46 protein-coding genes and 1 tRNA gene (1 of these 47 cut by a window edge) are annotated in these 50884 nt (G+C 71.5%); 40 read left to right on the forward strand and 7 right to left on the reverse strand.

What is annotated here, in order from left to right; all coding sequences use genetic code 11:
* Window positions 1–533: the 3' end of a lysine--tRNA ligase gene (locus BLR02_RS11470; RefSeq protein WP_090663266.1), read on the forward strand. It extends 1060 nt beyond the left edge of the window; the window shows 533 of its 1593 coding nt (coding positions 1061–1593); its start codon lies beyond the left edge, outside the window; its stop codon occupies window positions 531–533.
* The gene (locus tag BLR02_RS11475) at window positions 533–2458 is read left to right on the forward strand and encodes a lysylphosphatidylglycerol synthase domain-containing protein (RefSeq protein WP_090568223.1); all 1926 of its coding nucleotides are present in this window, start codon (window positions 533–535) and stop codon (window positions 2456–2458) included. Before BLR02_RS11470 ends, BLR02_RS11475 begins: the two co-directional genes overlap by 1 nt.
* A 9-nt stretch (window positions 2459–2467) precedes the next feature.
* Here the strand turns inward: BLR02_RS11475 and BLR02_RS11480 are convergent, their stop codons facing one another.
* A complete protein-coding gene (locus BLR02_RS11480; RefSeq protein WP_090663178.1) occupies window positions 2468–3112 on the reverse strand; it encodes a S24 family peptidase in 645 nt (214 codons plus the stop codon).
* A 176-nt stretch (window positions 3113–3288) separates the two neighbouring features.
* On the opposite strand from BLR02_RS11480, the gene BLR02_RS11485 reads away from it, so the two are divergent.
* The 12 genes from BLR02_RS11485 to terL all read left to right on the forward strand — a co-directional run bounded on the left by BLR02_RS11485 (window position 3289) and on the right by terL (window position 14785).
* Window positions 3289–3717 carry a hypothetical protein gene (locus BLR02_RS11485; RefSeq protein ID WP_090663180.1) on the forward strand — a complete coding sequence of 143 codons (429 nt, stop codon included), beginning with the start codon at window positions 3289–3291 and terminating at the stop codon, window positions 3715–3717.
* A gap of 23 nt (window positions 3718–3740) precedes the next feature.
* Window positions 3741–4154 carry a hypothetical protein gene (locus BLR02_RS11490; RefSeq protein WP_245704742.1) on the forward strand — a complete coding sequence of 138 codons (414 nt, stop codon included), beginning with the start codon at window positions 3741–3743 and terminating at the stop codon, window positions 4152–4154.
* Between the two features lie 141 nt (window positions 4155–4295).
* Window positions 4296–4517 (forward strand): hypothetical protein, encoded by a 222-nt coding sequence (locus BLR02_RS11495; RefSeq protein WP_090568236.1) that lies wholly within the window; start codon window positions 4296–4298, stop codon window positions 4515–4517.
* 5 nt (window positions 4518–4522) lie between these two features.
* The gene (locus tag BLR02_RS11500) at window positions 4523–6043 is read left to right on the forward strand and encodes a portal protein (RefSeq protein ID WP_090663184.1); all 1521 of its coding nucleotides are present in this window, start codon (window positions 4523–4525) and stop codon (window positions 6041–6043) included.
* 8 nt (window positions 6044–6051) lie between these two features.
* Window positions 6052–6777 (forward strand): capsid assembly protein, encoded by a 726-nt coding sequence (locus tag BLR02_RS11505; protein ID WP_090663186.1) that lies wholly within the window; start codon window positions 6052–6054, stop codon window positions 6775–6777.
* Window positions 6778–6916: 139 nt separating this feature from the next.
* Window positions 6917–7750 (forward strand): phage capsid protein, encoded by an 834-nt coding sequence (locus BLR02_RS11510; RefSeq protein WP_090663188.1) that lies wholly within the window; start codon window positions 6917–6919, stop codon window positions 7748–7750.
* Between the two features lie 72 nt (window positions 7751–7822).
* Window positions 7823–8392, forward strand: coding sequence for a hypothetical protein (locus BLR02_RS11515; protein ID WP_090663191.1), 570 nt, complete (start codon window positions 7823–7825; stop codon window positions 8390–8392).
* Between the two features lie 2 nt (window positions 8393–8394).
* Window positions 8395–10275 (forward strand): hypothetical protein, encoded by a 1881-nt coding sequence (locus tag BLR02_RS11520; RefSeq protein ID WP_090663193.1) that lies wholly within the window; start codon window positions 8395–8397, stop codon window positions 10273–10275.
* A complete protein-coding gene (locus BLR02_RS29455) occupies window positions 10275–10715 on the forward strand; it encodes a hypothetical protein (protein ID WP_090663195.1) in 441 nt (146 codons plus the stop codon). Before BLR02_RS11520 ends, BLR02_RS29455 begins: the two co-directional genes overlap by 1 nt.
* A gap of 9 nt (window positions 10716–10724) precedes the next feature.
* Window positions 10725–13058: a phage tail fiber domain-containing protein gene (locus BLR02_RS11530; protein ID WP_090663197.1), complete on the forward strand. Its 2334-nt coding sequence runs from the start codon at window positions 10725–10727 to the stop codon at window positions 13056–13058.
* Between the two features lie 7 nt (window positions 13059–13065).
* A complete protein-coding gene (locus BLR02_RS11535; RefSeq protein ID WP_090568263.1) occupies window positions 13066–13371 on the forward strand; it encodes a hypothetical protein in 306 nt (101 codons plus the stop codon).
* The gene (terL, locus tag BLR02_RS11540) at window positions 13349–14785 is read left to right on the forward strand and encodes a phage terminase large subunit (RefSeq protein ID WP_090663199.1); all 1437 of its coding nucleotides are present in this window, start codon (window positions 13349–13351) and stop codon (window positions 14783–14785) included. The genes BLR02_RS11535 and terL overlap by 23 nt, the downstream gene beginning before the upstream one ends.
* Window positions 14786–14885: 100 nt before the next feature.
* Here the strand turns inward: terL and BLR02_RS11545 are convergent, their stop codons facing one another.
* Window positions 14886–15110 (reverse strand): hypothetical protein, encoded by a 225-nt coding sequence (locus BLR02_RS11545; protein WP_090568351.1) that lies wholly within the window; start codon window positions 15108–15110, stop codon window positions 14886–14888.
* A 79-nt stretch (window positions 15111–15189) separates the two neighbouring features.
* Here BLR02_RS11545 and BLR02_RS11550 point away from each other — a divergent pair, with 79 nt between their 5' ends.
* The 3 genes from BLR02_RS11550 to BLR02_RS11560 all read left to right on the forward strand — a co-directional run bounded on the left by BLR02_RS11550 (window position 15190) and on the right by BLR02_RS11560 (window position 17164).
* Complete coding sequence (locus BLR02_RS11550) at window positions 15190–15507, forward strand: hypothetical protein (protein ID WP_090568271.1); 318 nt, start codon at window positions 15190–15192, stop codon at window positions 15505–15507.
* Window positions 15504–15935, forward strand: coding sequence for a cell wall hydrolase (locus BLR02_RS11555; RefSeq protein WP_090663201.1), 432 nt, complete (start codon window positions 15504–15506; stop codon window positions 15933–15935). Before BLR02_RS11550 ends, BLR02_RS11555 begins: the two co-directional genes overlap by 4 nt.
* 158 nt (window positions 15936–16093) lie before the next feature.
* Window positions 16094–17164 (forward strand): HWE histidine kinase domain-containing protein, encoded by a 1071-nt coding sequence (locus tag BLR02_RS11560; RefSeq protein ID WP_218127530.1) that lies wholly within the window; start codon window positions 16094–16096, stop codon window positions 17162–17164.
* Window positions 17165–17188: 24 nt separating this feature from the next.
* Here the strand turns inward: BLR02_RS11560 and BLR02_RS11565 are convergent, their stop codons facing one another.
* Together BLR02_RS11565 and BLR02_RS11570 are read right to left on the reverse strand one after the other, a co-directional pair.
* Window positions 17189–18325 (reverse strand): AbrB family transcriptional regulator, encoded by a 1137-nt coding sequence (locus BLR02_RS11565; RefSeq protein WP_090663204.1) that lies wholly within the window; start codon window positions 18323–18325, stop codon window positions 17189–17191.
* A 399-nt stretch (window positions 18326–18724) separates the two neighbouring features.
* On the reverse strand, window positions 18725–19159 hold the full coding sequence (locus BLR02_RS11570; protein WP_176849520.1) for a CBS domain-containing protein: 435 nt from the start codon (window positions 19157–19159) through the stop codon (window positions 18725–18727).
* A gap of 99 nt (window positions 19160–19258) precedes the next feature.
* Here BLR02_RS11570 and BLR02_RS11575 point away from each other — a divergent pair, with 99 nt between their 5' ends.
* Genes BLR02_RS11575 through BLR02_RS11600 form a run of 6 tightly spaced genes read left to right on the forward strand, consistent with a single transcriptional unit; the run spans window position 19259 to window position 25401 of the window.
* Window positions 19259–20929 carry an acyl-CoA dehydrogenase family protein gene (locus tag BLR02_RS11575; RefSeq protein ID WP_218127917.1) on the forward strand — a complete coding sequence of 557 codons (1671 nt, stop codon included), beginning with the start codon at window positions 19259–19261 and terminating at the stop codon, window positions 20927–20929.
* Window positions 20929–21552, forward strand: a complete 624-nt coding sequence (locus BLR02_RS11580) for a TetR/AcrR family transcriptional regulator (RefSeq protein ID WP_090663209.1) — start codon at window positions 20929–20931, stop codon at window positions 21550–21552. Before BLR02_RS11575 ends, BLR02_RS11580 begins: the two co-directional genes overlap by 1 nt.
* A 54-nt stretch (window positions 21553–21606) precedes the next feature.
* Complete coding sequence (locus BLR02_RS11585; protein ID WP_090568293.1) at window positions 21607–22761, forward strand: Gfo/Idh/MocA family protein; 1155 nt, start codon at window positions 21607–21609, stop codon at window positions 22759–22761.
* A gap of 3 nt (window positions 22762–22764) precedes the next feature.
* Entirely contained in the window at window positions 22765–23922 is a 1158-nt protein-coding gene (locus BLR02_RS11590; RefSeq protein ID WP_090663211.1) for a dihydrodipicolinate synthase family protein, read from the forward strand.
* Window positions 23919–24737 carry a sugar phosphate isomerase/epimerase family protein gene (locus BLR02_RS11595; protein ID WP_090568299.1) on the forward strand — a complete coding sequence of 273 codons (819 nt, stop codon included), beginning with the start codon at window positions 23919–23921 and terminating at the stop codon, window positions 24735–24737. The genes BLR02_RS11590 and BLR02_RS11595 overlap by 4 nt, the downstream gene beginning before the upstream one ends.
* Window positions 24738–24759: 22 nt before the next feature.
* Window positions 24760–25401, forward strand: coding sequence for a Bug family tripartite tricarboxylate transporter substrate binding protein (locus BLR02_RS11600; RefSeq protein ID WP_245704743.1), 642 nt, complete (start codon window positions 24760–24762; stop codon window positions 25399–25401).
* Between the two features lie 39 nt (window positions 25402–25440).
* On the opposite strand, the gene BLR02_RS11605 is transcribed toward BLR02_RS11600, so the two are convergent.
* The 3 genes from BLR02_RS11605 to BLR02_RS11615 are packed head-to-tail and all read right to left on the reverse strand — an operon-like array spanning window position 25441 to window position 30284.
* Complete coding sequence (locus tag BLR02_RS11605) at window positions 25441–26682, reverse strand: alpha/beta fold hydrolase (protein WP_218127918.1); 1242 nt, start codon at window positions 26680–26682, stop codon at window positions 25441–25443.
* Between the two features lie 30 nt (window positions 26683–26712).
* On the reverse strand, window positions 26713–28293 hold the full coding sequence (locus tag BLR02_RS11610; protein ID WP_090663216.1) for a hydantoinase B/oxoprolinase family protein: 1581 nt from the start codon (window positions 28291–28293) through the stop codon (window positions 26713–26715).
* On the reverse strand, window positions 28290–30284 hold the full coding sequence (locus BLR02_RS11615) for a hydantoinase/oxoprolinase family protein (RefSeq protein ID WP_090663218.1): 1995 nt from the start codon (window positions 30282–30284) through the stop codon (window positions 28290–28292). The genes BLR02_RS11610 and BLR02_RS11615 overlap by 4 nt, the downstream gene beginning before the upstream one ends.
* Window positions 30285–30374: 90 nt before the next feature.
* Between BLR02_RS11615 and BLR02_RS11620 the strand changes: the two genes are divergently transcribed.
* From BLR02_RS11620 to BLR02_RS11700, 17 genes are all read left to right on the forward strand, one after another.
* The gene (locus BLR02_RS11620; RefSeq protein WP_090663269.1) at window positions 30375–31136 is read left to right on the forward strand and encodes an SDR family oxidoreductase; all 762 of its coding nucleotides are present in this window, start codon (window positions 30375–30377) and stop codon (window positions 31134–31136) included.
* 56 nt (window positions 31137–31192) lie between these two features.
* The gene (locus tag BLR02_RS11625; RefSeq protein WP_090663220.1) at window positions 31193–32803 is read left to right on the forward strand and encodes an ABC transporter substrate-binding protein; all 1611 of its coding nucleotides are present in this window, start codon (window positions 31193–31195) and stop codon (window positions 32801–32803) included.
* 1 nt (window position 32804) lies between these two features.
* Window positions 32805–33827, forward strand: a complete 1023-nt coding sequence (locus tag BLR02_RS11630) for an ABC transporter permease (RefSeq protein ID WP_090568309.1) — start codon at window positions 32805–32807, stop codon at window positions 33825–33827.
* On the forward strand, window positions 33824–34669 hold the full coding sequence (locus BLR02_RS11635; RefSeq protein WP_090568312.1) for an ABC transporter permease: 846 nt from the start codon (window positions 33824–33826) through the stop codon (window positions 34667–34669). The genes BLR02_RS11630 and BLR02_RS11635 overlap by 4 nt, the downstream gene beginning before the upstream one ends.
* Complete coding sequence (gene nikE / locus BLR02_RS11640; protein WP_090663222.1) at window positions 34666–36315, forward strand: nickel ABC transporter ATP-binding protein NikE; 1650 nt, start codon at window positions 34666–34668, stop codon at window positions 36313–36315. Before BLR02_RS11635 ends, nikE begins: the two co-directional genes overlap by 4 nt.
* A gap of 74 nt (window positions 36316–36389) precedes the next feature.
* Window positions 36390–37598, forward strand: coding sequence for an acyl-CoA dehydrogenase family protein (locus tag BLR02_RS11645; protein WP_090663224.1), 1209 nt, complete (start codon window positions 36390–36392; stop codon window positions 37596–37598).
* 62 nt (window positions 37599–37660) lie between these two features.
* A tRNA-Arg gene (locus BLR02_RS11650) sits at window positions 37661–37737 on the forward strand.
* Window positions 37738–38414: 677 nt separating this feature from the next.
* The gene (locus BLR02_RS11655) at window positions 38415–41474 is read left to right on the forward strand and encodes a tubulin-like doman-containing protein (RefSeq protein WP_090663226.1); all 3060 of its coding nucleotides are present in this window, start codon (window positions 38415–38417) and stop codon (window positions 41472–41474) included.
* Between the two features lie 3 nt (window positions 41475–41477).
* Window positions 41478–42104: a hypothetical protein gene (locus tag BLR02_RS11660; RefSeq protein ID WP_090663227.1), complete on the forward strand. Its 627-nt coding sequence runs from the start codon at window positions 41478–41480 to the stop codon at window positions 42102–42104.
* Window positions 42095–44059: a vWA domain-containing protein gene (locus BLR02_RS11665; protein ID WP_090663229.1), complete on the forward strand. Its 1965-nt coding sequence runs from the start codon at window positions 42095–42097 to the stop codon at window positions 44057–44059. Before BLR02_RS11660 ends, BLR02_RS11665 begins: the two co-directional genes overlap by 10 nt.
* Window positions 44056–44769 (forward strand): ABC transporter ATP-binding protein, encoded by a 714-nt coding sequence (locus BLR02_RS11670; protein WP_090663231.1) that lies wholly within the window; start codon window positions 44056–44058, stop codon window positions 44767–44769. The genes BLR02_RS11665 and BLR02_RS11670 overlap by 4 nt, the downstream gene beginning before the upstream one ends.
* Window positions 44770–44781: 12 nt before the next feature.
* Window positions 44782–46008: an FtsX-like permease family protein gene (locus tag BLR02_RS11675; RefSeq protein ID WP_143018109.1), complete on the forward strand. Its 1227-nt coding sequence runs from the start codon at window positions 44782–44784 to the stop codon at window positions 46006–46008.
* Window positions 46008–47852 (forward strand): formylglycine-generating enzyme family protein, encoded by a 1845-nt coding sequence (locus BLR02_RS11680; RefSeq protein WP_090663235.1) that lies wholly within the window; start codon window positions 46008–46010, stop codon window positions 47850–47852. Before BLR02_RS11675 ends, BLR02_RS11680 begins: the two co-directional genes overlap by 1 nt.
* A 19-nt stretch (window positions 47853–47871) precedes the next feature.
* On the forward strand, window positions 47872–48726 hold the full coding sequence (locus tag BLR02_RS11685; RefSeq protein ID WP_090663237.1) for a hypothetical protein: 855 nt from the start codon (window positions 47872–47874) through the stop codon (window positions 48724–48726).
* A 65-nt stretch (window positions 48727–48791) separates the two neighbouring features.
* Entirely contained in the window at window positions 48792–49064 is a 273-nt protein-coding gene (locus BLR02_RS11690) for a hypothetical protein (RefSeq protein WP_090663239.1), read from the forward strand.
* A 71-nt stretch (window positions 49065–49135) separates the two neighbouring features.
* Window positions 49136–49984 carry a hypothetical protein gene (locus tag BLR02_RS11695; protein WP_176849521.1) on the forward strand — a complete coding sequence of 283 codons (849 nt, stop codon included), beginning with the start codon at window positions 49136–49138 and terminating at the stop codon, window positions 49982–49984.
* 121 nt (window positions 49985–50105) lie between these two features.
* Window positions 50106–50884 (forward strand): IS5 family transposase gene (locus BLR02_RS11700; protein WP_408735514.1). Its coding sequence is split into 2 segments (ribosomal slippage), with 780 coding nucleotides annotated over them: window positions 50106–50430 and window positions 50430–50884; the frame shifts between segments, so codons are not numbered across the junction. This gene is flagged as partial in the annotation.

Genomic DNA, 50884 nt, shown 5'->3' on the forward strand with positions numbered 1-50884 from the left:
GGGATACCCACCCCGGCACCAACCCGGCCTGGCACATCCATGGCGGCAGCAGCAACGACCCGGGCTCGCCCATCTCCTTCGCCATGCTGCTGAACCTCGCCAGCGTGGTGAATGCGGAGGGGCCGGAGATCCTCTGGGGCTTCATCGGCAGATACGCCCCCGGCGTCACCGCCGAGAGCCACCCGATGCTGGCGCGGCTGGCGGAGCATGCCGTTGCCTATTACCGGGACTTCGTCGCGCCCCAGAAGCGGCACCGGCCGCCGGGCGCGCTGGAGCGGGCGGCGCTGGAGGACCTGCTCGGCGCGCTGCGAACCTTGCCGGCCGAGAGCGATGCCGAGGCGATCCAGACGCTGCTCTACGAGGTTGGCAAGCGGCATGAATTCGCCAGCCTGCGGGACTGGTTCTCCTGCCTCTACCAGGTGCTGCTCGGCCAGCAGGAAGGGCCGCGCTTCGGCGGCTTCGTGGCCCTCTACGGCATCCCCGGCACGATCGGCCTGATCGAGGCGGCCCTGGCTCGGGGGGACGCGGCCTAGTGTCCCGCCTGCTGGTCTGGCTGCGCCGGCATGGGGCGACGGTGTTCGGCCTCGTGCTGCTCGTCGGCGCGCTCTATGTGGTGCAGAAGGAATTCCGGGGCCTGTCGGTCGCGGAGATCCGCGAGGCGATGGGGAAGCTGTCCGCCAGCGCGCTCTGGATGGCCGGCGGGCTCACCGTGCTCGCCTATCTGGTGCTGGCGGCCTACGACAAATTGGGGTCGAGATATGCCGGGCGACCGGTCTCCTGGCCGAAATCCCTGCTCGCCTCCTTCTGCGGCTACTCGCTGGCGCATAACCTCGGCTTCGCCGCGGTCTCCGGTGCGGCGGTGCGCTACCGGCTCTACTCCGCCTGGGGGCTGACGCCGCTCGAGATCGCCAAGGTGGTGGGCTTCACCAGCCTGACCTTCGGCCTGGGCGGCATGGCGCTGGGCGGCCTTGTGCTGATGTTCGAGCCGGAGGTGGTGCCCTGGTTCGGCAGCAAGCTGCCGCACTGGGCGTTGCAGGCGATGGCGCTGCCGCTCTGGGGCATCGTCGCCACCTATGTGGTGCTCAGCCGGTTCAAGCGGCATGTGCGCATCCTGAAATACGAGATCGACCTGCCAAGCCCGCGCATGGCGCTGGCGCAGACCCTGCTCGCCACCGTCGACGTGGCGATGACGGCGGCCATCTTCTATGCGCTGCTGCCGCCGGCGGAGGGGCTGACCTTCCTCCGCTTCGTCGGCATCTACCTTGCCTCCTATGCCGTCGGCATCGCTGCCAGCGTGCCGGGCGGGCTTGGCGTCTTCGATGGCGCGGTGCTGCTCGGGCTGCAGCCCTACATGCCGGCGCCGGAGGTGATCGGCGCGCTGCTGGTCTTCCGCCTCTACTACTACATCATTCCGCTCTTTATCGCCGGCGGTCTCTTCGTCTCCTTCGAACTCGGCCAGCGCCGCGGGGTGATGCAGCGGATGAGCGCCTTCGGGCGGGGGACGGATGCCCTGGAGGTGCCGGCGATCGCCTCGCTCGTTGCCCTGGCCGGTGCCTTGCTGGTCTTCCTCGGCGCCCTCCCGACCAAGGGCACCATCATCGAGGAATGGGCCGGGCATATCGCGGCCCTCGCCTCGCATTTCGCCGCCTCGGTGGTGGGTTCGCTGCTGCTGGTGATGGCCTATGGGCTGCTCCGGCGGCTCACCATCGCCTGGGGCTTCACCTTGTTCCTGCTGGCGAACGGCGCCGGCATCGCCTGGCTGCGCGGTGAGGCCTGGTGGCTCTGGGGCGCCTTCCTGCTGCTCGGCCTGCTGGTGGCGGCACTGCGCTCCGCCTTCTACCGGGACAGCCGGCTGACGCGGGAACCGCTCTCCTCCGAGGCGCTGGTGCCGCTGCTGGCGGTGGCTGCCTGCGGCCTCACCCTCGCACTCATCGCCTATGGCGGCAGGGTGGCGGATGAGAGCTGGTGGACCGTGGCGATCTCGCCCCTTGCACCTGACAGCCTGCGCTTCACCGTCGGCCTGACCGGCGTGCTGCTGCTGATCGCCATGGTCCGGCTGCTGCGCCCGGCGCGCCTCCAGCCCCTGACCTGGGAGCCCGCGGTGCGGTCCAGGCTGGCCGCGCTGGGCGCCCTGGCCCCGGCCGAGGCGGATGGCGCGGTCTTCGGCGAGGCCGAGCGGGCGGGCTTCGCCTTCCTGAAGCGCGACAGCGTCTGGCTCGCGCTGGGGGACCCGGCGGGGGACCGCCGGGACGCCATCTCCGCCATCTGGCGCTTCCGCGACATGTGCGAACGGGCCGGTGTCGACCCGGCCTTCTGGCGCGTCGGGCCCGGCCTGTTGCGGGTCTATGGCGATATCGGGCTGACCGCGGTGTCGCTGGGGGAGGGTTCCCTCTACCTGGCGCTGCGGGCGGAGCGGGATCTGGCCAAGTTGCGCGAGCTGTTGCCGCGGGAAGCCTGAGCCCACCCGCTACTGGGTGCTCCAGACGATCCTGTGCATCCAGTTCAGCTCGGCGAGGTCGAAGGTATAGTCGGGATGCGCCGGGTTGAGGCTGCGCAGGTCGATCCGCCGGGCGGATTGGCGCTTCAGCTCCTTGGCCATCACCTCGCCCTTCTGGGTGCGGACCACGACACGGTCGCCACGGCGGATGGGCGCGCCAGGTGAGACGATGACGATGTCCCCGTCGCGGAAGACGGGCTCCATGCTCTCGCCCGAGATCTCGAGCGCATAGGCATGCGGGTCGCCCACCTCGGGCACGCCGATCTCGTCCCAGCCGCCGCCGACCGGGAAGCCGCCATCGTCGAAGTAACCTTCTCCACCCGCCTGGGCGAGGCCGATCAGCGGGATCCGCCGGCCGAGCCCACCGCGGCCGCGGGGGAGGGCGGCCATGCCGGTGACCAGGGCGGCGAAATCCGCCATGCCGGTGCCGGTCGCGGTCAGGACCTTGGCGAGGCTCTCGGTCGAGGGCCAGCGGGCACGGCCATCGGCACCGATGCGCTTCGACGGGTTGAAGGCGGTGGCGTCGAGCCCGGCCTTGCGGGCGAGGCCGGAGGCCGAAAGCCCGTTCTCGGCAGCCAGCGCGTCGAGCGCGCGCCAGATCTCCTCATGCGTCACGGCGCAGCCCGTGGCCTGCGCATCGCGCCAGATAGGGTTTGTCTCATGGGCATAACATCCTAGGTGTGGGAACAAAGATCAATAGGCGAATTTTCCTCTGTTTCCCCTTGCAGGCCGGGCCGGGCGAGGTTTACGTTCCCGAAATGTTCCAGTCTGGCGAGAGAGGAAAATCCCCTATGAGCACCGTCCAGCCCAGCCGCGCGCCCGGCCGTCTCGCCCAGTCCCGCGAGCAGCCCTTCCACAGCGTGGAAGAGGCCTGGTTCTGGACGATGGCCGCGCTGACCGCCCGCCGCGATGGTGCGCGCATCGTCTCCGGCGCCGGCCTCGTCACGCGGCCCTGCGAGCCGGACGACGTGATCCGCTGCCTCGACCGGCTCTACCGTCAGCGGCGGATCGAGCTGCAGCATGCGCGGATCATGCGCATCTGGGGCGAGCGTGGGACCGTGCCCGATCCGCGCCAGCCGCGCGAGGCCGGCGACTGGCGCCTCTGGACCGAGGCGATGCGCCGGCTCGACTGGCCGCTGCGCGCGAAGGGCATCGTCACCGGCCCGCTGCCGGTCGCCAAGCCGGCGGATATCCTCGATTTTCCAGGCGCCGGCGCATGATGCGGCCGGGGCATCGCAGGGGGGTGCCGCAGCGGGTCTTCATCGTCTTCGGAGGCGGGGCGGACCAGGTCTGGCTGCGCCCGTTGCGGCCCGGCTTCCGCCACTGCTTCGCCGCGCTCGCCGACGAGGCGGGTTGGACGGTGCTCGACCCGCTGACCGGGCGCCTGGTGGTCTCGCGCCTCGGCGTGCCGATGGGCTTCGACCTGCCGGGCTTCTACCGTCGTGCCGGGCTCACGGTGCTCGGTCCCTTCCGGCCGTCCGAGCCGCGGGCCCGGTGCCTGCCGCCACTCGCGCCCTTCTCCTGCGTGGCGCTGTGCCGGGCCGTGCTGGGCGGCGAGGCGCCCTTCGCCATCACGCCGTTCGGTTTGTTCCGTTCTTTGAACAAAATGGCGGAATCTAGGAAGAATATCTTGACCACGGAATGGAACTGCAGGTAGAACATTCCTGCCAACGGGCGATCTGCGCCTGCTGGCCTCCTCCCGATCCTCCCGACTTCCGCGGGCCCGGCCTTCCAGCCGGGCCCGCGGCTTTTTGGGCCTGGATCGCTCCCGCACTCTCCAAGACCCGAGGTGACGCGCATGGGTGGCCTGTTCCGTGCCCCGAAGCCGGCGATCGTCGCGCCGCCCCCGGCGCCCGCGCCGGCGGCCGAGACGCCGACCCCAATCCAGGCCCAGCAGGCCGCCGAGACCGAATCCCGCGCCCGCTCGCGCCGTGGGCTCGAGGGCACCATCGCCACCTCCGGGCGCGGCGTGCTGGCGCCCTTGCCGGCGGCCCCCCGCAAATCCCTGCTCGGGGAATAGCGCGCATGACCCCCGAGGAGATCCTCACCCGCTACCAGGCTGCGCTGGAGCGGCGCCGGCCGCTCGAGCCCGTCTGGCAGGATTGCTATGCGCATGTCCTGCCCCCGATCGGCCAGGGTGGCGCCCTGTTCGATGCGACGGCGGCCGACGCGGCGGAACAGCTTGCCGCCTCGCTGCTCGCCGAACTGACCCCGCCCTGGTCCCGCTGGTTCGGCCTCTCCCCCGCCCGCCCGCTGGCCGAGGGCGAGGCCGGCCGTGCCACGGCCGAGGCGCTGGAGGACGCCGCCGCCGCGCTGCAGGGGCATTTCGACCGCTCCAATTTCGCGGTCGAGATGCACCAGGCCTTCGTCGAGCTGGTGGTGACCGGCACCGGCGTGCTGCTGGTGGAGGAGGCTCCGCTCGGCGAGGCTTCGGCCTTCCGCTTCGCCGCCCTGCCGCTGCGCGGCGCGGTGCTGGAGGAAGGGCCGGATGGACGGCTCGACACCGTCTATCGCCTGTCGCGCCTCACCCCCGGCCAGCTCCGCGCGCGCTTCCGCGAGGCGCCGCCCGAATTGGACCGCGCCGGCGGCGATGCGGCGCCGCTGCCGTTGCTGGAGGCGCTCTGGGCCGAGCGGGGAGGCACCCGCTATGCCGCCATCCTCACCGCCGACCCCGCCCGGCCGCTGCTGCTGGCCGAGGGCCGCTTCAACGAGAGCCCCTGCATCGCCTTCCGCTGGCTGAAGGTGCCGGGTGAGCTCTACGGCCGCGGCCCGGTGATGAAGGCGCTGCCGGATATCCGCACCGCCAACAAGGTGGTGGAGCTGGTTCTCAAGAACGCCTCCATCGCCGCCACCGGCATCTGGCAGGCCGAGGATGATGGGGTGCTGAACCCGGCGACGGTGAAGCTCGTCCCCGGTGCCATCATTCCTCGCGCGCCGGGCAGCACCGGCCTGACGCCGCTGGCGGCGCCGGGGAATTTCGACGTGTCCCAGCTCGTGCTGCAGGACCTGCGGGCCCGCATCCGCGGCGCGCTGCTGGCGGACCGGCTCGGCGTGCTGCAGGCCGGGCCGATGACGGCGACCGAGGTGCTGGAACGCGGCGCCCAGACCGCCCGCCTGCTCGGCGCCACCTATGGGAGGCTGCAGACCGAGCTGCTGACGCCGCTCGTCACCCGCTGCCTCGGCATCCTCGGCCGGCGTGGCGAAATCCCACCGCTGCTGCTCGACGGGCGCGAGGTGGCGCTGCGCTACGAGAGCCCGCTCGCCCGCATCCAGGGCCGGGCCGATGCGGCGAACACGCTGCTCTTCCTCCAGGCGGTCAGCCAGCTCGGCGGCGAGGCCACGCGGCAGGTCGATGCCGCGGCGGCCACGCGCTGGCTGGCCCGCACCCTTGGCGCTCCGGCCGAGGTGCTGAGCGTGATCGCCGATGACCGGAACGGTCAGAGGCGTGAATCACGCGACCAGGCAACAAGCCGCAGCGTGATCGCCGCGCCTGACCGCGGCGATCACGCTGCGGCGCCTGCCCCAACCCCCTCCAACCGGGAGTGACCCGACCGATGCCCGAGGATCTGTTGCAGCCAGCCGATGCGGATGGCCCCGTGCCGCGCCCAGCCGATGTGCCGGAGAAATTCTGGGATGCCGAGACCGGCACGCTGCGCATCGAGGCGCTGCTGAAATCCTACCGCGAGCTGGAGCGCCGCCTCTCGCAGCGCGCCGCCCCGCCCGGCCCCGATATGGCGCCCGAGGAGCTGGGACGCTTCCGCCAGGCGATGGGCATCCCGGACACGCCGGATGGCTATGCCATCACCCCGACGCATGATCTCTGCTGCGCCGATGCGGCGGTGAACGGACGGCTGCACGCGGCGCATTTCACGCAGGATCAGGCCCAGCTTGTCTATGAGCTGGCGGCCGAGCGCCTGGTGCCGCTGATCGCCGAGGCGGCGGCCGAGTTCGAGGCCAACCGCCAGCGCGAGAAGCTCGCCGCGCATTACGGCGGCGAGGAGCGCTTCAAGGCCATGGCGGCGCAGCTTTCCGCCTGGGGCCGCGCGAAGCTGCCGGCGCCGGTCTATGCCGCCCTGTCCTCCACCGCCGAGGGCGTGCTTGCGCTCGAGCGGATGATGCAGGGTGACGAGCCCGGCCTGTCCCGCGAGGGCGTCACGCCGCCTGGCGAGAGCGAGGCCGAGCTGCGCGCCATGATGCGCGACCCGCGCTACTGGCGGACGCGCGAGCCCGCCTTCGTCACCCGCGTGACCGAGGGCTTCCGCCGCCTCGTCGGCCAGTAGCCGCCGCACCTCATTCCGCCGCGAACAACCTCGCCCGCGCGACAAGCGGGCGGGGCCGCGGCGTGCCGTGCCGATGCGGTCCCGCAAGCGGGGCAAACCGCGGCGGCACGGCCCCCCAACCCAAGCCGAAGGGCAGACCATGTCCAGCTCGATCGACCAGGCCTTCATCAAGCAGTATGCCGCCGAGGTGCAGGAAGCCTATCAGCGCCAGGGCAGCAAGCTGCGCCCCATGGTGCGCAGCAAGGCCGAGGTGCGCGGCGCCTCGACCATCTTCCAGAAGGTCGGCCGCGGCACCGCCGCCGCCAAGGCGCGCAACGGTGTCGTGCCGGTCATGAACATCGACCACACCAATGTCGAATGCTTCCTGCAGGACTACTATGCCGGCGACTGGGTCGACCGGATGGACGAGCTCAAGACCAATCTCGACGAGCGCGCGGTGGTGGCGAATGCCGGCGCCTACGCCCTCGGCCGCAAGACCGACGAGCTCATCATCGCCGCGCTCGATGCCGGCACCAATGAGGCGATCGGCACCAATAGCGGCGAGACCGACAATGACGGCCTGACCCGCGCCAAGGTGCTGCTCGCCTTCCAGATGCTCGGCAACGCGGATGTGCCGGATGACGGCAACCGCTTCGCTATCGTCGGCTGGAGGCAGTGGAGCGAGCTGCTGACCATCCAGGAATTCGCCAACACCCAGTATATGGGCGCGGACGAGCTGCCCTGGAAGGGCACCCAGGCGAAGCGCTGGCTCGGCGCCACCTGGATGCCGCATAGCGGCCTGACCAAGAACGGCGCGCTGCGCTACTGCTACTTCTTCCACAAGACGGCGATCGGCCATGCCTCGGCGGCCGAGATCAGCACCGATGTCACCTGGCATGGCGACCGCGCCGCGCATTTCGTCAACACGATGATGAGCCAGGGCGCCGTGCTGGTCGACAATGCCGGCCTCGTCCGGATGCGCTGCAAGGAATAGCGCAGCCACCGCCCCGCCCCGCGCCTGCGGGGTGGGGCACCCCTTTCCCTCACCGCCGGAGTCCCGATCCCGATGGCCCTCTCCGCCCTCGCGCTCTGCACGCGCGCGCTGCTGAAGATCGGCACCCAGCCGATCGCCTCGCTCGACGAAGGCACCGCCGAGGCCGAGGTGGCGGCCAACCTCTATGCCGGTACGCGCGATGCGCTGCTCGCCGCGCATCCCTGGAGCTTCGCCACCGGCCAAGCCTGCCTGCCGCGCCTGGCGGCGACGCCGGTGGCGGATTACCGGCACGCCTTCCAGCTGCCCGCCGGCTTCCTGCGTGCCCTCTCGGCCGGCATGCCGCAGAGTGGCCGTGGCCTTGACTACCGGCTTTTCGAGGACCGGCTGCATTGCAACGCGCCGCAAGTCGTCCTCAGCTACATCTTCCGCCCCGATGAAAGCGCCTTCCCGGCCCTGTTCGCCGCAGCCCTCGCCACGCGCCTCGCCGCGGAATTCTGCATCCCGCTGACCGAGAATACGGGTCGCGCCCAGGCGCTGCTGGCCCAGGCGGAGGCGGAGCTGCGCACGGCCCGCCGCGCCGACAGCCAGCAGGCGACGCCGCGCGCCATCGAGGATTTCCCGCTGGTCGCGGTGCGGGGCTGAGCATGGCGCAAGCCCGCACGCTGAAGACCAGCTTCACCGCCGGCGAGGTGGCGCCCGCGCTGCTCGGCCGGCCGGACCTGCGCGCCTATGCCAACGGCGCGCGGCGGCTGCGCAACGTCGTCATCCAGCCGACCGGCGGCGTCACGCGCCGGCCAGGTCTCCGCCATGTGGCGATGCTGCCCGGCCCGGCGCGGCTCGTCGCCTTCGAGTTCAACACGGAGCAGGCCTATCTGCTGGTGCTGACCGATGGCCTGCTGACGGTGTTCATCGATGACGGACCGGTTGCGCAATTCCCGGCGCCCTGGACGGCGGCGATGCTGCCGCAGCTCGCCTTCACCCAGAGCGCCGACACGCTGCTGATCTGTCACCCCGAGCTGCCGCCGCAGCGGGTGACGCGGACCAGCCACGTCGCCTGGACGATCGCACCCTGGACCTTCCTGCGCGAGCCCTTCCACCGTTTCGCATCGCCCGAGGTCACGCTGACGCCAAGTGCCGCGACCGGCAGCATCACCCTCGGCGCCTCGGCTGCGCTCTTCACGGCGGCCCATGCCGGGATACGCTTCCGCATCGGCGGTAGGCGGGTGGTGGTGACCGCCGTGGTCTCGCCGACCCAGGCGATTGCCGTGGTGGAGGAAGCCCTCGCCGGCACCGCGGCGACTGCCGACTGGGACGAGGCGGCCTTCTCGCCGGTGCATGGCTGGCCGGTGACGCTCTGCTTCCACCAGGACCGGCTGGTGCTGGGCGGCTCCCGCGACCTGCCGAACCGGCTCTGGCTGTCCCGCACCGGGGATCTCCTCAACTTCGATCCAGGGACCGGGCTCGACGACCAGGCGATCGAGTTCAGCCTCGTCTCCGACCAGGTGAACGCCATCCGCGCCGTCTTCTCCGGCCAGCACCTGCAGGTCTTCACCTCCGGCACGGAATGGATGGTGAGCGGCGCGCCGCTGACGCCGGGCAGCATCCAGCTCGACCGGCAGACCCGCGTCGGCTCGATCACGGCGCGCATGGTGCCGCCCGTCGATGTCGATGGTGCCACCATCTTCGCCAGCCGCAGCGGGCAGGGGATCTTCGAGTTCGCCTATACCGACCTGCAGCAGCTCTACCAGGCGAATGATCTCGGCCTCGTCGCGCAGCATCTGGTCCGAGACCCGGTCTCCATGTGCTACGACCAGCGCCGCCGGCTGCTGCATGTGGCGATGGCGGATGGCAGCCTCTCCACCCTCACGCTCTACCGCGCCGAGCAGGTCACCGCCTGGACCCGGCAGGAGACGGATGGCGCCTTCCGGGCGCTGGCCGAGATCGAGGGCACCGTCTGGGCGGTGGTGGAGCGCGGCGGCACGCTGCGGCTCGAGCGCTTCGACGAGGCGCTCGGCCTCGATGCCGCGCTGACCGGCACCGCCGCAACGCCGCAGGATGAATGGCTTGGCCTGTCGCATCTCGAGGGGCAGGTGGTGGGCGTCGTCGCCGAGGGTGCGCCGCGCGAGGCGGCGTTGGTGCGGAATGGCCGCGTCACCATCGACCCGCCCGCCACCGGCGTGCAGGTCGGCCTCGCCTTTCGCCATGTGATCGAGCCATTGCCGCCCGATCTCGGGACGGCGCTCGGCACCCGCGCGGCGCCGGTCCGGCTGGTCTCCGTCACCTTCCGCCTGCTGGAGACGGCCTCGCTCGCGGTCGATCTCGGGCGGGGCGCGCAGCCGGTGCCCTTTCGCCGGCTCGACACGCCGATGCTCGATGCGGGACCCGCGCCCTTCAGCGGCGATGTGCGGCTGCGGGCGCTCGGTTGGAGAAGCGACGCGATGCGGCCGCTCTGGCGCATCGAGGACGACGCGCCGCTGCCGATGACGCTGCTTTCCGTCACCACCGATACGAGGATGACCGACTGATGGGCGCACTCAGCTCGATCGCGACCGTGCTTGGCGCCGGCGCGACCATCTACGGCCAGGTCCGCCAGGCCGGGGCGCAGAACGCCGCCAGCAAGGCCCAGGCCGAGATCAATGCCGGGCAGCAACTGGCGCGACAGCAGGTGCTGCTCGCGCAGCAGAGGGAGGCGGCGCTGCAGCGGCAGGCGGTGCTGGCGCGTACCGTCGCATCGGCCCGCGCCCGCCTCGCCGCGGCCGGCGTCTCGCCGGATACGGGTTCGGCGGCGGCCGTCACCGGCGGCATGGCGGGGGAGGCGGCGGCGGCGCAGGGGGCGGATGACGCCACGCTGCGCGCCCGCCTCGCCGATGGCCGGAGCAGCCTGCTGAACCCGGATGGCACGGTGACCGCGCTGCTGCGCTCAGGCCGCAGCTTCGGAACCATCGCCCGGACCCTGTTGGATTAGGAGCGAAGCATGGACGACCATATCAGGATCGGCGACATCGCGCCCCGGGTGCAGTACCAGGCGGATGGCGTGCAGACCGGCTTCACCTATCCCTTTCCGGTTTTCTCGGCGGCGGATATCGAGGTGCGGCTGGACGGCGTGCCGCGGGCCGGCGGCTTCGTCGTCACCAATGCCGGGGCGAGCGAGGGCGGTACCGTCGTCTTCGACCAGCCGCCGCGCGCCGGCACGCGCATCACGCTGCGGCGCGCCATGGTGGTGGCCCGCACCACGGATTTCCAGTCGAACGGCATCCTTCGCGCCCGCACCCTGAACGATGAGCTGGACTACCAGGTCGCCATCCTGCAGGAGGTCAAGGACGGCCTCGGCAACGCGCTGCATCTCGATCCGTCAGAAAGCGGGCCGACGGCGCTGCCGCTGCGCGGGGCACGGGCCAACCGGCTGCTCGGCTTCGACAGCCTCGGCAACATCGCCACCTTTGGCCGGGACGAAGGGCTGCTCACCACCGGCTTCCCGGGCGGTGTGCCGCGCACGGTGGAGGACAAGTTGGCCGAACGCCTGACCGCGCGGGATTTCGGCGCGACGGGCGACGGCATGACCGATGACGGCCCGGCGTTGCAGATGGCGATGACGGCGGCAGGGGCCAGCGGCAAGCTGCTCGAGATCGGGGAGGGGACCTTCCGCACCGGCCAGGCCCTGACCCTGCCGGGTGCGGCGGCCGGCCTCCTCATGCGCGGCACGATCCTCTATGCCGGTCCGGCCGGGCAGGCGGCGCTGACGCTCGGCGATGGCGGCGCGGCCAACAACCAGGGCAAGCTCTATACCGGCCTTGCGGTGCTCCGCGCGACGCAGAGCGACTGGTCCAGCGAGGGCGATGTCGGCATCCGCATCCGCAACATCGATGCCTGCCTGGTCGATATCCGCCGGGCGGAACGCTTCACCATCGGCGTCCAGGTGGTGGGCGATGCGCGGGGCAGCGAGGACAGCGACCTGCGCTATGGCAGGCTGGTCGACAACCGCATCGGCCTCGACCTGCGGACGCTGACCGCCAGCGGCTGGGTGAACTCGCTGCGCCACCAGGGTGGGCATTTCGCCTGTTCGAGCGCGACGAACCCGGCCCTGCCGCGCTTCGGCGTGCGGCTCTCCGCCGCGCCGGGGGCCTATGTGCTGCACAACACGCATCTCTTCACCGGCCCGGCCTTCGAGCTGCAACGCCAGGGCACCCCAGGGGCGGTGGATGCCATTCCCTTCCTCATCGAGGTGGATGGCCGCGGGCTGACCGCGACGGGCGTGCGGATGGAGGCCTGCTCGCCCTATGTGGCCCGTCATACCGGCGGCTTCAGCGATGCGCGCTACGAGGTGGCCTATGTCGGCACCTACGGCTTCCTCGGCTGTGCCGTGCAGTACCAGGGTGCCAGCCGGGCGGGTGGCACGGTGGTGCCGATGCACCAGGCGGCGGCGGCCATCGGCACGCCGCGGCTGGTGGCGGCGGCGGAGAATGTGCGGACGCTCGCCTTCCGCCAGGGCATCTCGGTCGCGGACGGAATCGGCTTCGACCAGCTCGCCGTGCTGTCGGGCAACCCCTCGGGGCCGCCCTCGACGCTCAACGGCTTCTGCTTCCCGGGCCTCAACCTCCTCACGCTGAACCCCGATGACGTCACCATCCCGACCTCCCGTGCCCTCGCCTTCGTCGTCGATTGCAGCCAGTGCAAGGAGTTCTTCATCGCCGCCGAAGGCAGCGGCCTCCGCCCGATGGTGATGCAGTTCGATGGCGCGGAGACTGTGCTGGGCGCCGGCAGCCCCGTGCTGTTCTCCAACATGAACGCCGTGATGCAGGGCGCGCCTTCCTACTGGTGGGAGGGCAATGCGGATCTCGACAGCCTTACCGGCGGGCTGGCGCTCAACAGGCTGCAGCGCGTGACGCTGAGCGCCGATGCGCACTATGCGGCCATCGGCATCCGCGGCAGCTCGGCGAGCGCGGTGCTGCGCGCGCTCCGCCTCTATACCTCGGCCCTGCATGCGCCACGGCTGCTCTATGGCGGCTCGCGCGCCTGGGGCCGGCGGGAATACACGGTGAGCGATGGCGGCTGGACCATCCCGGCCCTCGCCGCGGGCGCGACCGCGACCTATGACGTGACGCTCCCCGGGGTGCGGCAGGGCGATTTCGTCCGCGTCGGCTTCGCCCAGGCAAGCGGCTTCCAGAATGGCGGCGTCGTCTTCCATGCCTCGGTCGGCGGTACGGCCGGCAGCAACCAGGTGCGGGTAACGGCGCAGAATGTCAGCGGCGGTGCCATCACCCTTGGCGCCGGCACGCTCTATGTCCGCGCCACCAAGCCGCGGCTGTGAGCGCGGCATGGCGGCGAAGCGCAAGCTCCTCGTCGCCGGCGACTTCGCCGGCGCGGCGGCGCTCCTCTTCAGGGACTACCGCAATTTTGTCGGGATCTGCGCGGAGGAGCCGGACGATGCCGTCATCAAGGCCTTCGCCTCGCGGCACACGGCCGGCCGCACCGCGCTCGCCCATATCGACCAGCTGCTGAAGCTCGCCGCCGAGACCGGCGACGAGGCGCAGCAGCAAGCCGTCAGCGATGTGCTGGCCGAATGGCGCAGCATCATGCCGCAACTGCCGGAGGAGGAGAATGACGGAGGCGCCGGAGGCTGACTTCCTGGAGTTCGCCTGGATCTGGAACGCGACCCAGAACCAGGGCATGCCGGCGCCGCATCGCCGCATCGTCCGCTGGCTCCAATCCCGTTGGGAGGGCGGGGACCGGCGCCTGCTGCTGATGGCCTTCCGCGGCTGCGGCAAGTCCACCCTTGTCGGGCTGTTCTGCGCCTGGCGGCTGCTGCGGGCGCCGGATACGCGCATCCTCGTCCTCGCCGCCGACCAGGTGCTGGCGGTGAAGATGGTCGCCCAGGTGCGCCGCATCCTGGAACGCCACCCGCTCTGCCGGGACCTGCTGCCGGGGCGGGCGGAGGCCTGGGCGGCGGACCGCTTCACCGTCGCCCGCCCGGCCGTGCTGCGCGACCCGTCGATGCTCGCCCAGGGGATCGGCGGCAACATCACCGGCGCCCGGGCCGACCTCATCATCTGCGACGATGTCGAGGTGGCCGGCAATTGCGACACGCCGGCGAAGCGGGAGGCGCTGCGCGAGCGGTTGGCGGAGTGCGAGTTCATCCTCGTGCCCGGCGGCGGCATCCTCTATGTCGGCACGCCGCATTGCGCGGAGACGCTCTACCTGCCGCCAGAGGATCCTGCCGCCTTCCTCCGCGGCTACCGGCGCCTGGCGCTGCCCCTGCTGGACGAGGCAGGGCACAGCGCCTGGCCGGAGCGGTTCACGCCTGCGATGGTCGCCTCGCTCCGCGACCGCGTCGGCCCGCTGCACTTCGCCCGGCAGATGCTGCTGCAGCCCGTGGCCGAGGCGGCGCTGCGGCTCGATCCCGCCTTGCTCATCCGTTACGGGGAGGAGCCGGACTACCGGGAGGCCGGCGGGCGGGCGCAACTCTCGCTGCTGGGCCGCCGCCTCGCCTCGGGCGGCGGCTTCTGGGATCCGGCCTATGGCCGCCCCGGTGCCGGCGATGCCTCGGTCCTGGCGGCGACCTATGCGGATGGCGAGGGCAGCCACTACCTCCACCGCCTTGCGTACCTCACGCATGACCCGGACAGTTCGGTCGACCCGGCGACCCAGCAATGCCGGGCCGTGGCCCGGCTGGCGCGGGAGTTGCTCCTGCCGGTGATCCGGGTGGAGACGAACGGCCTCGGCCGCTTCCTGCCCGCCTTGCTGCGGCGGGCGCTGGCGGAGGCGGGCGCGCCCTGCACCGTCATCGAGCATGCCAGCCGCCGGGCCAAGGCGGAGCGCATCCTGGCAGCGCTCGAGCCGGCGCTCGCCGCCCGCCGGCTGCATGCGCACGAGGCGGTGTTCCGCACGCCCTTCCCGGGGGAGATGGCCGCCTGGCGGCCGGATGCGCCCGGGCAGCGGGATGATGCGCTCGATGCCCTGGCTGGCTGCCTCCTGGCCGAGCCGGTGCGGCTGCCGGCCGCGATCCCGGCGCCGCGCCACCTCGCCTGGCGCGGCTAGAGCGGTTTCCGTTCGCACTGGCTCACGGATCCCGCTCTAGCTTGTTGTTTTAGCGAGCAAATACCTCCGATCAGATGATTCCATCTGATCAGAGTTTGCTCTAGCCGGCTTTCCTGAGCTTCAGGATCTCCCCAGCGTGCCGCTCGCGGCCCGCCTCGGTCAGCTCATAGCGCCCATCCGCCCGCAGCCGGGCGAGGCCCATGCCCTGGAGCCGTTCCAGGCAGGGGCCGTCCTTCAGCCCATCGGGCCGTCCGCCTCCGCCCACCAGCACCAGCCGGTGGAGCGCCGCGCGGCAGCAGGTCTCGAGATAGGGCTCGTTCCAGATCTTCACTGTTCATCGCGTCCCGGTGCCGCCCGAGGGTGGTCGTCCCGGCACGCCCGTTCAAGGAGGCATGTGAGCCGCGATGTCAATCGAACCCACCTGGTGGATCAGCGTCGTCGAGGCACCGATCGTTGCCGCCCTCTTCTGGATGATCCATGGCCTGCGGAAGGATCTCCACGACCGCATCGACCGCACCACGGAGCGCGAGAGCGAGGCGGTGCGCCGTACCCGCGACGATCTCGCGGATTTCAAGCTGGAGGTGGCCCGGAGCTATGTCCCGCTCTCCCTGATCCGGGACGTGGACCGCCGCCTCTCCCAGCACCTGCTGCGGATCGAGGAGAAGCTGGAATCGGTGGGCGCGATCCGCCTGCGCGACCGTCTCGGGGGAGACGAGGCATGAGCTGCGCCGAGATCCTCGCCCTGACCCTCCGGGCGGAGGCCGGCACCCGCCCGGTCCGCGCCATCGAGGCCCTGGCCGCCCTGGTGGTGAACCGCGCCCGCATGGCCGCCGAGGGGACCGTGCCGCGTGCCCGCTTCGCCCCGGATGCCCGCGCCGGCGCCGGCTGGGCCGGGCTGCTGGCCGAGGTTTGCCGGGCGCCCTTCCTGTTCCGCTGCTGGCAGCCCGGCGGCCTCCGCGCCGAGGCGCCGGCCGATGCCGCGATGGAGATCTGCCGCCGCGTTGCCCGCCGCGCCCAGGGCGGCGCCCTGCCGGACCCGACGGCCGGTGCCACCCATTGGCATGACGGCGCCTCGCTACCCGGTTGGGCGATCGGTCAGGTGCCGACGGCGGAGATCGGTGGCCTCGTCTTCTACCGGCTGCCTGCCTGAGACATCGAAGCGTCGGGTTCCACCGCCGGCCGCTTGCAGGAATGGCAGCCATGCCGGGTTGGTGCGGACAATGTACGGAACCGGCCGGGCTTTGTCAGGTTCCGTACATCAGCCGCGCCATGGGTTGTGGCCAGCCAGGAACGGATGAGCCCTACACGATGGACGGGAGTAGAGACGGCGACATGATGGGCGGCGCCGGACCTGCCTCCGCGGCGCGGTCCTGGGGAGACCAGCATGAGCTCAAGCTCCTGCGCTCGGTCGTCCAGACAATCGGCGAGGCGATCATCGTCACGAGCCCCGAACTCGATCCGCCGGGCCCGTTGATCGAATACGTCAATCCCGGCTTCGAGCGGATGACCGGCTATGCGGCGGACGAGGTTCTCGGCCGGTCACCCCGCTTCCTGCAGGGAGACGGCACCGATCGCACCGCGCTGGACGAGCTGCGCACGGCCCTGCGGGCCGGACGGGCCTTCAGCGGGGAGGCCGTGAACTACCGCAAGGACGGCACCCCTTATGTCGTCGAATGGCTCATCTCCCCCGTTCTGGAAGCCGGCCGGATCGTGCGCTGGGTCGCGGCGCAACGCGACGTGACGGAGCGGCGGCAGGGCGAGGAACGCCAGAAGCGGATGGCCGACGAGCTCAACCACCGGGTCAACAACTCGCTGGCGGCGGTGCAGTCGGTCGCCGCGCAGACCTTCCGGGACGAGTGGAGGAGCGTGGGCGAGGTACGGAACGCCTTCCGGGACCGGCTCCTCGCCCTGGCGCGGGTGCATACCCTCCTGGCGCGCGGGTTCTGGGAAGGCGTGCCGCTCCAGATCCTGGCCGAGCGGCAATTGACCTCCTGCAACGGCAAGGCCGGGGGGGCCGAGATCGAAGGGCCCGAGATGCGGCTCCGGCCCGGTGCCGCCATCGCCTTGGGGATGGCCCTGCACGAGCTGGCCACGAATGCGCTGCGCCATGGCGCCCTGTCCGCCCCCACCGGGCATGTCCGCCTCGTCTGGTCGGTCGAGCCGGGGGAGGATGGCGAGCTGCTGCGGCTCCACTGGGTCGAGGAAGGCGGGCCGCCGGTGGCCGCGCCGCCGCGCCGAGGCTTCGGCACCCGGGTGATCGAGCGCGGCCTCGCGCATGGCATGCGGGCCCGGGTCTCCCTGCGGTTCGCGGCTGCCGGCCTGGACCTGGAAGTGGACGCGCCGCTGGGGGCCGTCGCCGCGGCGCCATGCCGGTCCTGACGAGGGGGGGCTTCCTGCCGGGCGTCACCGATGCCCAGGGTCTTCCCCGGATTGTGGCCGTGCGGCCTTGCGGTGCGAGCCAGGGGCCCGATCGGCGACGAAGCGGGCGACATACGGCCCGATCAGCAGCACCGCCAGGAAGCGCGCGGTCTGCACGGCCATGACGAAGGGCATGTCCACCCGGTTCGAGGCCGCGATGATGGCGACGGAATCCACCCCGCCCGGGCTGGTGGCGAGGTAGGCGGTCAGCGGGTCGACCCCGGCGGCGGCCACCAGCACCGCCGCGAAGCCGCCACAGGCCAGCAGCAGGGCCAGGATGGCGCCGAAGACGCGTGGCAGGGCGCGGGCGGCATGCAGCAGGATGGGCCGGGTGAAGCGCAGCCCGATATTCCATCCGACCATCGCGTAGCAGGCCGCGAGCAGCCAGGGCGGCAGCTCGACCCGCAGCGCGCCGACATCCTGCAGCAGCATGCCGAGGATCATCGGCACCAGGAGCGGCCCGGCCGGCACGCGCAACCGCAGCGCCAGGAGTGACCCGCCCAGGGCCAGCGCCAGGGTCGCCAGCAGCGGCATCCAGGCCACGGCCGGGAAGGCCCGGGCGAGCCAGGACATCTCCTCCACCGGCCCCGACGGGCCGGCCGCGAGCTGCGCGACGCCGGAAGCCGCCGCCGCCACCATCACCACGCGCAGATACTGCATGAAGGCGACGAGGCGGGCATCGGCGCCATGGGCATCGGCCATCAGCACCATCACCGAGGCGGCGCCGGGGAAGGAGCCCCACACTGCCGTGCTGCCCGGCAGCACGCGCCAGCGGGCGAGCAGCCAGCCCAGCAGCACGCTGACCGCCACCACCGCCGGCACCGACACCAGCAGCACCGGCCAGGCCTCGAGCATCGCAACCAGGGTTGGCGTGGTGAGGCTCTGCGCGATCATGCAGCCGATGACCCCTTGCGAGGCGATGAAGCCCGACGCGGGCACCCGGACCGCGCCATCCGCCGCGGCGAGCAGGATGGCGGCCAGCATCGGCCCGAGGAGCAGGGCGGCCGATAGGTGCAGCATCTCCAGCGCGAGCACCAGCAAGGCGGACAGGGCGAGCAGCAGGAGCCATTGGACCCCCTGGCCGGTGCCATGCAGCGAGGGGAGGCCGGCGCGGTAGGGCATGGGAAGCGACCGAACTCCGGAGGGGAAGGCCGCGCGGCCGGCTCCCGGCGCGCAGGATCGGGGCGTCACGACCGCCGCGGAACAGGACAGCATGGAACAGCGAGGTCAAGGCCAGTGCCATGCCGCAGCGCATGGCACCGGGAATGTTCCGCCGGACGATATTCAGCGGCGAGAAATCGACGAACCAGCCCTGGGCCCGCACCACGCCGCGAACCCGTGCCGGGACCGCGCGCGGGTTCACGTCATGCAGGATGGAGAGCCAGACCGCCTCGTCATCCCCGGCGCCAGGAGGTTGCCGGGGATGCCGCTCGGGCTGCAACTCGCCGGGCCGCGCGCGGCGACCGGCCGCTGCTCGACGTGGCGGCCCGGATCGAGCGCGCGGTCCTCGGCTGAGGACGGTCAGCCTTGCGGCCGGACCGTCGCCCGCAGCGTCTCGAGGTCGCGCTGGTGCAGCAGGATGCGGTGCCTCGCCAGGTCGCGGATGCTGACGATGCCGGCAAGCTCGCTTCCGTCCATCACCGGGAGGTGGCGGAAATAGCCGGCATCCATGATCTCCATCGCCTGGTCGATGGTGGTGCGCATGGTGACGGTGGTGACCTGCCGGGTCATCAGGTCGCTCGCCGTCAGCGCGAGGACCTGGGTACCGTGCCGGGCCAGCGCCTTCACCAGATCGCGCTCGCTGACGATGCCGACGAGGCCACCATGGTCGGCCAGCACCACCAGGGCGCCGATGCGGCGCGAGGCGATGATGGCGGCGATCTCGGTGATGCTCGCATCCGGCGAGACGGAGATGACGTTGCGGCCCTTTTCGCGGATGACGGCGGCGATCGTCATGGCTTGTTCCTCCCTGGGAACTGTTCTCGTTCCCTGCGGGGAGCCTAGCATGCGGGGCCTCGCTCACGGCATGCTGCGGTTATGGACAGTTTGCCATTCATGCCGGCCCCGACCGGGGCCGAGGCGGTGCCGGACAGCCAGGGGCTGAACCTCTACCGCGCCGATCCCTGGCTGGCCCCGCTGCTCGGCCTCTATCTTCCGCCGGAGTTGCTGGCGCATCTCGCACCGCATCTCGACCGGATGGGGGCGCTGGCGGGTGGCCGCCTCGATGCGCTGGCCGGGGAGGCCGACCGCAACCCGCCGGAGCTGCTGCACCGCAGCCGGCGCGGCGAGGACGCGCAGCGGATCGACTACCACCCCGCCTATCGGGCGCTGGAGCAGGTGGCCTTCGCCGAGTTCGGGCTGGCTGCGATGTCGCACCGTCCGGGCGTGCTGGGCTGGCCGGCGCCGATGCCGCCGGCGGCGAAATACGCCCTCAGCTATCTCTTCGTGCAGGCGGAATTCGGCCTTTGCTGCCCGCTTTCGATGACCGATGCGCTGGCACGCACGCTGCGCCGCTTCGGCGACCCGGAGCTCGTCGCCCGCTACCTGCCGGGGCTGATCTCGACCGACCTCGATGCGCTGCGCCAGGGCGCGATGTTCATGACGGAGCAGGGGGCTGGCTCCGATATCGCGGCGACGGCGGTGATGGCGGAGCCGCGGCCGGATGGCAGCTGGGCGCTCACCGGCGACAAGTGGTTCTGCAGCAATCCGGATGCCGGGGTGGCGCTGGTGCTGGCACGGCGCCAGGGCGGGGCGGCAGGGCTGCGCGGCGTCTCGCTCTTCCTGCTGCCGCGCGAGCGGCCGGATGGCAGCCCGAATGCCTATCGGATCGTCCGGCTGAAGGACAAGCTCGGCACGCGCTCCATGGCCTCGGGCGAGATCCGGCTGGAGGGCGCCACGGCCTTCCTCGTCGGCGAGCCGGAGGCGGGGTTCAAGCAGATGGCCGACATGGTCAACGCCTCGCGCCTGTCGAACGGCATGCGCGCGGCCGGGCTCATGCGGCGGGCGGTGACGGAGGCGATGTTCGTCGCCCGGCACCGCATCGCCTTCGGCCGCCCGCTGATCGAGATGCCGCTGATGCGGCGGCAACTGCTGAAGCTGGTCCTGCCGATGGAGCAGGCGCGCAGCATGGTGTTCCAGGCCGCCGAGGCAATGCGCCGCAGCGATGCCGGGGAGGACGGGGCCTATGCCTTGCTCCGCATCCTGACGCCGCTGCTGAAATTCCGTGCCTGCCGGGATGCGCGGCGGGTGACGGGCGATGCGATGGAGGTGCGCGGCGGCTGCGGCTATATCGAGGAATGGGCCGACCCGCGGCTGGTACGCGACGCCCATCTCGGCAGCATCTGGGAGGGGACGAGCAACATCGTCGCCCTCGACGTGCTGCGGGCGGCGCAGCGCGAGGGCTCGCTGCCGGTGCTGCGCGCGCATCTGCATGGGCTGCTCGGCAACGGCGCGGCGCTGCCCGAGGCGCTGCCGGCCTTCGACCGCGCGGCGGCGCTGGCGGAGAGGGCGCATGAAAATCCCGCCCTGGCGCGGCAGGCGGCGAGCGCGCTCTACCACCTGACCAGCGCGGCGGCGATGGTCTGGGAGGCCGGGCGCCTGGGTTGTGCCGAGCGGCTGGCGCTCGCCCGGCTGGTGCTGGTGCACCGCGTCCTGCCGCGCGACCCGCTGGCCGATACCGACGAGGCGGTCCCCGCCGCGCTGCTCGCCAAGGCGCTGGCCGCCTGATGGATGGGCTTTCGCCCCGCGCCGCGGCGACGCGCCAGCGCATCCTTGATGCAGCGCTGGCGGAATTCGCCGAGAAGGGCCTGGCCGGCGCCCGCGTCGACGAGATCGCGCTGCGGGCCGGGGCCAACAAGCGCATGCTCTACGCCTATTTCGGCAGCAAGGAGGAGCTCTGGCTGGTCGTGCTGGAGGCCGCCTATGCCGCCAAGCGGGCGGAGGAGCGGGGGCTGCGCGTCGAGGCCCTGCCGCCCGAGGAGGCGATGCGCCGGCTGGTGGAGTTCAACCTGCGCTACACCGCTGCCCACCCCGAATTCGTCGCGCTGCTGAACCAGGAGAACATCCACCGCGCCGCCTACCTGCAGCGCTCGGAGGGGGTGCCGGCGCTCTACTCGCCGCTGCTCGGCCAGATCGGCGCGGTGCTGGCGCGCGGAGTGGAGGCGAGCGTCTTCCGCCAGGGCGTGGACCCGGTGCAGCTCTACATCACCATCGTCGGGCTCGGGCATTTCTTCGTTGCCAACCAGCACACCCTCTCGACCGTGCTGGGCGCCGAGCTGGGGACGGAGGCGGCGCTGGCGGCGCGGGAGCGGCATGCGGTCGAGGTGGTGCTGGGCTATCTGCGGCCTTGACTCCGGGTTTGGGTAACTGGATGGTTACCCGAGAAGCCCAGGGAGGACGAGGTGATGGCGGAACGCCGCATCGGGATCATCATGAACGGCGTCACCGGCCGCATGGGGACCAACCAGCATCTCATCCGCTCCATCGCCGCCATCCGCGCCGATGGCGGCGTGCGGCTGGCGAATGGCGACCGGCTGGTGCCGGACCCGATCCTCGTCGGCCGCAACCGGGAACGGCTGGAAGCCCTGGCTCGGGCGCATGGGGTCGAGCGGGTCTCGACCGACCTCGATGCCTGCCTCGCCGATCCTGGCGACGAATTGTTCTTCGACGCGGCGACGACGCAGCTCCGCGCCGGGCTGATCGAGCGGGCGATCGCCGCCGGCAAGCACATCTATGTCGAGAAGCCGACGGCCGACCGGCTGGAGGATGCGCTCAAGGTGGCGCGGCTGGCCAAGGCGGCCGGCATCAAGCATGGCGTGGTGCAGGACAAGCTGTTCCTGCCCGGGCTGCGCAAGCTGAAGATGGTGATCGACAGCGGCTTCCTCGGGCGCATCTGCGCGGTGAAGGGCGAATTCGGCTACTGGGTCTTCGAGGGCGACCTGCAGCCGGCGCAGCGGCCCAGCTGGAACTACAAGGCGGCCGAAGGCGGCGGCATCATCCTCGATATGCTCTGTCATTGGCGCTACGTGCTCGACAACCTCTTCGGCGAGGTGGAGGCCGTCTCCTGCCTCGGCGCCACCCATATCCCGGAGCGCATCGGCGAGGACGGCAAGCCCTACAAGGCGGATGTAGACGACGCGGCCTATGCCACCTTCCAGCTGCGGGGCGGCGTCGTGGCGCATATCAATTCGAGCTGGGTGACGCGGGTGCGGCGGGACGACCTCGCCACCTTCCAGGTGGACGGCACGCATGGCAGCGCCATCGCCGGCTTGCAGACATGCTGGACGCAGAGCCGGGTCAACACGCCGAAGCCGGTCTGGAACCCGGACGTGCCGCAGCCGATCGACTTCTTCGCCGGCTGGCAGGAGGTGCCGGGCACGCAGGACTACCCGAACGGCTTCCGCGTGCAGTGGGAGATGTTCCTGCGCCATCTCGCCGGCGAGATCGCGACCTTCCCGTGGGATCTCTTCGCCGGGGCCAAGGGCGTGCAGCTTGCCGAGGCGGGGCTCCGCAGCTGGCGCGAGCGCCGCTGGATCGACATCCCCGCGCTGGAGGGCTGAGCCGTGCCAAGCATCGACCTGCCGAAGGGCACGGGCGTCGAGCGGTTCACGCTGAGCGAGCCGCGCGTCTTCCCGAAGGCGAGGCCGCCTTTCCCGCGCATGGCGCTGGCAGCGGCGCATGTGGTGGCGGACCCGTTGGCCGAGCAGGATCCCTGGCTCGACATCAAGGTGGATTGGGACCGCACCATCGCCTTCCGCCGCCATCTCTGGTCGCTCGGCCTCGGCGTCGCCGAGGCGATGGATACCGCGCAGCGCGGCATGGGCCTCGACTGGGCCGGCGCACAGGAGCTGGTGCGCCGCAGCCTCGACGCCATGCGCGACGTGCCGGGCGCGGTGATGGCGAGCGGCGCGGGGACGGACCACCTTGCACCGGAGCCCGACGTCACGGTGGATGACGTCATCCGCGCCTATGAGGAGCAATGCGCGGCCATCGAGGCGATGGGCGGCCGCATCATCCTGATGGCCTCGCGCGCCCTGGCGAAGGCGGCGCGCGGGCCGGCGGATTACGAGCGGGTCTATGCCCGCATCCTGTCGCAGGTGAGGGAGCCGGTGATCATCCACTGGCTCGGCGAGATGTTCGACCCGGCGCTCGAGGGCTACTGGGGCGCGGGCGAGCACTACAAGGCGATGGAGACGGCGCTGGCCGTCATCACCTCCCACGCCGCCAAGGTGGACGGGGTGAAGATCAGCCTTCTCGACAAGGAGAAGGAGATCGCCATGCGCCGCCGCCTGCCCCCTGGCGTGCGGATGTACACCGGTGACGACTTCAACTACGCCGAGCTCATCGCCGGCGATGCCGAGGGGCATTCCGATGCGCTGCTCGGCATCTTCGACCCGATCGCGCCGGCGGTGGGCGGTGCGCTGGCGGCGCTCTCGGCCGGGGACCTCGCGGGCTTCCACGGCATCCTGGCGCCGACGGTGCCGCTCAGCCGCCACATCTTCCGGGCGCCGACGCGCTTCTACAAGACGGGCGTGGTCTTCATGGCCTGGCTGGCTGGCCACCAGGACCATTTCACCATGCTCGGCGGCCAGCAATCGGCGCGCAGCATCGGGCACCTCGCGGAGCTGTTCCGCCTGGCCGATGCGGCGGGGCTGCTGCAGGACCCGGACCTTGCCGTGGCACGGATGCGGGCGCTGCTGGCGGTGCATGGTGTGGCATGAGCGCGCCGGGGCCTCTCTCGCTCAACACGGTGACGGTGCGGGACCGCTGGAGCCTCGCGCAATGCATCGAGGGCTGCGCGCGGCACGGCATCCCGGGCATCTCGCCCTGGCGGGACAAACTCGCCGAGCTGGGCGTGGCGCAGGCGGCGCGGCAGATCCGCGATGCGGGGCTGTTCGTCTCCGGCCTCTGCCGCGGCGGGATGTTCCCCGCGGCCGATGCCGCCGGGCGGCGGGCCGCCATCGAGGATAACCTCCGTGCCATCGAGGAGGCGCAGGCGATCGGCGCCGCCTGCCTCGTGGTCCTCGGCGGCGGCCTGCCGCCCGGCTCGAAGGACCTCCCGGGCGCGCGGGCGATGTTCCGCGACGGGCTGGCCGCGATCCTGCCGGCGGCGCGCGCGGCCGGCGTCACCCTCGCGCTCGAGCCGCTGCACCCGATGACCTGCGCCGACCGCAGCGTGCTCTCGACGCTCGGCCAGGCGCTCGACCTCGCCGAGGAATTCGGCGAGGGCGTCGGGATCGCGCTCGATGTCTACCATGTCTGGTGGGACCCGGACCTGGCGCGGCAGATGCAGCGGGCGCGGGGGCGGATCGCCGCCTTCCATGCCTGCGACTGGCTGATGCCGACGACCGACCTCGTCTTCGACCGCGGCATGATGGGCGACGGGGTGATCGACATCCCCGCCATCCGCGCCATGGCCGAGGCCGCCGGCTATGCCGGGCCCTGCGAGGTGGAGATCCTATCCCGCCGCTGGTGGGCCGAGGATCCGGACACGGTGCTGGAGACGATCAAGGCGCGGCACGCGACCGCCTGCTGACGCAAGAAGGGAGGAGGCTATGATGCTTCGTCGCAGCCTGCTGGGTGCGGCGCTGGCCGCGCCCGGGCTGGCGCGGGCCCAGGGCCCCGTACAAGCCTGGGCACCGCAACGGCCGATCCGCTTCGTCGTGCCTTTCCCGGCCGGGGGCGGCACCGATGTCGCGGCGCGCATCCTGGCGGAGCGGCTGACGGAGGGGCTCGGCCAGCCCGTCATCGTCGAGAACCGCACGGGCAGCGGCGGCAATATCGGCATGGAGAATGTCGTCCGCAGCGCACCCGACGGGCATGCGATCGTGATGGGCACGACGGGCACGCTGACGATCAACCCGCATCTCTATCCGACCCTCGGCTTCGACCCGGCGCGGGACCTGGCGCCGGTCTCGCTGCTGCCGGATGTGCCGACCATGGCGGAGATCGACCTTCCGGGGGCCGAGAGCACCTCCTGGGGCGCGGTGCTGGCATTGGCCGGCACGCCGGAGCCGGTGGTGGCGCGGCTGCAGGCGGCGCTCGGCGAGGCGGTGGCGCAGCCCGCGGTGCGGGCGCGCATGGCCCAGGCCGGGGCGGATGCCGCCACCTCCACCCCCGCCGAGCTCGCATCGCTGATGCGGCGCGAGACGGAGCGTTGGGGACGGGTCGTGCGGGAGGCGGGGATTACCGTGGGGTAGGGCGGGATCGCCGGGGGCCGGAACGGCCGGAGGCGTACATCACGCCCTGGCCATCCGCTCCAGCACCGGCAGGAGGTGCGGCTTCAGCGCCGGCCAATTCTCGCTCATCGGGAAGTGGCCGAGGCCGGGCATGATTTCGAGCGTCGCGCCGGGGATGGCGGCGGCGGTGGCGCGGCTGTCCTCCGGCCGGCAGGAATAGTCGTACTCGCCGGTGAGCAGGGCGACGGGGCAGCGGGTGGTGTCGATCCGCGCCAGCTTGGGGCGGAGGTCTCCCTCCTCGGCGTAGAAATGCAGGTCGCCGCGGAAGATGCCGGGGCCGCCCTGGGCATAGTGCCAGAGGGTCTCCCATTTCGAGGCTTCGGGTGACGCAGGGCCGACCAGGCCGGAGACCATGGCGCTGCAGGCCTCGCCGCCATGGATGTGCGGGTGGTGCAGGGCGCCGAGGTCGTAGTAGCGCCCGGTGAAGGCGCTGCCCTGCAGGCCGATGACGCCGCCGAGGGCATCCGGGTGCTCCGCCGCCAGGTCGAGCACGATGCGGCCGCCGATGGAGCAGCCCATCACGACCGGCCGCTCGAGCCGGAGGGCGGCGGCGACGGTCATGACCAGGCCGGTGTAGCCGGCGGTGGTGAGGCGGTATTCCTCCCGCTCCCAGCCCGGCGGCGGGCTCGACTTGCCATGCCGCGGCATGTCGAAGGCGATGCAGCGGAAGCGGGCGGTGATGTCGGCATCGTTCAGCAGGTCGCGCCATTGCCGGCCATCGCTGCCGGCGGTGTGCAGCAGCAGTAGGGGCGGGCCGGAGCCAGCCTCCTCGACATAGAGGCGATGCGGCCGGCCGGCGATGTCGAGGCGGAGATAGCGGCCGGTGATGGGCTCGACGGTGACGTTGCCGAAGGCCGGTGCGGCGGCCACCGCAGGCCGTGGATGGCCGGCGAGATGGGCCAGCACCCCCTTGAACCAGAGGAGATGGGCGAAGAACAGGTCGGTGTCGCCCTCCACCATGAGGGCGCCCTGGCGGCGCAGCGCCAGCAGGTCGTGCCAGCCGGGCTCCGGGCTGGGCGCGGCGAAGCGGGCGAAGCCCTCGGCGGTGATGCGGAGCGCCAGGGTGGAGCGTGGCATCAGGAAAGGGCCGGGGCGGAGCGCGGCGAGGCTTCCGTCATGCAGGGAGAGCAGCCAGGCCTCGTCGCCGATCCCGAGCAGCAGCTCGGCGGTGAGGTGGCGGCCATGGCGGGCGAGGTCGGGCTCGGCCAGGCGCGTGGCCAGGCTGTCCATCCGGGATTGCATTCTTGGTTGTCCTCCCTTGGTGCGGCCGGGTCAGTCCGGTGGGTCATAGCCGCCGCCGCCGCTGGTCTGGAGGATAACCCGATCGCCCTCCCGCACCAGCAGGTTGGCCTTGCCGCGCAACTCCTCCTCGGTCCCATCCGGGCGGCGCAGCAGGCAGCGGAAGGGGGCGCCGGGGGCGCCGCCGGCCAGGCCCCAGGGCGGGATGACGCGGCGCTCGAACATGGTGGTCAGCGACATCTCCGGGGCGAGGACATGGTAGTCGCGCTCGGTGCCGGCGCCGCCCGCATGGCGCCCCGTGCCGCCGGAGCCGGGGCGGAGGGTGTGGTGCTCGATGCGGATCGGGAATTCCGCCTCGATGATCTCGGCCGGAGTGTTGTTGGTGTTGGTGAGGTGGACGCGCGTGGCGGCACTGCCGGGCCTGTCGTGGCGCGCGCCCTCGCCGCCGCCATGCGGCTCGTAGAGGGTCTTCCAGGCACCGTCGCGGCCGGCGCCGCCGAAGATCAGCAGCCCGGCGGTGGTGGAGCCGCCGGCCGAGAGGCGTTCCGGGATGGTCTCGGCGAAGGCGCGGAAGATGGCATCCACCAGACGCTGCGAGGTCTCGTGGTTGCCGCCGACCAGCGGCTTCTCGCGTGGCGGGTCGAGCAGGGAGCCAGGGCGCGTCACGACGGTGAGCGGGCGGTAGCAGCCGCCATTGGGCTGGATCTCCGGCCCGGCGATGGCCTTCATCGCATAATAGACGGCGGCCGCGGTGACATAGGGCGTGGTGTTGAGCGGGCCGGCGAGGGCGTCATCGGTCGCCGAGAAGTCGAAGCTCGCCCGGTCACCCTCGACGCTGATGCGCACGCGGATGGCGGCGGGCGCGCCGCCCGGCCCGTCATCGTCGAGGAAATCCTCGCCCTCGAAGACGCCCTGCGGGAGCGATGCGATGGCGGCCCGCATGGCGGCCTCCGACCGGTCGTGCAGCGCCGCCATCGCCGCCTCCACCGTCGCGGCACCATGGGTGGCGCAGAGGTCGAGCAGGCGGCGCTCGGCGGTCGCCGTGGCGGCGAGCTGGGCGAGCATGTCGCCCTCGCGCTCGGCCGGGCCGCGGACATTGTTCAGCACCACCGCGATCTTCTCCTCATCCGGCCCCTCGGCGGTGAAGAGGCGGAGCGGCGGCAGGCGCAGGCCCTCCTGCACGCTCTCGGTCGCCGCGGCGACATAGGAGCCGGGCCAGGCACCGCCGATATCGGCCCAATGCGCCAGGCTGACCGCGAAGGCCAGCAGGCGCCCCTCGGCGAAGACGGGGCGGATGGCCTTCACATCCGGCAGGTGGTTGCCGCCGAGCTCGGGCAGGTTGGTGAACCAGACATCGCCGGGGCGGAGGCGCTCGGCGGGCACGCGCTCGAGGAAGGCGCCGACGGTGAAGCTCATCACCCCAAGATGGACGGGGATGTCGCGCCCCTGCGCGACCAGCTGGCCGCGCGCATCGGTCAGCGCCGAGGACAGGTCGCCGGCCTCGCGCAGCAGGGGCGAGCGGGCGGCGCGCATGACGACGAAGGACATCTCCTCGGCGATGCCGGTGAGGGCGTGGCGGAGGACTTCCAGGCGGAAGGGATCGGGCGTGCTCATGCATCCTCCCGCAGCAGCAGGATATGGCCACCGGGCTGCGCCGCCGCGGACCAGCCCGGCGGGACGAGGATGGTGGACCAGTCATCCTCGATGATGGCGGGGCCGGCGATGCGGTGCGGCAGGGCGAGGCCCGCCCGTTCATAGCGCGGCGTCGGCACCGGCCCGGCCGGGGCGAACCAGCAGGGATCGGTGGCGAAGGGGCGGGGCGGGGCGGCCTCGGCGGCTGGCGCGGCAAGGTCCATCTGGCGGGGCGCGGCGACGCGGAGGCGGAGGCCGAGCATCTCCCAGGCCTCGCCGGAGGCGAAGCCGAACAGGGCGCGGTGCCGCTCCTCGAAGGCGAGGCCGAGCCCCGCGCCATCGACTGGCCCAGGCAGGGGCACGTCCACCGCATAGGACTGGCCGCGGTAGCGGATGAGGCCGGTCTCCTCCACCGCCAGCGCCTCCCGCGCCACGCCCTGGGCGAGGAGGGGGGCGGCCAGCTCATCCAGCAGCGCCGCGCGGGCCCCGGCCAGCCGGGCGGCATCGAAATCCTCGCCCGGCAGGCGGAGGGTGCGCTGCCGCGTGTAGCTCATCTCGGCGGCGACGCAGCCGAGGGCGGAGAAGGCGGAGGAGGCGTGCGGCACCAGCACGCGGCGGATGCCATAGGTCGCGGCGAGGCCGGCGGCATGCATCGGCCCCATGCCGCCGAAGGCCAGCAGCGTGGCGCCACGGCCATCGACGCCGCGCTCGACGGTGATCTTGTTGAGCGCCCGGGCCATGGTGGCATCGGCCACGCGCAGCACGCCGAGCGCCAGCTCCACCACCGGGAGGCCGAGCCTGTCTGCCAGCGGCGCGAAGGCGGCGGCGGCGCGCGCCGCGTCCAGCGTGATGGTGCCGCCCAGCCGGCGGCGCGGGTTGAGGTAGCCGAGGATGGTGTTGGCATCGCAGACGGTGGGCGCGGTGCCGCCCCGGCCATAGCAGGCGGGGCCCGGCTCCGCGCCGGCGCTGCGGGGGCCGACGGAGAGGCCGCCCGGCCCGTGCTGGACGATGGAGCCGCCACCGGCGCCGATGGACTCGATGGCGACCATCGGCTGGCGCAGCGGCTGGTCGGCCAGCTTCGCATCGAGGGTGATCTCGGCGCGGCCATCGAGGATCAGCGCGACATCGGTGGTGGTGCCGCCCATGTCGAAGGAGAGCAGGGCGGCTTCGCCCGTCTCGCGCGCCACGACGGCGGCCGCGGCGACGCCGGCGGCGGGGCCGGACAGGGCCATCAGCAGGGGGCGTTCCGCCGCCGCCTCGGGCGAGGCCATGCCGCCGGCCGAATGCATGACATGAAGCTGCACCCTGGCCGGCAGCTCGGCGCGGAGGCGGGCGAGGTACTCGGCCGCGAGCGGCATGACGGCGGCATTCAGCACCGTCGCCACGCAGCGCTCGTACTCGCGCGCCTCCGGGTTCACCTGATGCGAGAGCGAGAGGTAGGGCACCCGGCCGCGCAGCCGCTCGGCCAGCGCCGCCTCATGCGCCGGGTTGGCGTAGCTGTGCAGCAGCATGACGGCGATGGAGCGGGCGCCGGTCGCCAGCGCCGCATCCACCGCTGCGTCGATGTCGGTGAGCGGGCGGAGGATGCTGCCGTCATGCGCCATGCGCTCGGCGACCGGGATCCGGCGCCCGGGCGGGACGAGCGGTGCCGGCTTCGGCGGCACCTCCAGCCGGTAGAGGTCCTTCCGGCTCTGCCGGCCGATCTCGATGACATCCTCGAAGCCAGCGGTCGCCAGGAGCGTCACCGGCTCCAGCCTGCCCTCGACGATGGCATTGGTGACGCGGGTGGTGCCATGCACCAGGTCGGCGATCCCGGCGGGCTCGATCCCGATCGCCTCCAGCGCGGCGAAGATGCTGCCGACGGGGTCGGCGAGGCGGGAGGGCACCTTGGCGGTGCGGAATTCGGCGCCTCGTGCGGCGACGATGTCGGTGAAGGTGCCGCCAATATCGATGCCGACCTGCCAGCCTGCCATGCGCTGCCCTATCCGCTGCGGCGGGCATCCTGCCTGCCGCGTTGCGTGATGACCACCCCTTGGGCAATGCTCATCCTGCGGAGGGTGAGCATGCGATTGAAGGGCAAGGTGGCGATCATCACCGGCGGCGGCTCCGGCCTCGGCCGGGCGAGCGCGGAGCTTTTCGCGCGCGAGGGCGCGCGGCTGGTGGTGGTGGACCGCGATGCGGCCGGGGCGGCGGAAAGCGTTCGCCTGATCGAGGCGGCGGGCGGCGAGGCCATGGCGCTTGTCTCCGATGTGGGCGAGCCGGGAAGCGCGGATCGCGACGCGGCGGCGGCGCTCGGCCGCTTCGGGCGCATCGACATCCTCTGCGCCTTCGCCGGCTTCTCCTGCGGCGGGACGGTGCTGACCACCGACCCGGCGGATTGGGATGCGGTGTTCCGCGCCAATGTCGGCGGCACCTGGCTCTGGGCGCGGGCGGTGATCCCGGCCATGCAGCGGCAGGGTGGCGGCGCGATCGTCACCACCGCCTCCCAGCTCGCCCTGGCGGGCGGTCGGGGCAATACGGCCTATATCGCGGCCAAGGGCGCCATCCTCAGCCTCACGCGGACGATGGCGCTGGACTTCGTCGGCGACAACATCCGGGTGAACGCGCTGGTGCCCGGCGCCATCGACACGCCGCTGCTCCGGCGGAGCTTCGCCCGGCACCAGGAGCCGGAGCCGATGATGGCCGCCTCCCGCGCGCGGCATGCCATGGGGCGGTTCGGCCGGGCGGAGGATGTGGCGGAGGCTGCCTTGTTCCTGGCCAGCGATGCTGCCGCTTTCACCACCGGCACGACGCTGGCGGTGGATGGCGGGTGGCTGGCTGCCTAGAATCTGAGTGGTACGGCGATTGCTGACACAATGCGGCTTTGGTCTGGGGACATGGGATGAAGATCACGCGTCGGGATATCCTCGCCGGTACGGCTGGCCTGGCGGCGGCGCCCCTGGCCGGGCCGGCCATGGCGCAGAGCCGGGCGGAGACGCTGCGGCAGGTCACCGGCAATACGGTCAACACGCTCGACCCCACCATGCCGGGCTCGACGCGCGAGGCCTTCGGCATCAGCGTCAATATCTATGACCGGCTGGTCTCCTTCGGCCGGAAGCAGAGCGGCGCCGGCTGGGTGTTCGACCCGGACACCATCCGTGGCGAACTCGCCGAGCGGGTGGAGACCAGCGCGGACGGCACGACCTTCACCTTCCACCTGAGGCGGGACGCCAAATTCCACGATGGCACGCCGGTGACGGCGGAGGATGTGAAGTGGTCGCTCGACCGCCATGTGTCGGCGCGCTCGCTGGCGGCGGTGCAGATCCAGACCGGCTCCTGGACCAGGGCCGAGCAGTTCCGCATCATCGACCAGCATACGGTCGAGGCACGGGTCGAGCGGCCGGACCGGCTGGCGCTGCCCAATCTCTGCACGCTCTACTGCATCATCATCAACAGCAAGGTGGCGAAGGCCCATGCCACGGCGGAGGACCCCTGGGCGCAGAACTGGCTGAAGGACAATGCCGCCGGATCCGGCGCCTATATGGCCGAGAGCTTCAAGCCGGGCGAGCAGGTGATCCTGCGGCGAAACGACAACTGGAAGGGCTCGCCCGACGGCAAGCTGCCCTTCTTCCGCCGCATCATCAACCAGACCATCCCCGAGGCGGCGACGCGGGCGAACCTGATCGAGCGGGGCGATGCCGACCTCTCCATCGACCTGCAGGCGAGCGACGTGCCGACCCTGGCGCAGCGGCCGCGGGTGAAGGTGGTCTCGACGCCGCAATTCAACGCCTTCACCATGGTCGCCTTCAACACCCGCATGGCGCCGTTCGACAACATCAAGCTGCGGCAGGCAGTGGCGGCGGCGCTGCCCTATGGCGACATCTTCAAGGCGGCGCTCTTCGAGCGTGGTGCGGCGCTGTTCGGCGCCGACTGGAGCGAGACGCCGCCGACCGCCCGCTTCCCGCAGCCGCTGCCGATGAAGACCAACCTCGCCCGCGCCCGGGCGCTGATGGCGGAGGCGGGCTTCCCGAACGGGCTCGACACCACCTTCTCCTTCAATGTCGGCTCGGCGGCGACGAGCGAGCCGATGGCGGCACTGATCAAGGAATCGCTCGCCCGCATCGGCATCCGGATCGAGATCCAGAAGCTGCCGGATGCGCAGATCTCGACCCTGGTGACCGAGAAGAAGCTGCCCTTCCTGACCGAGACCTCAATCGCCTGGCTTCCCTCGACCGACTACTTCTTCCGCAATTTCTTCACCGGCGAGCAGCGCTGGAACTACAGCAGCTGGAACAACGCCGAGATCACCGCGCTGACCGCCAAGGCCCGCTTCGAGCAGGACGCGGCCGAGTATGACCGGCTCTGCCGGCGGATGATCGCGGTGCTGGCGGAGGAGGTGCCGCTGATCCTGCTCTGGCAGCCGAACCAGGATGCGGTGATGACCCAGGCGATCGATGGCTACACCTACCAGTACCACCGCCAGGTGGATTACCGCGACCTGCGCCGGGCCTGACATGAGGGGCATCGCGGGCCGGGCGGGGCGGCGCTTCCTGTCCTCGCTGCCGGCCCTGCTCGGCGTGCTGGTCTTCACCTTCCTGCTGATGCGGGTCCTGCCGGGCGACCCGGCGATATTCTTCGCCTCCGGCCCGAATGCGGGGCAGGCGGAGATCGAGGACATCCGGCGCCGCATGGGCCTCGACAAGCCTGTGCCGGAGCAGCTTCTGCTCTATCTGCGGGATGTGGCGACCGGCAATCTCGGGCGGTCGATGACGACGGGGCAGCCCGTGCTGAACGACCTGCGGGGCCGGCTGCCGGCCTCGCTGGAGCTCACTTTCTGCGCATTGCTGATCGCGCTGGTGCTCGCGGTGCCGCTCGGCATCCTGGCGGCGCTCAGGCCGGGCTCGCTGCTCGACCATGGGGTGCGGATGCTCTGCACCCTCGGCGTCTGCGTGCCGACCTTCGTCTCCGGCCTGTTGCTGATCTACGTGCTCTACTACCTGCTGGGCATCGCGCCCGACCCGACCGGCCGGATCGACATCTTCGCCTCGCAGCCGCCGACGGTGACGGGCTTCCTGCTGGTGGATGCAGCCCTGGCGGGGGATTGGGAGGCCTGGTGGGCGGCGGCGAGCCAGCTCGTGCTGCCGGCCTGCACCATGGCGCTGTTCGTCCTGGCACCCCTGGCGCGGATGACGCGGGCCTCGATGCTCGCCGTGCTGACCAGCGACTTCGTCCGCACCGGGGAAGCACTCGGCCTGTCGAGGCGCCGGGTGATCCTCGTCTATGCGCTGCGCAATGCGCTGCTGCCGGTGATCACCATCATGGGCATCGTCTTCTCGACCATGCTCGGGGCGAATGTGCTGGTGGAGAAAGTGTTTTCCTGGCCCGGCGTCGCCTCCTACGCGCTGGATGCGCTGCTCTCCTCCGACTACGCGCCGGTGCAGGGTTTCGTGCTGCTGATGGCCTCGATCTTCGTGCTGGTGAACCTGGTGGTGGACCTGCTCTATGGCCTGGCCGACCCGCGGGTGTCGATCGGATGAGCGCGACGCTCCGGCATGTCGGCTGGGTGCTGCGCGGCAACCCGGTCACCTTGCTGGCCGGCTGCGGCTGCGGGCTGATGGTGCTGGCGGCGCTGCTCGGGCCCTGGATCGCGCCCTATGACCCGGTGGCCTCCAATGTCCCCCTTGCCCTGCAGCCGCCAAGCGCGGCGCACTGGTTCGGGACGGACCAGCTTGGGCGGGACGTGTTCAGCCGGGTGCTGGTGGCCGCAAGGCTCGACCTCGCCATCGCTGCCTCGGCGGTCAGCCTCTCCTTCCTCATCGGCGCCACGGTCGGCAGCTTCTGCGGCTATGCCGGCGGGCGGCTGGATGCCTGGGTCGGCCGCTTCGTCGATGTGCTGATGGCCTTCCCGCTCTTCGTCCTCGCCATGGCGATGGTCGCGGCGCTCGGCAACCGGGTCGAGAACATCATCTACGCGACGGCGATCATCAACCTGCCCTTCTATATCCGCTTCAGCCGGGCGGAGGTGAACATCCGCCGCAACCTCGGCTGGGTGGAGGCGGCACGGGCCTCGGGCAACAGCCATGTGGAGGTCGTGTTGCGCTTCCTGCTGCCGAATGTGCTGCCGGCCATGGCGGTGCAGATCTCGCTCAACCTCGGCTGGGCGATCCTGAATGCGGCGGGGCTTTCCTTCCTTGGCCTCGGCGTCCGGCCGCCGACGCCGGAATGGGGGATCATGGTGGCGGAGGGCGCGCGCTTCATCACCACCGGCAAATGGTGGCTGGTGGCCTGCCCCGGGGCGGCGCTGATGTTCGCCGTGCTCTGCTTCAACCTGCTGGGCGACGGGCTGCGCGACATCCTCGATCCGCGGATGCGGACATGAGCCGCCTGCTGGAGATCAGCGACCTCCGCGTCGAATTCGCCACGCGCAACGGGCCGGTGGAGGCGCTGAAGGGGGTCTCGCTGTCGGTCGGGGTGGGAGAGACGCTCGGGATCGTGGGGGAGAGCGGCTCGGGGAAGTCGGTGACGGCCTTCTGCGTGATGCGGCTGCTCGACCGGGCGGGGCGGATCGCTGGCGGGCACATCCGCTTCCGCGGCGAGGACATCACCCGGGCCGGGCGGCGGGTGCTGGCGCCGCTCCGCGGGGCCGCGATGTCCATGATCTTCCAGAACCCCCGCGCGGCGCTGAACCCGATCCGCCCGGTCGGCTTGCAGATCGCGGATGTGCTCAGGGCGCATGAATCCATCTCGGCGCGGGAGGCGCGGGAGCGGGCCGTCGCGCTGCTGGAGGCGGTGCGTATCCGCGACCCCGTGGCGCGGCTGGCGGCCTATCCGCATGAGTTGTCGGGCGGCATGTGCCAGCGGGTGATGATCGCCATGGCCATCGCCTGTGAGCCGAGCCTGCTGATTGCCGATGAGCCGACCACCGGCCTCGACGTGACGACGCAGAAGACGGTGATGGACCTGCTGGCCGAGACCACGGCACGGCGGGGCATGGCCATGCTGCTCATCACCCATGATCTCGGCCTTGCCGCGCAATATTGCGGGCGGATCGCGGTGATGGAGCAGGGTCGGGTGGTGGAGGAGGCGCCGCCGGCGCGGCTCTTCGGCACGCCGGGCCATGCCTATACGCGGCGGCTGGTGGCGGCCTCGCCACGGCGGGACTCGACGGTGGCGAGCCTCGTCGGCGCGCCGGAGCCGCAGCCCATGCCGCTGCGCCCGCGCCAGCCCCTGCTCGAGGTCAGGGAGCTCGGCAAGCGCTTCGGAACGGCGGCGGCGGTGGATGGGGTCTCCTTCCATCTCGATGCCGGGGAGAGCCTCGGGCTGGTCGGGGAGAGCGGTTCGGGGAAGAGCACCATCTCGCGCCTGGTCTGCCGGCTGCTGGATCCCAGCGAGGGGAGCATCCGCTTCGACGGGGAGGAGATCGGCGCCATCCCGGCAGGGCGGTTCCATCGCAGCCCCTATCGGCGGGCCATCCAGCTCGTCTTCCAGGATCACGGGGAGAGCCTCAACCCGCGCTTCTCCGCCTTCGACTCCATCGCCGATCCGTTGCGTCGGCTGCTCGGGCTGCGGGATGGGGCGGGGCTCAGGGCGCGGGTGGAGGAGGCGGCGGAGCGGGTCGGGCTGCCGGGGGATTTGCTGGGGCGGTTTCCGCATCAGCTCTCGGGCGGGCAGAAGGCGCGGGTCGGGATTGCCCGGGCGATCGCCGCGGGGCCGCGGCTGCTGGTGCTGGACGAACCGACGGCGGCGCTCGACGTCTCGGTCCAGGCGGTGGTGCTCCACCTCCTGGACCGGCTGCGGCGGGAGAGCGGGCTCGCCTATCTCTTCGTCAGCCATGACCTGAACGTGGTGCGGATGATGTGCGAGCGCACCATCGTTCTCCAGACAGGCAAGCTGGTGGAGGAGGGGAGGAGCGAGGTGCTCTTTGCCGCGCCCCGGGCCAGCTATACGGCTGAATTGCTGGCGGCGATCCCGCATTTCGCGCCGGAGGAGGGCGATGCGAGGGCCAGGGCCGCGGTCGCGGGCTGAGCCTCCGGCTTTCGCTTGGCGGGCGGGGTCGCCATGCTAGCCTCCTTCCCAAAGCCTCGGGAGGAGACGGGATCATGGCTGCTGCCGAACTCGGCACCCTGGCGCCGCAGGTGCCCGAGGCCCTGACCCGGCCTGGCCCGGTCGGGCATGCGCGGGCCCTCATCCCCCTGCTGGAGTCCGCCGCCCCCGCCATCGAGCAGGCGCGGGAACTGCCACCCGCGGTGCTGGAGGCGCTGCGGGCCAATGACTTCTTCCGCCTGCTGACCAGCCCCGCCATCGGCGGCCAGGCGCTGCCGCTGCCGGTCTATGCCGAGGTCGTCGAGGCCCTGGCGATCGGTGATGCCAGCACGGCCTGGTGCGTGAACCAGGGGAATGTCTCCGCCCTGACCTCGGCGACCTTCCTGGCACCCGAGGTGGCGCGACGCTGCTTCGGCGACCGTGACAGCGCACTCGCCTGGGGTGCCCAGCACAACCGCGCCACGGCGGTACCGGTGCCCGGCGGATATCGGGTGACCGGGCGCTGGGACTTCGCCAGCGGCAGCCGGCATGCCAGCCTGATGGGCGCGCATGTGCCGGTGACGGAGCCGGACGGCACGCCGCGTCCTGGCCGACCGCAATTCGTCACCGTGCTCTTCCCGCGCGGGCAGGCACGGATCATCGGCGACTGGGCGGCGATGGGGCTGCGCGGCACCGGCAGCGACAGCTACGAGGTTGTGGATCTCTTCGTGCCGGACAGCCATGCCTGCTTCCGCGACCGTCCCGAGGCGCGGCGGGACCGGGGGACGATCACGGCCTTCAGCTCGCATCTCTGCTACGCCACTGGCTTCGCGGCGACGGCGCTGGGGACGGCGCGGAGCCTGCTCGACCGCAGCATCGCCCTGGCGCGCGGCAAGTCGGCCCGCGCCGCGGCCCAGCCGATGGCGGAGAACCATGGCGTGCAGTCGCAGATCGCCCAGCTCGAGGCGCGTCTGCGGGCCGGCCGTGCCTATCTGCTCGGCACGGTGCGGGAGGCCTGGGCGGAGGCCGAGGCCATGGGCGAGCTCAGCCTCGACACCCGCATGGCGGTGCGGCTGGCGACGACCAGCGTCATGGGAGATGCAACCGAGGTTTCCGTCGCCTGCTACCGGGCGGGCGGGACCACGGCCATCCTGGAGGCCGAGCCTTTCGAGCGCCGGTTCCGCGATGCCCTCTGCATCTCCCAGCATCTCCAGGCCACACCCTGGCATCTGGAGATGGTGGGGCGGCACCTGCTCGGCGTCCCGCAGGTGCCGCAATTCCTCTGAGCAAGCCTTGGGCGAAGGGGGCTTCCTTCCCGCCGCTGCCTGGGCTAAGGGAGGGGCGCGCTGGACCCGTAGCTCAGCTGGATAGAGCGTTGCCCTCCGAAGGCAAAGGTCGTACGTTCGAATCGTATCGGGTCCGCCAATTTTTCAAGCACTTAGAAAGCCACGGCTAGCCTCGTCGAGGTGAGTGGCTATCCGGTGGCAACCCGTCGCTTCGACTGGTTAGCATGGGGCATTGACCATGCTAATCAGCCAAAGCCACCAGTGCGCTCGTGAGAGGCGCCTCCATTCCTCGCTGCCGTAGGAGCGCCGGGCCGGAGGCGCCGAGCTCGACCCGTGGGTACAGCCAGGATCAGGGACGGCCAGGCCCGCGCGCGGCGCGCCCGGCGGTCGTGTCGTCCGGTGCGGCCCGGCGAAGCCGAGCCGGCCAGGCCTGCCACCGCGCCGACCGTTGATCCGACTGGGCGCGCCGTTCTGCTCAAGCGGGTGGTTGCGAGTCCCATTCCTATAGGGGGAAACCGCGGCAGGTACGGACGCAAGCCCGGCCCGCATGCGGTATGGAGCGACAATAGCGCGGCTGGCCCTCTTTCGTCGGGCGCTATCCACCTGCGGGAGAAGTATTCCTGTCGAAACAAAAATGAACCAAAAACGCTAGTCCAGTACCGGAGCGATGAACAAAAAACAAATCCAGTTACAGAAAAACTCCGGAAAAGGTGATGTATTGACCATCATCAGGAGACCGAAAGGTTCGAATAGGAGTATCGAACGGATTGAGATTCGAATGTTAGTTTGCTTCCGCGGAACTTTGGGTGGTTCGAGATGAGCGATGAAACGTCACGGAACCACATCATCCTCGGCTTGGGCGGCACAGGAGGCCGCGTCATAAGGGCCCTGAGGAAGCGTATCTGGCAGCTGCACCGCCCGCACGGCATCCCGGACGTCAACATCGAATACCTCTACGTCGACAGCAGCCCCGAAATGATGGGCGACAACGACCCGGCTTGGCGGGTGCTGGGCGAGTCCGTCCAGTTGCCGCGCGCCAGCCGCCTACTGATCGGCGGCGCCCGCGTTTGGGACGTGCTGGAGAACCGCCGCGCGTTTCCCTCCATCGCGCCCTGGATCGGCGACCGGAAGGCCTGGGCGCAGGTGCCCGGGAACGTCATCGACGCCGGCGCGGGCGGCCAGCGCCGCCGCCTCGGCCGATTCCTCTTCGCTATGAAAGCCCCGGAGTTCCGCGAGGCAATCAAGGCGCTTGCAATCAGGCTGCGGGACAAGCCGGCCGGTGACGGCTCAGGCGGGCGGACCGGCGGCCGCAAGTTGCATGTCCACCTGGTCACCGGCCTGGCTGGGGGCACCGGGGGCGGCAGCTTTCTCGACGCGATGGCGATGCTTGCCAACGACCGCGAGGGGGTCGGCGACGACGTGAAGATCTCGCTCTTCGCGCTGCTCCCGGAGCAGGGCTCGCTCTGGAACGACGGGAATTACTACGCCAACGGTTACGCCGCCCTGCTCGAGCTGAACGCCGCCCTCCTCGCAGGCGCCCGGGCGTACCGGCCCTACGACCTCCGCGGCACCGGCGAGCGCCTGACCCTGCCGGTCGACCGGATCGGCGGCATCTATCTTTGCTCGAACGAGAACCGCGCCGGCGCGACGATCAATGTGCAGCACGAGGCGCCCTCGATGATCGCCGACTTCCTATACGAGAGAATCGCCGAAAGCCCCCGCCAGCAGTCGCCGATCTTCAGCAACGAGAATCGCAACATGGGGCCGGAGACGGTCCCCGGCACGGCCGTCGGCGAGAGGGCTAGGCGCTTCTCCGCCTTCGGCATCCGGCGGGTGGAGTACCCGGAGTCCGAGATCGAGGAGTACCTCACCCAGTCCCTCGTGCGCTCCGCGGTGCTGGCGTTGCTGCACAACAACTGGAGCGACAGCTTCGGCTTCCTCGACCGGCCGCCGAATGCGAGCTGGCGGGACCGGGCCGAGGACCCTGCGCTGCTCGAGACCTGGCACCTCGCCGACGCCCACCTGCGCGGGGAGGCGCCGGTGCTGGCGCAGGACAAGCGCCGCGCCGAGCAGGAGGGCTGGAAGCCAAACTTCGAGGGAGAATGGCTGTCAGACCGCAACTATATCCACGAGCAACTCGAAGCCGAGAAGTACCCGGCAGGCGAGCTGCTCCCCAAGTTCCACGAGCTGATGGAGGAGGGGTACGAGAAAGGGTTCCGGCGCAAGGGTGTCGCAGCCTACTTCCGCGATCGGCTGCTCGACCGCGCGGTGATCGCCCGGACCATGGTCGCCTCGCTCGAGGCCGACCTGCTCCGCCGGTGGCGCGAGGGCCACGAGGGCTGGTCCCTAGCGGGGATCGCCGCGACCATCGAGGCGCTGCGGCTCTCCCTCTCCGCACGCCGCACCACCCGCGCCGCCGCGCTCGACGCGGCCCGGAACGGCCTCCAGCTTGCGGAGGAGCACATGGAGGAGATCGTGGCCGATTGGTCCCGCAAGGGCCTGATCGGCCGGACCATGGGCCGCCGCCAGGTCCTTGCCGACTACGGCGAGGCGAACCAAACCTACCAGCGCATCCGCACCGACCTCGCCGCCGACGAGTTCGCGCTGGAGCTGGTGCCCGTAGTGCTGCAGGAGCTCGCACAGCTGGAGACGAAGGTGGGCGAGCTGCGCCAGCTCTTCGAGGGCGCGCTGAAGGACGCGCTCGACCAGATCGCCTCGCGCCTCCGCCCCGCCGGAAGCGCCGGGCGCACCGAGCCCGACCGCTACTTCGACCCGGCGAAGGTCATGGCCATGGCGGAGCGCATGGCGCGGGACAAGAACGAGATGGGCCGCATGGCGGCGTCGGTCCAGCAGCTGCTGCTCGACACGCCCAGGATCCGCGACAGCACGACCTTCGGCACGATCCTCGACGAGCTGCGGGCGGAGGCGCTGGACCAGCGTGTATTCCAGGAGTGCAACCGGCAGGTCGCGCGGATCCACGACCGGTTCGCGCAGTCGGACGGCGACCGCGTCCTCGGGGTCAAGCTCCTGCAGCGGCTCCGGAACGACCTCGGTGGCGACCGCGATAGGATGCAGGAGTTCGTGCGGCGCCTGGTCGACCAGGCGCAGCCCTTCCTGCGCTACGACGAGACGCAGCGGGTGATGTCGCCCGACGCCGTCGGCGCGCCGCGCGAAGCCGCGCTCGGGCAGGGTGCTTCCGCGGTCATCGTCCAGCGGCCGCAGCCGCCTGAACTCGCCGCCTTCGGCCAGCAGCTCGACCGGGTATTCCGCGAGACCGGGCTGAACATCAGCATCCCCGAAGACACCACCTCGCGGCCGAACGCGCTCACCGTGATGTCGATCGACACGGCTCTGCCCGCCCGCTTCATCGCGACGGTCGGATTTCTGAAGCAGGAGTACCTTGCCCGGCTGCGCGGGCTGAACGAGGTCGCCCGGCTCGAGGTGCACTCCGAGGACGCCGCAGCCGACCTGCCGGACCTGTTCGTCGAGCCGGTCGCACCGGCCAAGGCCAACGCCACCCTGCTCCTCGGCCGTGCCCTCGGTCTGGTGCTCGAGGACCGTGACGAGGCGGGCCGGCGGCAGGTCGTCCTGCGATACGTGAAGGATGGGTTCACCTACCGCGACCGCCTGGCGGGCAGCTTCGACGAGTTGCCCGACTCCCTCGCCCACGCCGAAGTCATGCGGCTCGACGAGATGGTCAGCCAGCGGCTCGGCGCCCCGGAACTGCGCCACATCGACGACCGCCGCAAGCTCGATCGCCAGCTCGTCGACATGGTGCAGGAGGTGGAGCGGACGAGCGGCGATGGCAGTGAGGCGTACGTGAGGATGCGCGATGCGGCGCTCAAGGCGCGGCAACTCCTCAGGCTGGAGGACTGAGACGTGGCCACGACAACCCGCGACGGCGCGATGCTCGCCGCAGTCTGCCGGAACAATCCTTCCCGCTGCAAACTCGCGGCCAGTAAGGAGGTCCAGCGCCACCCTCGCGCGGACTGGCACTGCTCCGAATGCAACTTCGGGCCGATCGTCCCGGCAGCCCGGGCGGCGTGGCGCCTGCCCGTGCTCGCGGGCGTAGGCGTGCTGGCCCTCGCGCTGGCCGGTGCCGCCGTGGTCGGCCTCAGGGCGCCGAGTCCAGCCGCGTGCGCCGATCGCGCCGGTGCCTCGGCCCTCCCCCCAGACACCGCGCTCGCCATGGCAGAAGACTGCTTGGCGTCGGGCCGGAAGAACGAAGCGGTCTCCCTGCTGGTAGACCTCCGGCGGCGCGGTAATGCCGCCGCGATCTACGCGATGGGCCGACTGTACGACCCGCACGACCTCGCTCCCGGCCGGCCGAGGCAGCTCGAGCCGAGTCTGATCAACGCGGTGGAGTTCTACCGCCAGGCCTGCGGGCTAAACCATCCCCAGGCCGCCTCGGCGCTGGAGGGGCTCCGTCCCGCGGTCAAGGCAGAGGCGGAGCGCGGGGAGCGGGTGGCCACCGACCTCCTGGAGAACTGGCCGCGATGCGGATGATTCGGACCTTTTCGCTGGCCATCGGCCTGCTGTTCGCCGCGGGCCCGGTCGCGAGCCAGACGCAGGATGCGGCGCGGAGGCCGCTGCCGCTCCGCGAGGCGCCGGAGGTCTTCCAGCGCGTCCTCACCTCCGCGCCGGGCGCGCGGCTGGCCGCGTCGCCCGGGAGCGCCGCGCGCGGCGTGGCGCTCCCCGTTTTCAGCATCCTCTACGTCTACGGGCAGCAGGGCGAATGGCTCGAGGTCGGCAAGGACCTCCGCCGTGGGCCTGAGGGCTGGTTGAAAGCCGCCGAGGCCCAGGACTGGTCGATGATGATGGCCATGCAGTACGCGCAGCAGGGCAGGCGCCGCCGCGTTCTGTTCTTCGAGCGGCAGCAGGACGTCGCCGACCTTGTGGACGCGCCCGACCCGGGGCCGCTGGTGGAGCGGCTCGAGCAGGCCGCCGATGCCAACCGCCGTATCGACCCGTCCGTCGTCTCGATCGAGCCGCCGCTGCCCCGCGGTCAGCAGCAGTTCCGCTCCAGCCCCTACCTCATTCCCATCCTCGGGCACCGACGCACCCGCTTCGCGGGCGGCCAGGCGGCGACGCTGCTGCAGGTCGCGCTGGTCAATGCCGGGCAGGTGGCGACACCCTCCCCGCCTGGCCTCGACCGGCTTGGCGGCGCCATCGTCTTCGTCCTCGACACCACGATCTCGATGCAACCCTTTCTCGACCGCACCCGGGAGGCGATCGAGCGCGTGCTCGGCGGCCTGCGCGGCGCCGGACTGGACGGCAAGGTGACCGTCGGAGTCGTCGCCTTCCGCAACAACATGGATCAGGAGCCGCAGCGCTCGCGGCTGGGATACACAGTGAGCGTAGTCCAGAAGCTCGACCCCGCAGCGCCCCTGGAGCAAGTCTCGGCGGCGCTGCGTGGGCTTGAGGAGGCGAAGGTCTCGACGCACTCCTTCAACGAGGATGCGGTCGCCGGGCTCTGGACGGCGGTGCAGCGACTGGACTGGGCGCCCTTCGCCGATCAGCCCAAGCTCCTGGTCTTCGTGAGCGACGCTGGCGCGCTGAGCGGGCGGGATCCCCGCGCGATGTTCCGCGGCACCAGCCTGCTCAACGTGGTTGAGGCCGCGAACCGCCAAGGCATCTCGATCCTGCCGCTCCACATCGCCTCGGCCGAGGGCCGGCGTCTTGGCAATGTCGGCCCGGCCCGCCAGCAGTATCAGCAGCTCGGCCTCACGGGCGACGCGAATTCCATGAAGTACCGCCAGCTTCGCGCCGGCACGCCGGCGGAGTTCGACCGCTACATGACCGAATTCGAGCGCTCTCTCCAGCCGGTGTTCCAGGCATGGTCCCGGAACCGGCCGATCCCCGCCCCCGAGGCGGGGAGCAACGGCGAGGGCGCGGAGGGGTACGGCGCGCTGGTGGTGAACGAGCTGTTCAGCGCGCAGCAGCGCTACATCGGCGCCCGAGCCGCCACCCGGTCGCGCCCCGTCGCCACCGCCTGGGCGGCGGACCGCGACCTGACCGACCCGGACCTCAATGCGCTGCGCGTCTCGGTCTATCTCACGCGCAACCAGCTGAGCCAGCTGGCCCTCTCGACCCGCCGCATCGCGGAGACGGCGGCCAATCAGGAGATGACCGCCGCGAACATGTTCCGCATGCTCCAGGCGCTCTCCGCCTCGACCGCCCAGGATCCCGAACGCTTCAAGGACAACACCGAGAGCGTCGGTGACTCGGGTGTCCTCCCCGGCTTCCTCAAGCTGCTCCCCTATCGCAGCCGCTTCCTCGGCCTAACCGCGCAGGGCTGGAGCCAGATGACCCGCGACGAGCAGCAGCAGCTGCTAGACGAATTGGAGTTCAAGCTGCGCGCCTATCGCGAGATGGACGCGGACCAACGGAATTGGGTTGACCTCGCGGGCGGTGACCCGGGCCAGCAGGTCTACCCGATGCCCCTGGAGTACCTGCCGTGAGCCTCACACTCGCGGTGGAAGGCCTCGTGGTGGACCGCCGCCCCCAAGGTGTGGACTTCGTCCTGGAGCAGGAGAGCTTCGGCCTGCCGCAGGGAGGCGCCGTCGCGCTCACGGGCCCTTCGGGCTGCGGCAAGAGCACGCTGCTCGATGCCCTATCGCTCATCCTCAGGCCGAACCGGCTCCGCAGCTTCGTGCTGCGCGGGCGCGGCGGCGAGGCCGACCTGGCCGCGCTGCTGCTGCGTGGGAGCGCGGACGCGCTGGCGGCCTGGCGCGGCCGGGCGATCGGCTACGTCCTGCAAACCGGCGGGCTGCTGCCGTTCGCCACAGTCCGCGACAACATCGGCCTGCCGCGCCGGATTCTCGGGCTGCCGGGCGCAGGGCGCACTGCGGAGATCGCCGAGCGGCTGGGCATCGCCGCGCTGCTGCCGCGCTGGCCGGGCGAGCTGTCGGTCGGGCAGCGGCAGCGCGTCGCCGTGGCACGCGCACTGGCGCACGAGCCGGCGCTGCTCATTGCGGACGAGCCGACCGCGTCGCTCGACGCGCGCACTGCGGACACGACGATGGCGATGCTGGTCGCGGCGTGCCGCGAGGGCGGCGCCTCCCTCGTGGTCTCGAGCCACGACCAGGGCCTCGTGCGGCGGCACGGCGTCCCGACGCTGCGCTGCGTCGAAGCCGGCGGCCGGGTGCGTTTCGCGCCGGATGCGGGCTGAGGCCGCCCCCGCGTGTCCCGCACGATGCTGCTGACGAGCTCCATGCTCGCCTGGAACGACCTCCGGCAGGACCTCAGATTCAGCCTCTGCCTCGTCCTCTCGGTCACCGCGGTTGTCGGGCCGCTGCTGGTCCTGTTCGGCCTCCGGTTCGGGGTGATCGAGACCATGCGCGACGAACTGCGCCGCAACCCGACAACGCTGGAGCTTCGACCGCTGACGCAGGGGCGTTTCGACGCGGGCTTCTTCGCGGCGCTCCGCGCCCGCCCGGGCGCCAGGTACGTCCAGCCCACCCCGCGCTTCCTCGCAACCATCCTGCCGCTGGCGCGGGAGGGAGCGGCGGAGGACGGCGAGGCGGTGCTCGCGGACATGCTGCCGAGCGGCGCCGGCGACCCGCTGCTCGCCGGGCTCACTCTCGGCGACCTGCCGGAGGACGGCGTCGTGCTCTCCGCCACCGCGGCCGAGAGGCTGCGCGCGAGCCCCGGCGACCGCGTCGTCGGCCGCTTCGCCCGGGTCACGGAGGAGCGGCGGGAGCTGGTGCTCCTGCCGCTGCGCGTCCTGGCCGTCCTCGCGCAGGCTCGGCTCGCGCGGGACGCCGCCCTGCTGCCGCCGGCGCTGGTCGAGGCGAGCGAGGACTACCGCGAAGGGCACGCCGCCGCGGCCCTCGGCGCCGCCGGGCGCGATCGCCAGCCGGGCGAGCGGCTCCACGCCGGCTTCCGGCTATTTGCCGCCGACATCGATGCGGTGGAGCCGCTGCGCGCCTGGTTGGCGGCCGAGGGGGTGCGGGTCCAGACCGCCGCGTCGGAGATCGCGCTGGTCCGCAGGCTCGACCGGGCGCTCGGCCTCCTGTTCGGCCTCATCGCCGCGCTGGGCGGCGGCGGGGCCGCGCTCGGCCTGGCCGTCAGCCTCTGGGCCAATGTGGAGCGCAAGCGGCACGAACTCGCGGTGCTGCGGCTGATCGGCTTCCGCTCTGCCGCGATGGCTGCATTCCCGCTCGTCCAGGCGGTCGTGGTCGGCATGCTCGGTGCGCTCGCAGCGGTCGGGATGGCGCTCGCTGCTTCGCCCCTGGTATCGTGGGTGCTGCGCGGCACGGTGGCGGAGAACCTCGTGGTCTACCGCCTCCCGGCCAGCGCGCAGCTCTCGGTCCTCCTCTTGACCCTGCTAGTCGCCGCGCTCGCTTCGATCGGCGCGAGCGCCCTCGCCGTCCGGGTCGACCCCGCCCTCACGCTGCGGAGGCTGTGATGCGCCGGTGCGCCCTGCTGATCGCCGGCGGGATCGCCCTGGCGGTCCTGCCCGCCCGACACCCGCTGGCGCAGCCCGCGGAGGATCTCTGGTGTCGGCTGGACGACCCCGGCGCGGCCGAGGCGCAGCGACGGCAGAGGCGGCCCTACTCCTGCCAGGAGCGACGTCCCGCCGCGGAACTCCCAGAGGAGCTGGCGCTGCCGCTGCCGTGCGGCCGCTTCCTGGTGATGCGCAGGGTCAGCTTCCGTCCACAGGACCTACTGGACCACGACGAGGTCTTCCTCGGCAGCACGCAGCAGGAGGACCCGCGTGCCCGCGCGATGTCCGGTCCGCGGCGGACCTACGTCACCGGCACGCTGGCCGAGCCTCGGGGGCAATCGCGCCACTTCTACATCGGCAAGTACGAGGTCACCGCGCTCCAGTGGCAGATCTACCAAGCCGGCCTGCTCGAACCGAAGCCGGAGGAGGGGCGGTGCGACGCGGTCAGGGCCGCGGCGCGGGAGATGCGGGGCACGCAGGTGCCGCCGGCGACCGGCATGACCTGGTTCGACGCCGTGGCATTCGCCGACGCGCTGACCCGCTACCTCGTGCGGATGGACGATGAGAGGATCCGGAACAAGCTCCCGCCGGAGGCGCTGCCCTGGGTCGAAGCCGCTCCCTCCTTCCTGCGGCTCCCGACCGAGGTGGAGTGGGAGTACGCCGCGCGGGGCGGGGTCGCCACGGCGGCGAGCCAGGGAGAGCGCCTGCCGCAGGTGCGGCGGAACGGCGGTGGAGAGTCGCCGGAGATCGAGGAAGTCGCCAGCCTGACCTCACCCGAGAACGAGCCCGCCGAAGGTCAGCAGGTGCACGCGGTCGGCCGCAGGCTGCCCAACCTGCTTGAGCTCTACGACGTGCTCGGCAACGCGGAGGAGATGACGGCAGACCTCTTCCGCCCCGTCCGCCCGGACGGGCTCGCGGCCATGCCCGGTGGCTTCGTCAGCCGCGGGAGCAACGCGAACGATCCGCGGGCGTCGATCGGAGTCGCCAGCCGCCGGGAGATGCCGTTCTACGACCGCGGTGGCGCCTTCCGGTCGGCGACGCTCGGCTTCCGATTGGCGCTTTCTGGCCCGATCTTCGTCAAAAAGCGCAACGGCGACTTCGAGGAGCTCGTCTCCGATCCCGAGGCCGACCGCGCCCTGCAGGCCTCGATGGAGCGCCTGGGCGCGGCCAGTGGGGCCGGCGCCGGGTCGCGCGAGGCCATGGCCGCCCAGCTCGCCAGCATGCGCCAGGTGAGTGAGCGCAGTGCCATCGACCCGCAGCAGGTGTCGCGCCAAGTGCAGCAGCTGCAGGCCGAGCTGGCCCGCGGCAACGCGGAAATCAACGAGCGCGACCGTCGCATCCACCGCCAGCTCGTGGAGAACCAGGTCGGCCTGGCGCTCGGCTACAACAACCTGTTCCGCCGGGTCGAGATCGCGCCGACGCTGATGGAGCGGCTGCGGGAGCGGGTCAGGACCGGCCGGCGGGACGACGGGCAGCCGCTCCCGGACGAGCAGCGGCGGGCCTACGCGGCGGCGCTCTTGCAGGCCCAGGGCGACCTCGCCCGGTTGCGCCGCACCAACGAGCTGAATTTCGGCCAGTACGTTGAGAGCCTCGCCGTCCTCGCGCGCGAGCCGGGTCCGGCAGTCGACACGGCGTTCCAGGCGGTGGCGGGCACCGCAGGCCGGCGCGAGGACCGTGACTGGCAGCGGGCCCTGCAGTTCGTGCAGCGCCACCTCAGCGAGGTACGGCGGATAGGCGGGGTGCCGGACGAAAGGCGGCTGCCGGAATGGCGGCTGGACCTGCAGCGCCGGTTCATGGAGCCGTGACGCAAGGGGGGAGATCACGATGGTAGGGCGGGACATGCATTCGAATGGGGGAATCGCGCCGCACGGCCGTGCGGCGCGGGCGGTCGCGATGCTGGCCGCGGCGTCGCTGACGATCGGCGGCTGCGCCACGGGATTAAGCGGGCCGGTGGTGACGGCGGACGACCCCTGCAGCAGCTACCGGCAGCCGATCGCCGACGTGAAGCGCAGCGGACTGCAGCCGGACGACGTTCTCCTCGCCGTCGGCGTCGGCACCGCCGCCGGCGTGGTCACCGGGCTAGCGACCGGCAAGCCCGCAGCCGGCTTGGCGGCGGCGCTGGTGGGCGTGACGGCGACCGCGGGCACCCGCTACCTCCAGCGGCAGCAGCAAGCGCACCAGAACAGGCAGCAGCTTGCGGCGGCGATCTACCAGGACGAGGTGCGTGACGGGAGCAGCTTCGCCCCGGCGCGGGCGGCGGTGGCGCAGCTGCGCGGGTGCCGGCGCCAACAGTTCGACGCGTTGCTCACCGACGTGCGCCGCAAGCAGGCGACGCAGGGGGAGGCCCGCAGCCGCTTCGACAAATTGCTGGCGCAGCGCCGCCGGGACGACGAGATAGTTTCTGCCGCGCTCGACACCGCAGGCCAGCGCGTGGGGCTCTACCAGGAAGCGGTCGAGAAATCGCAGTCCGAGGAGCTCTACTCGGCCTTCGCCAGGCGGTCAGGCCCGGTGCCGCCAGTCCCGGCCCAGAACCCGGCAGGCGTGCGGAACGTGGCCCACTCGCCGCGGCCCGCGTCGGCCCCGCTGCGCGCGGTGGTCGACGACGTGAAGCAGACAGAGGAGAAGGACAGGAGGGGGACCGACAGCACCGTAGACTCGCTCCACGTCCTCCTCGGATAGCCGTGGCCAGCTCCAGCGGAACCGCCGGGCACCGCCCCCGGCGCAGCCCGGTCGCGTAGTCGGCGATGCACGCCTTCCTCGCCTGGGCGCTCGGGCTCATCGGCGGCGCCTTCTTCTCCATCGGCCTTGGGGGGATGTGGGCGCAGGTCGTTGCGGCGCTGCGCAGCCCGGCATTCGGCGGCTATTCGGCTACCGGCTGGCTGGTGCCGACGCTGCTCCTGGCGCTCGCGGCCGCCGCCTGGGCCGGCGCCGCCCTCATCTGGGCGGCGCGGCCACGACCAAGGGCGATCCTGCCGCGCCATCTCGGCCGCGGCACCGCCTTCCGGAGGCGGCGGTAGTGGCCGCCGGGAGAGCGCGTCGCCCGGCCGTTGCGGCGGGGAGCGCCTTTCCGAAGGGTACGCTGATCGTCTTGCTCGGGGCGGCGGGCGCGGGCCTGGGCGCGGCCGCCGGCGAACTGTTGAAATTCGCCGACCGGGGCGGTGCGCTGCAGCTCGCGCTGCTCACCGGGGCGTGGTTCGCACCGGCAGGCTTCGGGATGGCTTTCGGGATCCGGCTCGGGCTCGACCTCCACCTACGGGCTGGGCCGCGGCTAGACGGCACGGTGCTGCTGGCCGCAGGCCTCGGCGGCTTAGGCGGCTTCGCCGCCTTCGCGCTCGGGCAGTGGGTCTACGCCGACACGATCGCCGCCGGCGGCACCGGCATCCCTATGCTCTGGCGCGAGGGCTTCCGCACGTCGGTCTGGGGCCTGGCCGGCGGCTGCCTCGGGGCCGTGGTCGGACCGGAGATACCAAATCTGGGCATTTGGCGCGGCTTGGCGGGCGGCTTGGCGGGAGGCGTCCTCGCCTGCCTCCTCTTCGTCGCGATCAGCGTGGCGGGCGGTCCAGAGCCCATCGCCCGGATCCTCGGGCTGACCGCCTTCGGCGGGCTGCTCGGCGGCATGATCGTGCTGGCGGAGGCGATGCTACGCGGGCCGCGGGTCGAGATCCGCTGGGGCCGGACCGGGCGGGTCGTGGTGGCGCTGGGCAAGACGCCCGTGCTGATCGGGAGCGGACCGGGCAACACAGTGGTGGTGACCGGTATAGCCCGGCGCGCCCTCGGGTTCGAGATGGCTGGAGGGCGGGTGATCTGCAGGGACGCCGAGACCGGATCGAGGGAAACCGTGGCGGCGGGCTGGGCGCGGCGCCTGGAGGACGTCACGGTCACAGTGAGGGGCTTGCCGCCCGGGGCCGGCAACGGGCACAGGCGAGCGATGCCGTGAGGCCCACGAAGGCGGACATTGCGCGCGACCTCCAGCGCGCTGGCCCGCTGTGCCTCCGGGGTGACGGCGCCAATAGCACTTAGAGCTAAGAACAAAACCCGGGCTGAGGCGTTGAGGAGGGATGGCTCTCCTCGTTTCTGATGACCTCTGGGGGGTGGTGGAACCGCTGTTGCCGCGGGAGCGGCCGAAGCCGAGAGGTGGCAGGCCGCGTGCGCCCGACCGTGCGGCGCTGGCGGGCATCTTGTTCGTGCTGCGAACGGGCATCCAGTGGCATGAGGTGCCGACCGAACTGGGCTGCTGCGGCAAGACCTGCTGGCGAAGGCTGGGCGAGTGGCATGCCGCCGGGGTCTGGAGAGGACTGCACCGTGTGCTGCTGGAGCGACTGCAGGACGCGGGCGCCCTGGACTGGAGCCGGGCGGCGCTGGACAGCACCAGCCTGCCCGCCAAAAGGGGGGCGCCGAGGTTGGGCCGAACCCGACGGACCGCGGCAAGCCTGGCACGAAGCGCCACCTCGTCACGGATGCCCAGGGCACGCCGCTTGGCCTGACGCTGAGCGGCGCCAATCGCCACGACAGCCGTATGCTGGCGCCCACCCTGGATGCAGTACCGGGCGTGCGGGCCAAGCACAGGGGACGTCCGCGCCGTAGGCCCACCAAGCTCCACGCCGATAAGGCTTACGACCACCGCCGCTGTCGCCGTGAGTGCCGCACCCGCGGCATCACGCCACGCATCGCACGGCGTGGTATCGAAAGCAGCGCCCGGCTGGGCCGCCATAGGTGGGTCGTGGAGCGTACCTTCGCTTGGCTGGCCCGGTTCCGACGCCTGACTGTCCGCTACGAGCGCCGCGCCGACCTCCATCTCGCCCTCACAACCCTCGCCTGCGCCGTGATCTGCCTGCGC

It is taken from the genome of Belnapia rosea, from assembly GCF_900101615.1.
Taxonomy (GTDB): domain Bacteria; phylum Pseudomonadota; class Alphaproteobacteria; order Acetobacterales; family Acetobacteraceae; genus Belnapia; species Belnapia rosea.

What these genes read in the sequence shown, in the direction of transcription:
- BLR02_RS11595 (WP_090568299.1), top strand. Translation starts at nt 23,919, where the DNA reads ATGAGCGCGCCGGGGCCTCTCTCGCTCAACACGGTGACGGTGCGGGAC.
- BLR02_RS11560 (WP_218127530.1), top strand. Translation starts at nt 16,094, where the DNA reads ATGGACGGGAGTAGAGACGGCGACATGATGGGCGGCGCCGGACCTGCC.
- terL (WP_090663199.1), top strand. Translation starts at nt 13,349, where the DNA reads ATGACGGAGGCGCCGGAGGCTGACTTCCTGGAGTTCGCCTGGATCTGG.
- BLR02_RS11575 (WP_218127917.1), top strand. Translation starts at nt 19,259, where the DNA reads ATGCCGGCCCCGACCGGGGCCGAGGCGGTGCCGGACAGCCAGGGGCTG.
- BLR02_RS11645 (WP_090663224.1), top strand. Translation starts at nt 36,390, where the DNA reads ATGGCTGCTGCCGAACTCGGCACCCTGGCGCCGCAGGTGCCCGAGGCC.
- BLR02_RS11550 (WP_090568271.1), top strand. Translation starts at nt 15,190, where the DNA reads ATGTCAATCGAACCCACCTGGTGGATCAGCGTCGTCGAGGCACCGATC.
- BLR02_RS11565 (WP_090663204.1), bottom strand. Translation starts at nt 18,325, where the DNA reads ATGCCCTACCGCGCCGGCCTCCCCTCGCTGCATGGCACCGGCCAGGGG.
- BLR02_RS11515 (WP_090663191.1), top strand. Translation starts at nt 7,823, where the DNA reads ATGGCCCTCTCCGCCCTCGCGCTCTGCACGCGCGCGCTGCTGAAGATC.
- BLR02_RS11665 (WP_090663229.1), top strand. Translation starts at nt 42,095, where the DNA reads ATGCGGATGATTCGGACCTTTTCGCTGGCCATCGGCCTGCTGTTCGCC.
- BLR02_RS11535 (WP_090568263.1), top strand. Translation starts at nt 13,066, where the DNA reads ATGGCGGCGAAGCGCAAGCTCCTCGTCGCCGGCGACTTCGCCGGCGCG.
- BLR02_RS11530 (WP_090663197.1), top strand. Translation starts at nt 10,725, where the DNA reads ATGGACGACCATATCAGGATCGGCGACATCGCGCCCCGGGTGCAGTAC.
- BLR02_RS11625 (WP_090663220.1), top strand. Translation starts at nt 31,193, where the DNA reads ATGAAGATCACGCGTCGGGATATCCTCGCCGGTACGGCTGGCCTGGCG.
- BLR02_RS11655 (WP_090663226.1), top strand. Translation starts at nt 38,415, where the DNA reads ATGAGCGATGAAACGTCACGGAACCACATCATCCTCGGCTTGGGCGGC.
- BLR02_RS11505 (WP_090663186.1), top strand. Translation starts at nt 6,052, where the DNA reads ATGCCCGAGGATCTGTTGCAGCCAGCCGATGCGGATGGCCCCGTGCCG.
- BLR02_RS11600 (WP_245704743.1), top strand. Translation starts at nt 24,760, where the DNA reads ATGCTTCGTCGCAGCCTGCTGGGTGCGGCGCTGGCCGCGCCCGGGCTG.
- BLR02_RS11555 (WP_090663201.1), top strand. Translation starts at nt 15,504, where the DNA reads ATGAGCTGCGCCGAGATCCTCGCCCTGACCCTCCGGGCGGAGGCCGGC.
- BLR02_RS11620 (WP_090663269.1), top strand. Translation starts at nt 30,375, where the DNA reads ATGCGATTGAAGGGCAAGGTGGCGATCATCACCGGCGGCGGCTCCGGC.
- BLR02_RS11685 (WP_090663237.1), top strand. Translation starts at nt 47,872, where the DNA reads ATGGTAGGGCGGGACATGCATTCGAATGGGGGAATCGCGCCGCACGGC.
- BLR02_RS11635 (WP_090568312.1), top strand. Translation starts at nt 33,824, where the DNA reads ATGAGCGCGACGCTCCGGCATGTCGGCTGGGTGCTGCGCGGCAACCCG.
- BLR02_RS11615 (WP_090663218.1), bottom strand. Translation starts at nt 30,284, where the DNA reads ATGGCAGGCTGGCAGGTCGGCATCGATATTGGCGGCACCTTCACCGAC.
- BLR02_RS29455 (WP_090663195.1), top strand. Translation starts at nt 10,275, where the DNA reads ATGGGCGCACTCAGCTCGATCGCGACCGTGCTTGGCGCCGGCGCGACC.
- BLR02_RS11495 (WP_090568236.1), top strand. Translation starts at nt 4,296, where the DNA reads ATGGGTGGCCTGTTCCGTGCCCCGAAGCCGGCGATCGTCGCGCCGCCC.
- BLR02_RS11630 (WP_090568309.1), top strand. Translation starts at nt 32,805, where the DNA reads ATGAGGGGCATCGCGGGCCGGGCGGGGCGGCGCTTCCTGTCCTCGCTG.
- BLR02_RS11510 (WP_090663188.1), top strand. Translation starts at nt 6,917, where the DNA reads ATGTCCAGCTCGATCGACCAGGCCTTCATCAAGCAGTATGCCGCCGAG.
- BLR02_RS11680 (WP_090663235.1), top strand. Translation starts at nt 46,008, where the DNA reads ATGCGCCGGTGCGCCCTGCTGATCGCCGGCGGGATCGCCCTGGCGGTC.
- BLR02_RS11585 (WP_090568293.1), top strand. Translation starts at nt 21,607, where the DNA reads ATGGCGGAACGCCGCATCGGGATCATCATGAACGGCGTCACCGGCCGC.
- BLR02_RS11500 (WP_090663184.1), top strand. Translation starts at nt 4,523, where the DNA reads ATGACCCCCGAGGAGATCCTCACCCGCTACCAGGCTGCGCTGGAGCGG.
- BLR02_RS11610 (WP_090663216.1), bottom strand. Translation starts at nt 28,293, where the DNA reads ATGAGCACGCCCGATCCCTTCCGCCTGGAAGTCCTCCGCCACGCCCTC.
- BLR02_RS11690 (WP_090663239.1), top strand. Translation starts at nt 48,792, where the DNA reads ATGCACGCCTTCCTCGCCTGGGCGCTCGGGCTCATCGGCGGCGCCTTC.
- nikE (WP_090663222.1), top strand. Translation starts at nt 34,666, where the DNA reads ATGAGCCGCCTGCTGGAGATCAGCGACCTCCGCGTCGAATTCGCCACG.
- BLR02_RS11570 (WP_176849520.1), bottom strand. Translation starts at nt 19,159, where the DNA reads ATGACGATCGCCGCCGTCATCCGCGAAAAGGGCCGCAACGTCATCTCC.
- BLR02_RS11520 (WP_090663193.1), top strand. Translation starts at nt 8,395, where the DNA reads ATGGCGCAAGCCCGCACGCTGAAGACCAGCTTCACCGCCGGCGAGGTG.
- BLR02_RS11580 (WP_090663209.1), top strand. Translation starts at nt 20,929, where the DNA reads ATGGATGGGCTTTCGCCCCGCGCCGCGGCGACGCGCCAGCGCATCCTT.
- BLR02_RS11485 (WP_090663180.1), top strand. Translation starts at nt 3,289, where the DNA reads ATGAGCACCGTCCAGCCCAGCCGCGCGCCCGGCCGTCTCGCCCAGTCC.
- BLR02_RS11605 (WP_218127918.1), bottom strand. Translation starts at nt 26,682, where the DNA reads ATGCAATCCCGGATGGACAGCCTGGCCACGCGCCTGGCCGAGCCCGAC.